The organism is Streptomyces sp. NPDC020996 (assembly GCF_040641355.1).
Taxonomy (GTDB): domain Bacteria; phylum Actinomycetota; class Actinomycetes; order Streptomycetales; family Streptomycetaceae; genus Streptomyces.
The window spans coordinates 1-55888 of sequence record NZ_JBFADM010000033.1 but is presented as its reverse complement, the minus strand read 5'-3'; the positions used below and the strand labels follow the sequence as shown (position 1 = coordinate 55888).

At 73.2% G+C, this 55888-nt stretch carries 54 protein-coding genes, 1 pseudogene and 1 other annotated feature (1 of these 56 cut by a window edge); of the genes and pseudogenes, 29 read left to right on the top strand and 26 right to left on the bottom strand.

Going from position 1 to position 55888, the window contains the following annotated elements:
* Positions 1–185 carry the 5' portion of a multicopper oxidase domain-containing protein gene (locus AB0G63_RS22370; protein WP_360752913.1) on the bottom strand. Its footprint begins 799 nt before the window's first position, so the window shows 185 of its 984 coding nt (coding positions 1–185); the start codon lies at positions 183–185; its stop codon lies off the left edge, out of view.
* 122 nt (positions 186–307) lie between these two features.
* A complete protein-coding gene (gene ligD / locus AB0G63_RS22365; RefSeq protein WP_360752911.1) occupies positions 308–1345 on the bottom strand; it encodes a non-homologous end-joining DNA ligase in 1038 nt (345 codons plus the stop codon).
* Between the two features lie 74 nt (positions 1346–1419).
* On the opposite strand from ligD, the gene AB0G63_RS22360 reads away from it, so the two are divergent.
* Complete coding sequence (locus AB0G63_RS22360; protein ID WP_360752908.1) at positions 1420–2490, top strand: ATP-dependent DNA ligase; 1071 nt, start codon at positions 1420–1422, stop codon at positions 2488–2490.
* A 103-nt stretch (positions 2491–2593) separates the two neighbouring features.
* Here AB0G63_RS22360 and AB0G63_RS22355 read toward each other — a convergent pair whose 3' ends face one another.
* Positions 2594–3784 (bottom strand): zinc-dependent alcohol dehydrogenase, encoded by a 1191-nt coding sequence (locus AB0G63_RS22355; RefSeq protein WP_360752905.1) that lies wholly within the window; start codon positions 3782–3784, stop codon positions 2594–2596.
* Between the two features lie 343 nt (positions 3785–4127).
* Between AB0G63_RS22355 and AB0G63_RS22350 the strand changes: the two genes are divergently transcribed.
* Complete coding sequence (locus AB0G63_RS22350) at positions 4128–5039, top strand: DUF3048 domain-containing protein (protein ID WP_360752986.1); 912 nt, start codon at positions 4128–4130, stop codon at positions 5037–5039.
* 45 nt (positions 5040–5084) lie between these two features.
* Here AB0G63_RS22350 and AB0G63_RS22345 read toward each other — a convergent pair whose 3' ends face one another.
* On the bottom strand, positions 5085–5549 hold the full coding sequence (locus AB0G63_RS22345; RefSeq protein ID WP_360752902.1) for a MarR family transcriptional regulator: 465 nt from the start codon (positions 5547–5549) through the stop codon (positions 5085–5087).
* A gap of 282 nt (positions 5550–5831) precedes the next feature.
* On the opposite strand from AB0G63_RS22345, the gene pcaH reads away from it, so the two are divergent.
* The 4 genes from pcaH to pcaD are packed head-to-tail and all read left to right on the top strand — an operon-like array spanning position 5832 to position 9687.
* Positions 5832–6605, top strand: a complete 774-nt coding sequence (pcaH, locus tag AB0G63_RS22340; protein WP_360752900.1) for a protocatechuate 3,4-dioxygenase subunit beta — start codon at positions 5832–5834, stop codon at positions 6603–6605.
* A gap of 6 nt (positions 6606–6611) precedes the next feature.
* The gene (gene pcaG / locus AB0G63_RS22335) at positions 6612–7217 is read left to right on the top strand and encodes a protocatechuate 3,4-dioxygenase subunit alpha (RefSeq protein WP_360752898.1); all 606 of its coding nucleotides are present in this window, start codon (positions 6612–6614) and stop codon (positions 7215–7217) included.
* The gene (pcaB, locus tag AB0G63_RS22330) at positions 7214–8542 is read left to right on the top strand and encodes a 3-carboxy-cis,cis-muconate cycloisomerase (protein ID WP_360752895.1); all 1329 of its coding nucleotides are present in this window, start codon (positions 7214–7216) and stop codon (positions 8540–8542) included. Before pcaG ends, pcaB begins: the two co-directional genes overlap by 4 nt.
* Positions 8539–9687, top strand: a complete 1149-nt coding sequence (gene pcaD, locus AB0G63_RS22325) for a 3-oxoadipate enol-lactonase (protein WP_360752893.1) — start codon at positions 8539–8541, stop codon at positions 9685–9687. Before pcaB ends, pcaD begins: the two co-directional genes overlap by 4 nt.
* A 509-nt stretch (positions 9688–10196) precedes the next feature.
* Here pcaD and AB0G63_RS22320 read toward each other — a convergent pair.
* On the bottom strand, positions 10197–12881 hold the full coding sequence (locus AB0G63_RS22320) for an AAA family ATPase (protein WP_360752890.1): 2685 nt from the start codon (positions 12879–12881) through the stop codon (positions 10197–10199).
* A 510-nt stretch (positions 12882–13391) separates the two neighbouring features.
* Between AB0G63_RS22320 and AB0G63_RS22315 the strand changes: the two genes are divergently transcribed.
* A complete protein-coding gene (locus AB0G63_RS22315) occupies positions 13392–14540 on the top strand; it encodes a DUF2510 domain-containing protein (RefSeq protein WP_360752887.1) in 1149 nt (382 codons plus the stop codon).
* A 139-nt stretch (positions 14541–14679) separates the two neighbouring features.
* Here the strand turns inward: AB0G63_RS22315 and AB0G63_RS22310 are convergent, their stop codons facing one another.
* A complete protein-coding gene (locus tag AB0G63_RS22310; RefSeq protein WP_360752885.1) occupies positions 14680–15294 on the bottom strand; it encodes a TetR/AcrR family transcriptional regulator in 615 nt (204 codons plus the stop codon).
* 261 nt (positions 15295–15555) lie between these two features.
* Between AB0G63_RS22310 and AB0G63_RS22305 the strand changes: the two genes are divergently transcribed.
* Both AB0G63_RS22305 and AB0G63_RS22300 read left to right on the top strand, forming a co-directional pair.
* On the top strand, positions 15556–16458 hold the full coding sequence (locus tag AB0G63_RS22305) for a phosphatase PAP2 family protein (RefSeq protein ID WP_360752882.1): 903 nt from the start codon (positions 15556–15558) through the stop codon (positions 16456–16458).
* Positions 16455–17390, top strand: coding sequence for a hypothetical protein (locus tag AB0G63_RS22300; protein WP_360752880.1), 936 nt, complete (start codon positions 16455–16457; stop codon positions 17388–17390). The genes AB0G63_RS22305 and AB0G63_RS22300 overlap by 4 nt, the downstream gene beginning before the upstream one ends.
* Before the next feature lie 638 nt (positions 17391–18028).
* Here AB0G63_RS22300 and AB0G63_RS22295 read toward each other — a convergent pair.
* Positions 18029–18895: a phospholipid scramblase-related protein gene (locus AB0G63_RS22295; RefSeq protein WP_360752877.1), complete on the bottom strand. Its 867-nt coding sequence runs from the start codon at positions 18893–18895 to the stop codon at positions 18029–18031.
* Between the two features lie 77 nt (positions 18896–18972).
* Here AB0G63_RS22295 and AB0G63_RS22290 point away from each other — a divergent pair.
* The 6 genes and pseudogenes from AB0G63_RS22290 to AB0G63_RS22265 all read left to right on the top strand — a co-directional run.
* A pseudogene (locus tag AB0G63_RS22290) lies at positions 18973–19249 on the top strand (hypothetical protein); the annotation flags it as partial.
* 81 nt (positions 19250–19330) lie between these two features.
* Positions 19331–19843 carry an archease gene (locus AB0G63_RS22285; protein ID WP_360752983.1) on the top strand — a complete coding sequence of 171 codons (513 nt, stop codon included), beginning with the start codon at positions 19331–19333 and terminating at the stop codon, positions 19841–19843.
* Between the two features lie 52 nt (positions 19844–19895).
* Positions 19896–21320 (top strand): RtcB family protein, encoded by a 1425-nt coding sequence (locus AB0G63_RS22280; protein ID WP_360752874.1) that lies wholly within the window; start codon positions 19896–19898, stop codon positions 21318–21320.
* Between the two features lie 285 nt (positions 21321–21605).
* Positions 21606–21830, top strand: coding sequence for a DUF1918 domain-containing protein (locus tag AB0G63_RS22275; RefSeq protein WP_324790343.1), 225 nt, complete (start codon positions 21606–21608; stop codon positions 21828–21830).
* 342 nt (positions 21831–22172) lie between these two features.
* Positions 22173–22604: a DUF2267 domain-containing protein gene (locus AB0G63_RS22270; protein WP_360752871.1), complete on the top strand. Its 432-nt coding sequence runs from the start codon at positions 22173–22175 to the stop codon at positions 22602–22604.
* 113 nt (positions 22605–22717) lie between these two features.
* Positions 22718–23194, top strand: coding sequence for an Hsp20/alpha crystallin family protein (locus AB0G63_RS22265; RefSeq protein WP_360752868.1), 477 nt, complete (start codon positions 22718–22720; stop codon positions 23192–23194).
* Positions 23195–23358: 164 nt separating this feature from the next.
* Positions 23359–23495, bottom strand: a sequence feature (16S ribosomal RNA rRNA prediction is too short).
* Positions 23496–23508: 13 nt separating this feature from the next.
* Here the strand turns inward: AB0G63_RS22265 and AB0G63_RS22260 are convergent.
* From AB0G63_RS22260 to AB0G63_RS22245, 4 genes are all read right to left on the bottom strand, one after another.
* Positions 23509–24837: a phosphoribosyltransferase family protein gene (locus tag AB0G63_RS22260; RefSeq protein ID WP_360752865.1), complete on the bottom strand. Its 1329-nt coding sequence runs from the start codon at positions 24835–24837 to the stop codon at positions 23509–23511.
* Between the two features lie 99 nt (positions 24838–24936).
* On the bottom strand, positions 24937–25830 hold the full coding sequence (locus AB0G63_RS22255) for a universal stress protein (protein WP_360752862.1): 894 nt from the start codon (positions 25828–25830) through the stop codon (positions 24937–24939).
* A 100-nt stretch (positions 25831–25930) separates the two neighbouring features.
* Entirely contained in the window at positions 25931–26575 is a 645-nt protein-coding gene (locus tag AB0G63_RS22250) for a protein-L-isoaspartate(D-aspartate) O-methyltransferase (RefSeq protein ID WP_360752859.1), read from the bottom strand.
* A 217-nt stretch (positions 26576–26792) separates the two neighbouring features.
* Positions 26793–27932: a site-2 protease family protein gene (locus tag AB0G63_RS22245; RefSeq protein ID WP_360752857.1), complete on the bottom strand. Its 1140-nt coding sequence runs from the start codon at positions 27930–27932 to the stop codon at positions 26793–26795.
* Positions 27933–28009: 77 nt separating this feature from the next.
* On the opposite strand from AB0G63_RS22245, the gene polX reads away from it, so the two are divergent.
* Complete coding sequence (gene polX, locus AB0G63_RS22240; protein ID WP_360752854.1) at positions 28010–29734, top strand: DNA polymerase/3'-5' exonuclease PolX; 1725 nt, start codon at positions 28010–28012, stop codon at positions 29732–29734.
* 86 nt (positions 29735–29820) lie between these two features.
* A complete protein-coding gene (locus AB0G63_RS22235) occupies positions 29821–30690 on the top strand; it encodes a universal stress protein (protein ID WP_360752851.1) in 870 nt (289 codons plus the stop codon).
* A gap of 87 nt (positions 30691–30777) precedes the next feature.
* Here the strand turns inward: AB0G63_RS22235 and AB0G63_RS22230 are convergent, their stop codons facing one another.
* Positions 30778–30942 (bottom strand): hypothetical protein, encoded by a 165-nt coding sequence (locus AB0G63_RS22230; protein ID WP_360752848.1) that lies wholly within the window; start codon positions 30940–30942, stop codon positions 30778–30780.
* Positions 30943–31146: 204 nt separating this feature from the next.
* On the opposite strand from AB0G63_RS22230, the gene AB0G63_RS22225 reads away from it, so the two are divergent.
* Positions 31147–32634, top strand: coding sequence for an ArsR family transcriptional regulator (locus AB0G63_RS22225; protein WP_360752846.1), 1488 nt, complete (start codon positions 31147–31149; stop codon positions 32632–32634).
* 61 nt (positions 32635–32695) lie between these two features.
* Entirely contained in the window at positions 32696–34171 is a 1476-nt protein-coding gene (locus AB0G63_RS22220) for an AAA family ATPase (protein WP_360752843.1), read from the top strand.
* Between the two features lie 32 nt (positions 34172–34203).
* Here the strand turns inward: AB0G63_RS22220 and AB0G63_RS22215 are convergent, their stop codons facing one another.
* Complete coding sequence (locus AB0G63_RS22215; RefSeq protein WP_360752841.1) at positions 34204–34734, bottom strand: CBS domain-containing protein; 531 nt, start codon at positions 34732–34734, stop codon at positions 34204–34206.
* Between the two features lie 254 nt (positions 34735–34988).
* On the opposite strand from AB0G63_RS22215, the gene AB0G63_RS22210 reads away from it, so the two are divergent.
* Complete coding sequence (locus tag AB0G63_RS22210; RefSeq protein WP_360752838.1) at positions 34989–35984, top strand: alpha/beta fold hydrolase; 996 nt, start codon at positions 34989–34991, stop codon at positions 35982–35984.
* A 28-nt stretch (positions 35985–36012) separates the two neighbouring features.
* Here AB0G63_RS22210 and egtA read toward each other — a convergent pair whose 3' ends face one another.
* The 9 genes from egtA to AB0G63_RS22165 all read right to left on the bottom strand — a co-directional run bounded on the left by egtA (position 36013) and on the right by AB0G63_RS22165 (position 43197).
* Positions 36013–37308: an ergothioneine biosynthesis glutamate--cysteine ligase EgtA gene (egtA, locus tag AB0G63_RS22205; protein ID WP_360752835.1), complete on the bottom strand. Its 1296-nt coding sequence runs from the start codon at positions 37306–37308 to the stop codon at positions 36013–36015.
* A gap of 210 nt (positions 37309–37518) precedes the next feature.
* Positions 37519–37749 carry an FCD domain-containing protein gene (locus tag AB0G63_RS22200; protein ID WP_360752981.1) on the bottom strand — a complete coding sequence of 77 codons (231 nt, stop codon included), beginning with the start codon at positions 37747–37749 and terminating at the stop codon, positions 37519–37521.
* A complete protein-coding gene (locus tag AB0G63_RS22195) occupies positions 37725–38174 on the bottom strand; it encodes a GntR family transcriptional regulator (RefSeq protein ID WP_360752833.1) in 450 nt (149 codons plus the stop codon). Before AB0G63_RS22195 ends, AB0G63_RS22200 begins: the two co-directional genes overlap by 25 nt.
* Positions 38175–38245: 71 nt before the next feature.
* Positions 38246–38446 carry a hypothetical protein gene (locus AB0G63_RS22190; RefSeq protein WP_360752830.1) on the bottom strand — a complete coding sequence of 67 codons (201 nt, stop codon included), beginning with the start codon at positions 38444–38446 and terminating at the stop codon, positions 38246–38248.
* Between the two features lie 244 nt (positions 38447–38690).
* Positions 38691–39062: a group 1 truncated hemoglobin gene (locus AB0G63_RS22185; protein WP_360752827.1), complete on the bottom strand. Its 372-nt coding sequence runs from the start codon at positions 39060–39062 to the stop codon at positions 38691–38693.
* 163 nt (positions 39063–39225) lie between these two features.
* Positions 39226–40041, bottom strand: a complete 816-nt coding sequence (locus AB0G63_RS22180; RefSeq protein WP_360752823.1) for an ABC transporter permease — start codon at positions 40039–40041, stop codon at positions 39226–39228.
* Positions 40042–40050: 9 nt separating this feature from the next.
* On the bottom strand, positions 40051–40941 hold the full coding sequence (locus AB0G63_RS22175; RefSeq protein ID WP_360752820.1) for an ABC transporter permease: 891 nt from the start codon (positions 40939–40941) through the stop codon (positions 40051–40053).
* Positions 40942–40945: 4 nt separating this feature from the next.
* Positions 40946–42154, bottom strand: a complete 1209-nt coding sequence (locus AB0G63_RS22170) for an ABC transporter substrate-binding protein (protein ID WP_360752817.1) — start codon at positions 42152–42154, stop codon at positions 40946–40948.
* 11 nt (positions 42155–42165) lie between these two features.
* Positions 42166–43197 (bottom strand): ABC transporter ATP-binding protein, encoded by a 1032-nt coding sequence (locus AB0G63_RS22165; RefSeq protein WP_360752814.1) that lies wholly within the window; start codon positions 43195–43197, stop codon positions 42166–42168.
* Between the two features lie 112 nt (positions 43198–43309).
* Between AB0G63_RS22165 and AB0G63_RS22160 the strand changes: the two genes are divergently transcribed.
* Together AB0G63_RS22160 and AB0G63_RS22155 are read left to right on the top strand one after the other, a co-directional pair.
* Positions 43310–44056 (top strand): GntR family transcriptional regulator, encoded by a 747-nt coding sequence (locus tag AB0G63_RS22160; protein ID WP_360752812.1) that lies wholly within the window; start codon positions 43310–43312, stop codon positions 44054–44056.
* A 39-nt stretch (positions 44057–44095) separates the two neighbouring features.
* Positions 44096–44887, top strand: a complete 792-nt coding sequence (locus AB0G63_RS22155; protein WP_360752809.1) for a cache domain-containing protein — start codon at positions 44096–44098, stop codon at positions 44885–44887.
* Between the two features lie 254 nt (positions 44888–45141).
* Here AB0G63_RS22155 and AB0G63_RS22150 read toward each other — a convergent pair whose 3' ends face one another.
* Entirely contained in the window at positions 45142–45804 is a 663-nt protein-coding gene (locus AB0G63_RS22150) for a hypothetical protein (protein WP_360752806.1), read from the bottom strand.
* Positions 45805–46037: 233 nt separating this feature from the next.
* Here AB0G63_RS22150 and AB0G63_RS22145 point away from each other — a divergent pair, with 233 nt between their 5' ends.
* From AB0G63_RS22145 to AB0G63_RS22135, 3 genes are all read left to right on the top strand, one after another.
* Positions 46038–46688, top strand: coding sequence for a helix-turn-helix transcriptional regulator (locus tag AB0G63_RS22145; protein WP_360752804.1), 651 nt, complete (start codon positions 46038–46040; stop codon positions 46686–46688).
* A 32-nt stretch (positions 46689–46720) separates the two neighbouring features.
* Positions 46721–47251, top strand: a complete 531-nt coding sequence (locus tag AB0G63_RS22140) for a toxin-antitoxin system, toxin component (protein WP_360752978.1) — start codon at positions 46721–46723, stop codon at positions 47249–47251.
* Between the two features lie 127 nt (positions 47252–47378).
* Positions 47379–47606 carry a hypothetical protein gene (locus AB0G63_RS22135; protein WP_360752801.1) on the top strand — a complete coding sequence of 76 codons (228 nt, stop codon included), beginning with the start codon at positions 47379–47381 and terminating at the stop codon, positions 47604–47606.
* A 28-nt stretch (positions 47607–47634) separates the two neighbouring features.
* On the opposite strand, the gene AB0G63_RS22130 is transcribed toward AB0G63_RS22135, so the two are convergent.
* Both AB0G63_RS22130 and AB0G63_RS22125 read right to left on the bottom strand, forming a co-directional pair.
* Positions 47635–48318 (bottom strand): 4'-phosphopantetheinyl transferase superfamily protein, encoded by a 684-nt coding sequence (locus AB0G63_RS22130; protein WP_360752798.1) that lies wholly within the window; start codon positions 48316–48318, stop codon positions 47635–47637.
* Positions 48315–49175, bottom strand: coding sequence for a metallophosphoesterase (locus AB0G63_RS22125; RefSeq protein ID WP_360752795.1), 861 nt, complete (start codon positions 49173–49175; stop codon positions 48315–48317). The genes AB0G63_RS22130 and AB0G63_RS22125 overlap by 4 nt, the downstream gene beginning before the upstream one ends.
* 405 nt (positions 49176–49580) lie before the next feature.
* On the opposite strand from AB0G63_RS22125, the gene AB0G63_RS22120 reads away from it, so the two are divergent.
* The 3 genes from AB0G63_RS22120 to AB0G63_RS22110 all read left to right on the top strand — a co-directional run bounded on the left by AB0G63_RS22120 (position 49581) and on the right by AB0G63_RS22110 (position 53098).
* Positions 49581–50753, top strand: a complete 1173-nt coding sequence (locus tag AB0G63_RS22120; RefSeq protein WP_360752792.1) for an ATP-grasp domain-containing protein — start codon at positions 49581–49583, stop codon at positions 50751–50753.
* A gap of 252 nt (positions 50754–51005) precedes the next feature.
* The gene (locus AB0G63_RS22115) at positions 51006–51656 is read left to right on the top strand and encodes a CatB-related O-acetyltransferase (protein ID WP_360752789.1); all 651 of its coding nucleotides are present in this window, start codon (positions 51006–51008) and stop codon (positions 51654–51656) included.
* A 266-nt stretch (positions 51657–51922) separates the two neighbouring features.
* Positions 51923–53098, top strand: a complete 1176-nt coding sequence (locus AB0G63_RS22110; protein WP_360752786.1) for a macrolide family glycosyltransferase — start codon at positions 51923–51925, stop codon at positions 53096–53098.
* A gap of 74 nt (positions 53099–53172) precedes the next feature.
* On the opposite strand, the gene AB0G63_RS22105 is transcribed toward AB0G63_RS22110, so the two are convergent.
* Positions 53173–53559: a hypothetical protein gene (locus AB0G63_RS22105; protein WP_360752783.1), complete on the bottom strand. Its 387-nt coding sequence runs from the start codon at positions 53557–53559 to the stop codon at positions 53173–53175.
* Positions 53560–54114: 555 nt separating this feature from the next.
* Between AB0G63_RS22105 and AB0G63_RS22100 the strand changes: the two genes are divergently transcribed.
* On the top strand, positions 54115–55797 hold the full coding sequence (locus AB0G63_RS22100) for a carbohydrate binding domain-containing protein (protein WP_360752780.1): 1683 nt from the start codon (positions 54115–54117) through the stop codon (positions 55795–55797).
* The last annotated feature ends 91 nt before the right edge of the window (positions 55798–55888 follow it).

Genomic DNA, 55888 nt, shown 5'->3' with positions numbered 1-55888 from the left:
GTGAGGTGCCTGACCTGCCCGCCGGCCGGCGCGGTCCGCACGGCCCCGTTGGCCGGTGCGGTCCGCGCGTCCCCGTCGGCGTGCACGTCCCCGTCGGCGTACACCGCCTCCGGAGCCAGGGACAACGATGTCGCGGCGGCCGCGCCGCCGATCAGGACCCGTCGGTTGAAAGCGCGTCTGTCCATGCGGGAACCCCCGGCCCTCTTGCGGAGTGTATGGATGGGAAATGCGGGAAATGTGTGGTGAATCTGTGGGACATTTCCCGGCCATCCGGCGTTTTATCCGCAATCCGGACGAAGTTCGTGCATCAGGGGGTCGAGGAGTCACCGGGAGGGACCACCCCGCGTGCGCGGCTCGGCTGCACCCGCCGGGGCTCGCCCGGCATCTTCGGGTGCTCCGGCGGGTACGGCAGATCGCCGAGCCCGTGGTCGCGTTCGTCGCGGCGGGCGAGTTCGAGCAGGGCGTCCAGGGAGTAGCGGTGGTCGTCCATGTCGGCGTGCACGTCGCCGAGTTCGGCGTAGCGCACGGGCATGGTGGCGAGGTCGAGGTCCCGCGGGTCGGCGTCGCCCACCTCCTCCCAGCGCAGCGGCGCCGAGACGGGGGCGTGCGGGCGGGGCCGTACGGAGTAGGCGGAGGCGACGGTGCGGTCGCGGGCGGTCTGGTTGTAGTCGACGAAGACGCGCCGGCCGCGCTCCTCCTTCCACCAGCGGATCGTCACATGGTCCGGCATCCGGCGCTCCAGCTCGCGGCCGACGGCGATGGCGGCGCGCCGCACCTGCGTGAAGGTCCAGCGCGGCTCGATCGGCACGAAGACGTGCAGCCCGCGGCCGCCGGAGGTCTTGGGCCAGCCGCACAGGCCGCCGAACTCGTCCAGCACGGCGCGCAGTTCGTGGGCGGCGCGGACGGCGTCCGCGTAGTCGGTGCCGGGCTGCGGGTCGAGGTCGATGCGCAGTTCGTCGGGGCGGTCGACGTCGTCGCGGCGCACCGGCCAGGGATGGAAGGTGAGCGTGCCGTACTGCGCGGCCCACAGGACGGCGGCCTCCTCGGTGGGGCACATCTCGTCGGCGCTGCGCCCGCTGGGGAAGGTGATGTGGGCGGTCGGGATCCAGTCCGGCATGTTCTTGGGGGCGCGCTTCTGGAAGAAGGACTCGCCCGTGACGCCCTCCGGGTAGCGCTCCAGGGTGGTGGGCCGGTCGCGCAGGGCGCGCAGGATGCCCGGCCCGACGGCGAGGTAGTACCGGGCGAGGTCCAGCTTGGTGAAGCCGCGCTCGGGAAAGAAGACCTTGTCCGGGCTGGACAGCCGCACGGTGCGCCCGCCCGTCTCGAGTTCCACCGCTTCGCCCATGCGAGCCACGGTAGGCGCACCCGGCAAAGCTCGCATACCGGGCGATCGGGGGCGGGAGCGAGCAGAATCGGAGCATGGATCTCCCGGTGATGCCGCCCGTGAAGCCGATGCTCGCCAAGCCGGTGGCGAAGATCCCGCCGGGCATGCAGTACGAGGCGAAGTGGGACGGGTTCCGGGCGATCGTGTTCCGCGACGCGGACGAGATCGAGCTGGGCAGCCGCACCGGGAAGCCGCTGACCAGGTACTTCCCCGAGTTGGTGGACGCGTTGCGGGAGCGGCTGCCGGAACGCTGCGTGCTGGACGGCGAGATCGTGATCGCCCGGGAGGGCCGGCTCGACTTCGACGCGCTCACCGAGCGCATTCACCCGGCGGCCTCCCGGGTGCGGACGCTCGCCGAGCGGACGCCGGCGTCGTTCGTGGCCTTCGACCTGCTGGCCCTCGCGGACGAGTCGCTGATGGACGTGCCGCTCGCCGACCGGCGGTCCCTGCTGGTCATGGCGCTGTCCGAGGTGACGGCCCCCGTCCATGTGGCGCCGGCGACCACCGACATCGACGTGGCGGCGCAGTGGTTCGACGAATACGAGGGGGCGGGCCTGGACGGTGTCGTCGCCAAGCCGCTCACCCTGCGCTATCTGCAGGACGAACGCGCCATGTTCAAGGTCAAGCACGAGCGCACCGCGGACGTCGTCGTCGCCGGCTACCGCCTCCACAAGTCCGGGCCCGTGGTGGGCTCGCTGCTGCTGGGTCTGTACGACGACCGGGGCGCCCTGCAGCACGTGGGCGTGTCGGCGGCTTTCTCCATGAAGCGGCGGGCCGAGCTGGTCGAGGAGCTGGAGCCGCTGCGCATGGCGGACGTGTCCGGCCATCCCTGGGCGGCCTGGTCCGACGAGGCGGCGCACGAGACGGCCCGGCTGCCGGGCGCGCCGAGCCGCTGGTCGGGCAAGAAGGACCTGTCCTGGGTGCCGCTCAGGCCGGAGCGGGTGGCCGAGGTGGCGTACGACCACATGGAGAACGGCGCGCGGTTCCGGCACACCGCCCGCTTCCGCCGCTGGCGCCCGGACCGGACACCGGAGAGCTGCACCTACGAGCAGCTGGAGGAGCCGGTGCGCTACGACCTGGACCAGATCCTCGGCTCCCCCGGCTGACCACGTGTTCCCGGTTCACCGACGGACCGTGCCACCGGTCCGCCGGCCGCGCGCTCCCGGTCCGCCGACCGTGCCACCGGTCCGCCGGCCGCGCGCTCCCGGTTCAGGGATGCATGAGCACCTTGACGGCGCCGTCGCGCTTCTTCTGGAACATCTCGTAGGCGCGCGGCGCGTCGGACAGCGGCACCCGGTGGGTGGCGAAGTCGTCCACGCCCAGCGGGTCCTCGTCCGTGAGGTACGGGAGGATCTCGTCGACCCAGCGGCGCACGTTGGCCTGCCCCATGCGCATCTGGATCTGCTTGTCGAACAGGGTGAGCATGGGCAGCGGGTCGGCCATGCCGCCGTAGACGCCGGAGAGCGAGATCGTGCCGCCCCGGCGCACCAGCTCGATGGCCGTGTGGAGGGCGGCGAGCCGGTCGACGCTGAAGCGCTCCGCGAACGGTCCGCCCACCTTCCTTGGCAGCATGGCCGAGGCCTGCTGGGTGAGGCGGGCGACAGCGCTGCCATGGGCCTCGGTGCCGACCGCGTCGATCACGGCGTCCGGACCCCGCCCGTCGGTCTGGTCCTGGATCGCCGCGACCAGTTCCTTCTCGCTGTCGAAGCCCCTGAGGTCGTACGTCTCCACGCCCCGCGCGCGGGCCCGGCGCAGCCGCTCGCCGACCAGGTCCACCCCGAACACCCGCCCGGCGCCGCGCGCCCGGGCGATGCGGCAGGCCATGTCCCCGATCGGCCCGAGGCCGAGCACGGCGACGCTGCCGCCCTGCGGGACGTCCGCGTAGGCGACCGCCTGCCAGGCGGTGGGCAGGACGTCGGAGAGGTAGACGAAGCGGTCGTCGGGCGGTCCCTCCGGGACCTTGATCGGGCCGAACTGCGCCTGCGGCACGCGCAGGTACTCGGCCTGGGCGCCCGGCACCGAGCCGTACAGCCGGGTGTAGCCGAACAGGGCGGCGCCCATGCCCTCGCTGGTGACCTGGGTGGTCTCGCACTGGGTCGGCAGTCCGGTCTGGCACATCCAGCAGTTGCCGCACGCGATCTGGAACGGCACGACCACCCGGTCGCCCACCGAGAGGTCCGGCACTCCGGCGCCGACCTCCTCGACGATGCCCATCGGCTCGTGCCCGAGGATGTCGCCGGGCGTCATGAAGGGGGTGAGCACCTCGTAGAGGTGCAGGTCGGAGCCGCACAGTCCGGTGGACGTGATACGGATGACGGCGTCGGTCGGTTCCTCGATCTTCGGATCGGGCACGGTCTCCACCCGTACGTCGCGCTTGCCCTGCCAGGTCACTGCCTTCATGGCGGCCGCTCCCTCCGTCGCCGATGCCTGTCCTGCGTCCTGCGTCCTGCGCCCTGCGCCGGTCCGGTCTCATCCGACTCTGTCCTTTTCTGCCTGCTTGATCCTTTCCTGTCCTGTCCGGTCCGGTCTGCGATGGCGGCCGGGTACCCGGGCGCCCGGGGGCGAACCGTGCGCGGGGCCGATCGGCCCGTCCGGCGCACACGATCAGGACCGATCGGCTATGGCCACTCCTGCCCCCTTGTCGGACAATCGGTGACACAAGGGAGTGGTGGCCAGGGTGAGCACGCAACGCACGGCACGCAGGCGACGCACCGCGACGACGGCGGCCCTGCTGGCCGCCACGATGACGGCCGCGCTGATGGCGGGCTGCTCGGGAGGGCACACGCAGGACGACGGCAGCGGGAACCCGCGGACGCCGGCGCCGAGCCAGGACGCGGCCGGCGGCTCCGTGCTCGCCGTGAAGATCGACAACGCGCCCGCGGCACGGCCGCACACCGGCCTCGACTCCGCCGACGTCGTCTACGCCGAGCAGGTCGAGGGCGGACTGAGCCGCCTGATGGCGGTGTACGCGAGCAGACTGCCGAAGGTCGTGGGGCCGGTGCGCAGCGCCCGCGAGTCCGATCTGGAGCTGCTCGGCCAGTTCGACGACCCGCTGCTCGCGTTCTCCGGAGCCCAGCACAAGCTGCTGCCGCTGATCGACAGGGCGCCGCTGACGCCCGAGACCCCCGACGAGGCGCCGAAGGCCTACTTCCGCGGCACCGACCGGTCCGCCCCGCACAACCTCTACCTGCGCCCCGGCCGCCTGCTGTCCGCCGCGCCGGGCCCGGGCGCGCTGACGACCGGCTTCCGCTACGGCGCCGCCCCCAAGGGCGGCCGGCCGGAGTCCTCGCGGACCGTGCGCTACCCGGCCGCCCGCTTCACCTTCACCTGGTCGGCGAGCCGGCACCGCTGGCTGGTGTCGATGGACGGGACGCCCGCGGTGACGACGGCGGGCGAGCGGGTGGCGCCCGCCACCGTCGTCGTGCAGTACGTGAAGGTGCGCCCGTCCGCCTTCCGCGACTTCCTCGGCAACAACACGCCGTACACCGAGACGGTGGGCTCCGGGAAGGCGCAGGTGCTGCGCGACGGGCGGGTCTACGACGTCGGCTGGACGCGCGAGCGGGCCGACGACGGCACCCGGTTCACGGCCGCGGACGGGTCGCAGGTCGGATTCGCGCGGGGCCAGGTGTGGGTGGTGTTCGCGCCGAGATCCTGATCAGCCCGGGGTCACCGGGGCGGGCCGGCCCTCCGCACCGGGGGCTCAGCCCCGCGCCGCCGGCGACTCCGGCGGATTGCGCAGCCCCTCGGCCGCGTCCGCGACCCGCTGGATGAGCTCGAAGAAGACGCCTTGCTCGGCGGCGGACAGCGGCGCCAGGAAGACCTGGTTCATCCGGGCGGTGCGCACGGTCAGCTTGCGGTGGGTGCGCAGCCCCTCGTCCGTGAGGCGCAGCAGGAAGCGGCGGCCGTCCTGCGGATCGCGCACCTTGTCGAGCAGCCCGCGGCGGCCGAGCCGGCTGATCACCTCGGCGATCGTGGACCGGTCGAGCCCCACGCGCTCCCCCACCGTGCGCTGGTCGAGGCCCGGTTCGGCGACGAGCGCGTTGAGGACCGCGAACTGCGGGGAGGTGATCTCCTCCGAGACCATCGTGTTCCACAGCAGGTAGTGGGCCTGCTGCAGCCGCCGGGCCAGGTGCCCGGGATGGGTGGTGAGGTCCACCGCGGCCATGCGCGCTCCCCTGTCCATGCGTTGACGCACGCTTGTCGATGCGTTGACGCACGCTCGAATTCGTTGGTGCACTGAACGATACCCGGTGCGACGCGGACTGTCTGCCCGGACTTCCCACACCCCTGACCCAGCCATTTCCGGGGTCTTGACGTCGCGGCCGGGACGATGGCAGCGTGAAGGAAACTTCACCAATTAATCAGTGCCCTGACTATTTCGGAACGGGTACGTCTCAGGTGCCCGCCTCGCCGTCGTCGCCCGCACGCCAAGGAAGCCGCTGATCCCATGACACTGACCCAGCACGACATCGACCTCGAGATCGCCGCCGAGCACGACGCGTACGAGAAACGCGTCGCCGGCGGCGCCCCCGTCGAGCACCACCCGCGCCGCGACTACGCCCCGTACCGTTCCTCCGTGCTGCGCCACCCCAAGCAGCCGCCGATCGCCATCGACGTCTCCAAGGACCCGGAGCTGGTGGAGCTGTCCTCCCCCGCCTTCGGTGAGCGCGACCTCACCGGCATCGACAACGACCTCACCCGCCAGCACACCGGTGAGCCGGTCGGCGAGCGCATCACCGTCTCCGGCCGGCTGCTGGACCGCGACGGCCGCCCGGTGCGCGGCCAGCTCATCGAGATCTGGCAGGCCAACTCGGCCGGCCGCTACGCCCACCAGCGCGAGCAGCACGACGCCCCGCTGGACCCGAACTTCAGCGGGGTCGGCCGTACGCTCACCGACGACGACGGCTGCTACCGCTTCACCACCATCCAGCCCGGCCCCTACCCCTGGCGCAACCACGTCAACGCCTGGCGGCCGGCCCACATCCACTTCTCGGTGTTCGGCTCGGCGTTCACGCAGCGGCTGGTGACGCAGATGTACTTCCCGAACGACCCGCTCTTCCCCTACGACCCGATCCTGCAGTCGGTCACCGACGACGCCGCCCGGCAGCGGCTGATCGCGACGTACGACCACAGCCTGTCCGTCCCCGAGTTCTCGCTCGGCTACCACTGGGACATCGTGCTGGACGGCCCGAACGCCACCTGGATCGAAGAAGGACGCTGACCCGACATGACGAAGACCGACACCAGCAGCCCGGAGAACGTGCTGCCCACCCCCTCGCACACGGTCGGCCCCTTCTACGGGTTCGCGCTGCCGTTCCGCGGCGGCGAGGACATCGCGCCCCAGGGGCACCCGGACACCGTCACCGTGCACGGCCATGTGTACGACGGCGAGGGCAGGGGACTGCCGGACGCCCTGGTGGAGCTGTGGGGCCCCGACACCCGGGGCAACCTGCCGACGACCGACGGCTCGATGCGGCGGGACCCGGCCACCGGCGACCATCTGGGCCGCAACGGCGTGGAGTTCACCGGGTTCGGGCGCATCCAGACCGACGCCGACGGCCACTGGTACGCGCGGACCCTGCGGCCCGGGGCACGCGGGCACAACGCCCCGTACGTGAGCGTGTGCGTGTTCGCGCGGGGCCTGCTCGTGCACCTGTTCACGCGGATCTACCTGCCGGGCGACGAGGCGGCGCTGGCGGCCGACCCGCTGCTGTCCCGGCTGGACGCGGACCGCCGCGACACGCTGATCGCGCGGGACGAGGGCAACGGCACCTACCGTTTCGACATCCGCCTTCAGGGCGAGGGCGAGACGGTCTTCCTGGAGTTCCAGTGACATCTGCCGGTTCCGACGGCCTGCTCGCCCCGGGGTGGGCAGGCTCTCCCGCCGCGTCCGCGACGAGCGACGGCGCGTTCCTGCGGGCCCTGCTCGACGCGGAGGCCGCGCTGACCCGCGCGCAGGCCGCCCTCGGGCTCGTCCCGGCCGAGGCGGCGGACGCGGTGACGCGGGCGGCCGACCCGGCCCGTTTCGACGTGGCCGCCCTCGCCGAACGCGCCCGGGCCGGCGGCAACCCGGTCATTCCCCTGGTCGCCGACCTGACGCGGGCGGCCGGCGAGGAGCACGGCCGCTACGTCCACCGGGGCGCCACCAGCCAGGACATCATGGACACGGCGACGATGCTGGTCGCCGTGCGCGCCCTGGACCCGGTCCTCGCCGACCTCGGCCGCACCGAGCGGGCGCTGGCCCGGCTCGCCGCCGCCCACCGCGACACCGCGATGCCGGGACGCACGCTCACCCAGCACGCCGTACCGACCACGTTCGGGCTGAAGGCGGCCGGGTGGCGGTCGCTGGTGCTCGACGCACGCGACCGCGTCGCCGCCGTACGCGGCTCGCTGCCCGCGCAACTCGGCGGCGCGGCGGGGACCCTGGCGGCGTTCACGGCGTACGGGGCCGCCGACCCCACTGAGCTGCCCGCCGCGTACGCCCGTGAACTCGGCCTCCAGGCACCCCTGTTGCCCTGGCATACGCTGCGCACCCCGGTCGCCGACCTGGCCGGGTGCCTGGCCTTCACGGCCGGGGCGCTGGGCAAGGCCGCCGTCGACGTGCTGACCCTCTCGCGCACCGAGATCGCCGAGGTCGCCGAGGGCAGCGGCGGCGGTTCGTCCGCCATGCCGCACAAGGCGAACCCGGTGCGAGCCACGCTGGTGGCGGCCGCGGCCCGGCGCGCGCCGCAGCTCGCGGCCACCCTGTACGGCTCGCTGGTCGCCGAGGACGAGCGGCCCGCCGGGGCGTGGCACGCCGAGTGGGAGCCGCTCAGGGACCTGCTCCGGCTGGTCGGCGGGGCCGCCCGCGACGCCGCCGAACTGGCCGAGGGGCTGCGGGTGCACGCGGACGCGATGCGCGAGCACCTGGAGCTCACCCACGGGCTGATCGTCTCCGAGCGGCTGTCGGCCGAACTGGCCGGCGTCCTGGGCCGCGCCCGCGCCAAGGCCCTGCTCACCGAACTGGCCCGGCGCACCCACACCGAAGGCCGCCCGCTGGCCGAACTCCTCGCCGGAGAACCGGCGTTGGAGGGCACTGACCTGGGCGACGCGACCGACCCCACCCGTTACACCGGCTCCGCCGGAACCCTCACCGACCGTGCGCTGGAGCGACGTTGACCGACACACTCCTCAATCACCGTGCCGAGGGGCCCGCTTCCGCTCCCCCGCTGCTGCTCGGGCCCTCGCTGGGCACCTCCTACGCCCTGTGGGACAAGGTGGCGCCCGAGCTGTCCGTCACCCACCGAGTGATCCGCTGGGACCTGCCGGGACACGGCGGCTCGTCGGCCGATCTCATCGGGCCCGGCGCCACCGTCGCCGACCTCGCGGACCTCGTCCTCGCGCTCGCCGACGCGCTCGGCGTCGACCGGTTCGCCTACGCGGGCGTGTCGCTGGGCGGCGCGGTCGGTCTGCACCTCGCCGTGCACCACCCCGAGCGGGTGTCCTCGCTGGCCGTCATCTGCTCCTCGGCCCACTTCAACGGCGCCAAGCCCTGGCAGGAGCGAGCCGAGCGGATCCGCCGGGAGGGCATGGACTGGCTGGTCGAGAGCGCCGACGCCCGCTGGTTCACACCCGGGTTCACCGTGCCGGAGCTGGTGCGCGACCACCGGAACACCGATCCGGACGCGTACGCCGCCTGCTGCGACGCGCTGGCCGCCTACGACCTGCGCGACCGGCTGGCCGGGATCTCCGCGCCCACGCTGCTGGTGGCCGGCCGGGAGGACCCGGCGACGCCCCCGGCCCATCTGCGGGAGATCGCGGACGCGGTGCCGGGCGCCGCGCTCGTGGAACTGCCGGGCGCCTCCCACCTGGCGCCCGCCGAACGCCCGGAAGCCGTACTCACGGCCCTGCGGACCCATTTCGACGGGGACGCCGAGCGGGGCATGGAGGTACGGCGCCAGGTGCTCGGCGACGCGCACGTGGACCGGGCGCAGGCCCGGCAGACCCCGTTCACCGCACGCTTCCAGGACTTCATCTCCCACTACGCCTGGGGCGAGATCTGGACCGACCCAACGCTCAGCCGCCGCGAGCGCAGCATGATCACCCTCACTGCGCTGGTCGCGCACGGCCACTACGACGAGCTGGCCATGCACGTGCGGGCGGCGCGGCGCAACGGGCTGACGCCCGAGGAGATCGGTGCGGTGCTGCTGCAGACGGCCGTGTACTGCGGGGTCCCGGCGGCGAACTCGGCGTTCGCGACGGCCGAGCGCGTGCTCGCCGAGGAGGACGCCGAGGAGGACGGGGCGCCACGGAAAGAACGCTGACCCCGCCGGCCGGCGCCTCGCCCTGCCGCCACGGCGAGTCCGCGCTCGCCGCCCGCGCTCGCGCCGTGCCACACCGCGCCTGCCGACCCCGGCGGCGCGGAAGTGGCGCACGGTCGGCCGCTGCGACACGGGAGTCGCCCACGGGCGGCTGCTGCGACGGCACCCGGCCGGCGCGGGCGCACCGGGCGCACCGGCCGGCCCGCGACCCAGCGGGCACAAGCAGCCAACCACCGCCACCGACCAGCCACCCCGACCACATCCTGACCCCCGCCCTCACGCGGGCCCACCCCACAACCCGCGACCCAGCGGGCACAAGCGGCCGATCGCCTCGGGCCGCCTGCCGGCCGCGAGCGCAGCAAGCGGTCTGCGGCCCTGGTGCGCGCGGGGCCCGTCGCTGCCGGGCACCCGTGGTCGCCGGGCACCCGTGGTCGCCGGGCACCCGTGGTCGCCGGGGGCCCGTGGTCGCCGGGCGGTCGTGGTCGCCGGGCGGTCGTCGGCCGTCTCGTGGGCTACCGCGGTCCCCGGACGGCGCGCAGCGCCTCTTGCGCCCTGGCCGCCAGGCCGTCCGCGCCGCAGGAACGCGCCAGCGCCAGGCCCCGGTCGAGTTCGGCGGCCGAGCGGGCGGCGATGCCGTGCTCGACCCGGGCGGCGGCGTGCTCGTACTGGCAGGGCGAGGCCTCCAGGTAGGCGACGGCCTGCGCGGCCAGCCGCACCGCGCGCTGGCCGGTCTCCAGCGCGGCGGCGCAGCGCAGCGCCTCTCCTACGGCGGTGTCCGTGCCGAAGCGCTCGGCCCGCCTGCGGGCGTCGGCGACGAGCCGACCGGCCCGTGCCGGGTCCTCGGCGGCCAGGGCGCGGGCGAGGTCGAGGGCCCAGGGGACGGCCACCGGGTTGTGGTGGCCGCGCGCGGCGGCCGCCTTCTCGGCCTCCTCCAGCTCGTTGACGCCGTCCTTGACCCGGCCGACGGCCAGCAGCAGCCGGCCGCGCACCGACCGCGGGTCGGGCATCACGACGGTGGACGGATAGGGCGGCGCGAAACCGTGCCGCTCGGCGACCGCCCAGGCCTCGTCGACATGGCCGCGGGCGAGCAGGACGTCGACCAGGTTGCAGGCCGCGTTCCAGTACAGGGGCAGGCCGCGGCCGACGCGTTCGGCCAGGCGCAGCGACTCGCGCAGGGACGCCTCGGCCTCGCGGAGCCGGCCGCGCCTGCGGTACCCGAGTCCGAGGTGGGCGTGGGCGAGTGCCAGGTGGCCGCCGCTCCAGCCGGCCGACTCGTAGGCGCGCACGGCTTCGTTGCAGAGACTCTCGGCGCGGTCGAGGCGGTCGGTGTAGGCGTAGGAACTGGCGAGCATCAGCAGCGGTTCGACACCCCACTCGGTGTCGGTCCAGCCGAGTCCCGGGGCGAGGCGGCCGTTGACCAGGGAGCGGTCGCACAGGCCGACTACCTCCTCGGCGTTCTCGCCCTGGAGCAGGGCGTCGAAGCCGCGCAGCATCAGCACGGCGCGTTCGGAGTTGTTGCGGCCGGCGCAGCCCCGGGCGAGCGCGGCGAGGCGCTCGGAGCGGCCGGGCGGGCCCTCCTCGCCCGCGTGGACGCCCTCCCACATGTACTGCACGGCCTGCAGCCGGGTCCTGGCGGGGCCCTCCGGGTGCCGGGCGGCCTCGGCCTCGACGGTGCGGACGGCCTCGTCCAGCTGGCCGTTGTGGAGCAGGGCCTGGGAGAGCCGGCAGACGGCGTCGACGCGGGCGTCGCCCTCCAGGCCCGGCAGGGCGAGCGCGGACCGCAGGTGCTCGACGGTCCTGGCGGGCGCGGTCAGCAGGGTGGCGCAACCGAGTTCGTACAGCACGCGCGCGTGGACGTCGGGGGTGGGCGGCTCCCGCAGAGCGCGCTCGAGGCAGCGGCGGGCGGCGTCGGGGGCGCCGACGGCGAGGTGTTCGTGAGCGGCCTCGCGCAACTGCTCGACGAGTTCCTGGTCGTCGTCCGGGTGCACCAGGAGGAGGTGACGGGAGGCCGCGGCGGGCCCCAGCCCGGAGTCGGTGACGACCTGGGCGGCGATGCCGTGCATGGCGGTGCGCAGGGCGTCGGGGATGGACTGGTAGACGGCGCTCGCTATCAGCGGGTGGACGAACTCCAGTTCGCCGTCGTCGGCCTGTGGGTCGGCGGGGTCGGTCTCGGTCAGGATGCGGGCGCCGCGCAGCAGTTCGGCGCAGCGCAGCGCGTCCTCGCGGTTCAGGGTGGCGAGGCGCGCGACCAGGTCGACGGAGATGCCGGTGCCGAGGATCGCGGCCGCCCAGGCGAACCGGGTGGCGTCGATGCCGAGCCCTTCGAGGCGGGCGACGAGGCCGCCGCCGCGTGAGGAGCGGTTCAGGGCGCGCAGTTCGGCCGCCGCGTTCTCGGTCGGCTCCAGCTCGCTGTCCTGCACCTTGGCGAGGAGTTCGACGGTCTCGTACGGGTTGCCGCCGGTGACCGCCCACACCTCGCGGCAGAACGGGTCGTCGGCATGGCTGCCCAGAGTGGCGCGGGTGAGCCCCGCGGTGGCGTCCGGGGTGAGCGCCCTCAGGGTGGTGACGGTGCCGTCCGCCGCGGCGGCGACGGCGTCGAGGTGGCCTGCGCTCGCGCCGCCGGTTCCGCCGGGGCGGCGGGCGACGACGACCAGCACGGACAGGTCGGCGAGGCGTCCGGCGAACGCGGCGAGCCAGCGCAGCGTCTCCTCGTCGGCCCAGTGCGCGTCGTCGATCAGCAGCACGAGCGGCCAGTGGCGCCGGGCGAGCCGGCGCACCGCGGCGACCAGGCCGTCGCACACCCCCTGCGGGTCGGCCTGGTGCTCGCCGGGTTCCGCAATCCCGAGCGCCGGGGCCGCGACGTCGTACCAGTCGCCGAGGTACTCGCGGGCCTCCTCGGGCATCAGCGACACCAGCGCGGGCTGCAGCAACTGCCGTACGACGTTGAAGGGGACGGATCTGAGGGTCTCGCCGCCACGGGCCGCCCACACCGTGCAGCGGCGTTGTTCGGCGATGCGCCGGGCCTCGGCCAGCAGGGCGGTCTTGCCGAAGCCGGCCTCGCCCCTGATCACCAGGAGGCTGCCCGCGGACGACTCGTCGGCGCAGAGGCTGTCGATCGCCCGCGTGACGGCGGCGACCTCCTCTTCGCGCTCCCACAGGGAAGCCGAGGCGGCCTCTGTGGGCCGGCCCTCCGTCATCCCGCTACCTCCCCGAGTCGCCCGGACGACGTACCGAACTCGAGAGTAGCCGTCCGCATGCCGAACCGGAGACCGGTCCGGCCGGATGTTGCCGGCACAGTCCACGACAGGTAGGGGCGGGCGGCGCGGGACACCCAACGCCCTTTGCCCGCCGTTTCCCTGACGGTCACTCACCCATTGCCCCGGACCGTACGACGGCGCACGTACCCGGGGCGGGCAGCGGACACGGACGCCCGACCCGACGGGCCGCGGACGCAGACGCCCAGCCGAACGGGCCACGGACGCAGACGCCCAGCCGAACGGGCCACGGACGCGGACACGCAGCCGGACGGGCCGCGGGCCCGCCTCCACGCCGTCCGTGGCGGCGGGCGTCCGGGTGGCCGGAACACGCCCGTGGGACCGGGCCCGACGCCCTCGTCGACGCCCTCGCCGAGGCCGCGCACGCGCCGGAACCGTCCGGAGGGCGGATCCTCTCATCCCGCTTTCACCGACGCCTCATACGGTGGGGGCATGACGCAGGTGACTCCTCCCGGGTGGTACCCCGATCCCGGGCAGACAAGTGAGGGTCCCGCCACCGAGCGCTGGTGGGACGGCAAGGCATGGACGGACCGGACCCGCCCCGCGGGCACGGCCGCCGTATGGGGTCCCCCGGCGCAGGATCCCGCGGGCGGAGCGCATCCGGCCACTCAGCCGACCCTTCCCGGCCACCCCGGATATCCGGGCTATCCCGGGCAGCCGGCCCAACCGGGCTATCCGAGCCAACCTGGCTACCCGGGCCAAATGGGCTACCCAGGCCAAATGGGCTACCCGGGCTATCCCGCCCAGCCTCCGGCCGCCCCGCGGCGCGGCGCGCGTACGGGCATAGCCGTCGCGGTGGCCGTGGTGGTCCTCGCGAGCATCGGCGTGGGCGTGTACGCGCTGTCCGACGGCGGCGGCTCGGGCGGCACCAGCGCCGGCGCGCCGCAGGGGCCGGGCGGCCAGGGCGGCCCCGGCGGCCAGGAGGGCCAGGGCGGCCCGTTCGGCGGCCCCGGCGGTCCCGGCGGCTCCGGGGATTCGGGAGGTTCCGGCGGGTCCGGCGGTTCGGGCGGGTCCGAGGCGCCCGGGCCCGGACAGTCCGAGGCGCCGAAGATCGAGAGTGGGTCGGTGACCGACGCGATCAGCGGCATCAGCATCCCGATCCCGGACGGCTGGTACGGCCAGGAGATCACCGCGGGCGCACAGGTGACGTCCAACGACTCCTACAAGTGCCCCGGCGACACCTCCGCGACCTGCACCAAGGGCGGTGCCTACTCGGCGCCGGCCGAGGCGCTCGGCACCGCGGGCAGCACGGCCGAGGCGGTCGCGAAGGCCGACATCAAGAAGAACGCCGAGGAGTCCTACGGCGGCAAGAGCTACGGCTCGATCACCTCGCACGACGTGCTGGCCGCCAAGGCGGTCACCGTGGCCGGGCAGAAGGGCTATCTGGTCCGCTGGAAGGCGGTCACCAGCAAGGGCGCCGACGGCTACGTCGAGTCGCTCGCGTTCCCGTCGCCCGCGGACCCCTCCCGGATCGTCGTGGTCCGCTTCGGCGTGGACGTCGGCGAGCAGCAGTCCGTCATCGACGACATCACCAAGGGCATCAAGGTGTCGACCGGCAGCGGCAACGGCCAGAACGTCTGAGCGCTGCGGATCAGCCGGGTGGGGCGCCTCTCCGCTCAAGAGGAACCCCACCCGGCTGGGGGGTGCGCGCCGCCCCCGTCCCCACGGTGCGGCGCGAGCAGGCCACCGTCCTGTCATCCCACGGACGGCGGCCTGGGTCTCAGGTCAGTCCCAGCGCGGGCAGCACGGCGGCCTCCACGAACCGCACCAGGTAGTCCGGGTCGGCGTACTTCCCCTCCAGGACCGGGCGGACGCGCAGGACACCGAAGATCTGCGTCGGCACGAACTCCAGCGCCGGATGGTCGGCGGCGATCTCACCCCGGTCGACTCCGCGCCGCAGGATCTCCCTGAGCGCGGTGATCTCCGGGTCCACGAGCGCCTCGCGCAGCGCCTGCTGCAATTCCCGGTCCTGCGTGACGGCGTGGCCGAGCGCCTGGAGCAGCCGGGTGTCCTTGCCCGTCCAGTCCCCCGCGGCCCGCGCGGCCAGCCGCAGGTCCTCGGCGAGCGAGCCGGAGTCGATGCCGGCGAAGCGCACCTTGCGGGACGAACGCAGCGCCGCCGCCACGAACTGCGGCTTGGTCTTCCACTGCCGGTAGAGCGTGGACTTGCTGCAGCGGGTGCTCGCGGCGATGCCCTCCATGGTCACGGCGTCGTACCCGCACTCGCGGATCTGCTCGAGGACGGCGTCGTAGAACTCCCGCTCACGCTCCGGCGTGATCTTGGAGCGGCGCGAGGCGGCGACCGACTCCGGTCCCTCCGCGGCCTGCGACGTCATCTCTCTTCTCCTCGCTCGTGTCCGGCGGCGGGGAATACCGCGGTCCGGTGTGGCGTATGTCTATCGATACGCCAGTGTACCGGTACAGCCGCGTATCGGTACACTGCCGTATCGGTACACCAACGTATCGGTACATCAACGTATCGGTACACTGACGTATCGATACGCGGGCGTCCCGATGACGCACTGATGAGTTTCGGCCATGAGCCGAGTCTCCTCCCGCAAGCAGCACACACACCACGTCAGCGAAGGGGCCGGGGGATGGATGCGCGCACCGAGCCTGCACAGGCAGCGCCGGCGGCCGTGACACGGCCGCCGCTCGTCCGCGAGATCCTGCTCGTCGCGGGACTCTTCCTCGTCTACAAGGCCGGCCGGCAACTGGTGGCCGGTCACACCGCCGAGGCCTACCGCAACGCGGACCGCGTGTGGGACCTGGAGCGGGCGGTCCACCTGCCCGGCGAGGGCGCCGTCCAGTCCCTGCTGCTGCACGGCCACGGCCTCCCACAGATCGCGAACACCTACTACGCGACCGTCCACTTCCCCGCCACCGCGGCCTTCCTGGTCTGGCTCTACCTGCGGCGCCCCGCGCACTACGTCTGGGCCCGCCGCGTCCTTTCCGCGGTCACCGCGGCGGCCCTGGTGCTGCACCTCGGGTTTCCGCTCGCCCCGCCGCGCATGCTCGCGGCGACCGGCCTGGTAGACACCGGGCACGTGTACGGCCCCTCGGTGTACGGGCCGCCGCGCACCGACCACCTGTCGAACCAGTTCGCGGCGATGCCGTCGCTGCACTTCGGCTGGGCCCTGATGGTGGCGGCCGGCCTGATCCTGGTGACCCGGTCGCGCCTGCGATGGCTGTGGCTGCTGCATCCGCTGCTGACCCTGCTGGTGATCGTCGGCACGGCGAACCACTACTGGCTGGACGCGCTCGCGGCGACGGCGCTGCTCGGCGCCGCCCTCGCGGCGATCCGCCCGCCGCACCGGACGGCGACGACCGCCGACGACGGGCGCGCGAGGCCCGTACCGGCCCAGGCGGCCGCCGCCGAGGACGCCAGGGACGCCAGGGACGCCAAGGACTTCAGCACCTTCAAGGACTTCAAGGACGCCGGCGACTTCAACGACGCCGAACACGCCGAGGACGCCCCCCTGGTCGGAGCGGGCCGATGAGCGCCGCCGTCCTCGCCCTCGTGCTGTCGCTGGTCTCCGCCGTCGCCTACGCCTCCGCCGCGGTGGCCCAGGAACGGCTGGCCTCCCGCCGCTCCGGGACGGGTGCCCTGCGGCTTCTGGGCTCGGGCGCCTGGTGGTGCTCGGTCGCGCTCAACGGGGCCGGCGCGCTGCTGCACGTCGTCGCCCTGCGGTACGGCCCGCTGACCGTGGTGCAGCCGCTCGGTGCGCTCACCCTGGTCGCGGCGGTGCCCCTCGGCGCGCGGATCGCCGGGCGGCGGGTCAGCGCGGCGGAGTGGCGGGGCACCGCCTTCACGCTGACGGGCCTCGGCGCGATCCTCGTCGTGGCGTCCGGGCCCGCGCCCGACGACGTGCTGAGCGTGCCGGAGGCGCTGGCGGTGGCGGGGACGACGGCGGCGCTGATAGGGCTGCTGGCCCGGCCCGGCGCCCGGCCCGGCCTGCGGCACGCGACCGCGTCCGGCTTCGCCTCCGGGGTGGCCTCGGCGCTCACCCAGACCGTGACGGTGGCCGCGACCGGCGGGTCCGGCGCGCTGCCGGGCTGGCAGGCCGTCGGGGTGGCGCTGCTGGTGGCGGCGTTCGCGACGGGCGGGCTGCTGCTGTCGCAGACCGCCTACCGGGGCGGTCTGGGCGCCCCGCTCGCAGTGGTGACGCTGGCCAACCCGGTGGCCGCCGCGGTGATCGGGCTCCTCCTGCTCGGCGAGCGGCTGCAGGCCGGCCCGGCGGGCGTGCTCCTCGCCCTGGCGGGAGCGGGCCTCGCGTCCTGGGGCGTGCTGCTGCTGAGCCGTGCGACGCCCGAGGCCGCGGACGACGACCACCCGGTCGCGGCGGTGCTCGCGCTACAGCCGGAGACCGCCTCGGTGGAACCGGCACTGGTCCCCCGGCAACCGGCACGAGGGCACCTCACACCCCTGTGACGGCGGTGCCGACCTCAGCAGGAAAGCCCGCCCCGCCTCCAGGTCGAGGCGCCTCCGACCGGGCCTTGCCCACGGACCGGGCCGCAGACCTTCAGACCGGGCCGCAGACCTTCAGACCGGGCCGAAAGCCACGGCCGGGCCGAAAGCCTGCGTCCCGTCGGGCTTCACCGTCACCACCACGAGCATGCCGACAGCTCTCCCGCGCCCGCCGGGCCGCGGGCCCCGCCCCACCGCGCTCGTCCGTTGTTCCTGCCGGGGCACGCGGGCATGGTGCCGCCACGCGGCCGTCCGGTGCGGCGGCCCTCGGCCCGGTGCGGCACCGGACCGAGGAGGTCATCACCGCGCTGTCCGGCCGGTCGTACGAATCCGGGCGCGGCGGCTGTACCCGGACTGCCTCTCAGACGCCTGTGCCGGCCTCGGCCGGAAAGCCCCTGGCATCCCGTGCTCGTCGGGCCGCCGGCCCTGTTCCTTCCGCTCCTTCCGCCTTGTTCGGGCGGGACGCAGGGACATGGCAGACGCGCACCCGCCGGCGGCGACGGCCGCACCGTGCCCGGAGACCGCCCCGGGCGGACCGGCGCCGGTGTCCCGGCGTGTCCCGGCGGACGAGGCCGGGGCGCCGTACGCCGTCACGGCCGGTCTCAGCCGAAACCGCGCGAGTCCTGCTTGAGCGCCGTGTCGACGGTGAGCGCCGTGGCGACGACGAGGCTCAGCAGCGGCTCGGGCAGCTGGTAGTGGATCTGCAGGACGTAGTTGTCGGCGGTCGTGAACATCGTCTTGGCGAGGCCTTCCCAGGTCTTGGTGATCCGGGCGACCTCGTTGTCGGCGTGGTCGACGATCGCGAAGTTCCAGGCGCGCCAGTTCTCCGCCTTGATCGCGCCGACCTTCTGGCCGTTCACGTTCATGGCAAAGTTGATCTTGCCGATCATGTTCTGCTGGACGATCTCACCGACCGGCGAGCCGTCCGGACGCGACACGATCACCCGCGACTTGAAGAACTTCGCGGGCCGGGTGAGCAGCAGCTGCGGCTGTCCGTAGGCGTCGCGGATCTCCAGCTTGTGGGTCATGAACTGGTCGAGGCTGGAGACGAAGCGCAGCACCTTCTTCAGCGCGCTCTGTCCCACCTGGGTGACCGAGCCGATCTGGTTGCCGTTCTGATCCATGACCTTGTACTCGTTGGTCAGCTCGATCAGCTTGGCCTTCTGGTTGACCACCAGGACCGGCTCGGTGAACAGGGTGCCGCCGCCGGGGCCGCCCGCGGCGACCCCGGCCTGCTGCTGCACCTGACGCTGAACGCGGGGGTCGGGAACTCCGGCCTGCTGGGGCACCTGGTGAGGCGCGTGCTGGGGCGCCTGCTGGGGCACCTGCTGGGCGGCCGGGGCCTGTTGGGCGCCCTGGTCCGGGCTGGTGTGCTGGGTCCACTGGGCGCCGTCCCAGTAACGAAGCGTCTGTGGCGCTCCGTGCGGATCCGGATACCAGCCTGCAGGAGTGTTCGAATGCGTGGTCACCGGGGCACACTATCCCGTCGGTACCGGCACCCGGCCGAGGAGTCCGTCGCGTGACCGTTACCGCTTCCGGCCGATCCCTGCCCCGTCGGCCGCGCGACGCCTTCGGCGTCGTCGGCCGCGTCCACCTCCCCGGCTGTGCCGCCCTGTGGTGCGGGCGTTCGCGGGGGCGTGACCGACGACTCGGGTGAGTCCATGGCGGCCGTCATCCCCGTCCTCGCCACCGCCCCGGCGAGTCTGGGGCTGCTCGTCCTCCCGGACGGCGCCGCGATGCTCGTCGCGGCCGTCGTCTTCGGAGCGCTGGTCAACGCGGCGATCATCGGCTGGTGCACCCGCGCGCTGAGCCGCGGCGACCGCCCGGGCTCCGCCCCCCTGACAGCGGGGCGGGCCGGCGCCGCCTCCCGGATCCGTCCCGTCCCGGCGCGCGGTCCGGGGAGTATGCCGATACAACGGACGTGTCCGCACAAACGGCGGACGTGTTCGCACAGTCGACCGTGCCGGGGAGGACGTCCGGTGCCCCCTGCCGAGCCCGAGCCGTCGCCGCGCGGCCACCGGCGCCTTCCGCACACCGGCGATCTGCGCGTGGAGGCGTGGGCGCCGACCCGCGAGGAGTGCATCGCCGAGGCGGTGCGCGGCGTGGTGGGCAGCTTCGCCGACCTGCCCGCCGCCGCCCCCGGCGTCACCCGGGAGTGCGCGGTGCCCGCCGAGGACGACGCGCACCTGCTGGCCGCCGTGCTCGATGAGGTCGTCTACCGCATGGACACGGCGGGTGAGCTTCCCGCGGAGGTCGTCGTCGTACCGGCCCGGAACGGGGTGCGCGTGCGTTTCACGATGATCGACAGCCGGGCGGCCGCGCAGACCGGGGCCGTGCCCAAGGCGGTCGCCCTGCACGGGCTCTCGCTGGCCCAGGGGTCGCACGGGTGGGCCTGCCGTGTGACGTTGGATGTGTGACGCCCGCCCCGGTGTCCGGCACCGGGGCGAAACGCCGAGGAACGGCACCGACATGGACATCGAACTGACCGCGGAGGGCCCCTGGCGGTTCCGGATCGAACGGACCGGTGCCATGCGGGTCCCCGGCGTCGTCTGCGCCCCGCGCGAGCTGCTGCCCGCCGAACCCCATGACCAGGCGTTGCAGCAGGTGGCCAACGTGGCCACGCTCCCCGGCATCGTGCGTGCCTCGTACGCCATGCCCGACATCCACTGGGGCTACGGCTTCCCGATCGGCGGAGTGGCCGCCACCGACATCGCCTCCGGCGGCGTCGTCTCGCCCGGCGGAGTGGGCTTCGACATCTCCTGCGGGGTGCGCCTGCTCGCCGCGGGCGTGAGCCGCTCCGTCCTGCTGCCCCGGCTGCCCGATCTGATGGACCGGCTGGACCCGCTCATCCCGCGCGGCCTCGGCCGCGGGGGCCTGTGGCAGCCGGCCGACCGGACGCAGTTGCACGAGGTGCTGCGCGGTGGCGCCCGGTACGCGGTCGAACGGGGCCACGGCACGCGGCGCGACCTGGAGCGGTGCGAGGACCGCGGCGCCGTGGACGACGCCGATGTCACCCAGGTGAGCGAGCGCGCCCTGGAACGGGGTGCCGGGCAGGTCGGCAGCCTGGGCTCGGCCAATCACTTCCTGGAGATCCAGACCGTGGACGCGGTGTACGACGAGACGTGCGCACGGGCCTTCGAGCTGCGCCCGGGCCAGGTGTACGTGATGATCCACTGCGGCTCGCGCGGGCTGGGCCACCAGATCTGCACCGACCACGTACGGACGATGGGCACGGTGATGCGCCGCTACGGCATCGAGGTGCCCGATCCGCAGCTGGCCTGCGCGCCCGTGGACTCGTCCGAAGGCCGCGCCTACCTGGGCGCGATGGCCGCGGCCGCCAACTACGCCCGCGCCAACCGCCACCTGCTGGCCGACGCCACCCGCAAGGTGTTCCGCGAGGTCACCGGCGCGGGCCTGGACCTGATCTACGACGTCTCGCACAACCTGGCCAAGCTGGAGACCCACCCGGCCGACGGGGGGCGGCGGCTGCTGTGCGTGCACCGCAAGGGCGCCACCCGCGCCCTGCCACCGGGCCACCCCGGTCTGCCCGAGGCCCTGCGCCCCTTCGGCCAGCCGGTGTTCGTGCCCGGCACGATGGGCACCGCCTCGTACGTCATGACCGGCGTGCCCGGCAACGACGCGTTCGACTCCTGCTGCCACGGCGCGGGCCGCCTCTGGAGCCGGCACCGCGCGGTGCGCGAGGTCACCGTCCGGCAGTTGCGCGGCAAGCTGGCCGGTGCGGGGGTCGCGGTCCGCCCGGCCTCCTGGCGCAGCGTCGCCGAGGAGGCGCCCGAGGCCTACAAGGACGTCGACGCGGTCGTCCGGGCGGGCGAGCACAACGGCCTGGGCCGGCTGGTCGCGCGCCTGGTGCCGCTGGGCGTGCTCAAGGGCTGAGGCCCTGGCCGGAGCGGCGGCCGGTGGCGGCGGTCACGGTCGCGTGGCCGTCCGGGCTTGGGCAGGCGGGCCGGAGCGGGCGGGCCGGAGCGGGCGGGCCGGAGCGGAGGGTGCGGCCCCGCGCGGGGCAGGGTGTGCCCGCGTACGCTGGAGAGTGGGCGTGCCGGTCCCGGGCGCCGATGGCGGCCCCCGGGGGAAGGGGTGAGCCGTTCGACACCCCTGACACGCGCTCTCTCCGGCGCCGACGGCGTCGGAGAGACGGACAACAGGCAAAGGGAGCACCCCATGCGCGCACACGTCGGAGACTGGATCGTGGTGGAGTCCCTGCATCTGGGCGGGCAGCGCCGCCGGGGACAGATCGTGCGCCTCGAGCATCCGGACGGCACACCGCCGTACGTCGTGCGCTGGACGGACGACGGCCGGGAGACCGTCTTCTTCCCCGGACCCGAGGCCCACCTCGAATTCGTGGGCGAACACACCGCACGCGGGCACGTTTCCCACGAAGCGTGACTCGTGATTCGACCGGATCGGATCGGCCGGCAGCGCCGGGGACCGCGGCGTGATGCCGTGCGGCGCTGCGGCTGCCGACCGGTTCGCTCCGCCCTAGCATGGAGCCCATAGGGCAGGGAGAGCGACCGCCGAGCGGGCCCCGTGCCGCGCATCTGCGGCGCCGCCGGACAGGGGCCGCCGTACCCCGCCACCTCTGAACTAGCCGACTGCCGACCGCGCCGACCGCTCCCCACGCGAAGGCGTCCGGACACGAAGGCGTCCGGACACGAAGGCGCCCCCACGTGCAGGCGTCGCCGTACCGCCCGGCGCACGGCAGCCATGGACAGACCGGAAGGGAAGACCATGCCCGCCACTCACCATCCCGACTTCGAGCACGCCATCCACACCGCGAACATCTGGCTGAAAGCGGTGTCGGAAGCGCTGGGAACCGAGGACCGCCACCTCGCCCACCGGGTCCTGCGCACCTGGCTGCACACGCTTCGCGACCGGGTCACCGTCGATGTCGCCGCCCACTTCGCCGCCCAGCTCCCGGAGTTGCTGCGGGGCTCCTACTACGACGGCTGGGACCCCAGCATCGTGCCGATCAAGTACGACCGCGAGGGCTACATCAACCGCTTCGTCCAGGAGGCCAAGGTCGCCGCCGAGGACGTGCCCCGGATCGTTCCCGCGGTCACGGCCGTGGTGCGCAAGCACGTTTCCACCGGGCACCTGGAGGCGGTCCTGGAACAACTCCCGCACGACATCCGCGCACTGTTCCTCCAGCCCGCGGGCTGACCGCCGACGCGGGAGGCCGACCAGGACGGTGCGGTGTCCGAGTCGCCCGGTGCGGTGGAGGCGCGCAGCATGGAGTTGACCCGATTGCCGTCGTTCCGCGGAGGTGAACCGCGATGACCCTGCCCGTACACCACCAGCATGGCCGGCTCCTGGAACGTTCCTTCCCCACCCTGGGCTGGAGCGAGCCGATCGCCGCCGAGTTCGGTGACCTCTTCGAGCGGATGAACCGCTTCCTGGAGGCCGCCGGCGCCGCGCCCGCCGCCACGGTCTTGTCCCCGCCGGCCGATCTGCGGGAGACCGACGACGCCTACTTCGTCGAGGCGGAACTGCCCGGCATCGAGGGTGAGGACATCGACATCGAGCTCAGCGAGCGGGAACTGTGCATCGCCGGCGAGTACAAGGAGCAGGAGCGTGAAGGTGTGCTGCGGCGCAGCACCCGGCGCACGGGACGCTTCGAGTACCGGGTTCTGCTGCCGTCCGACGTCAAGGAGGAGGAGGTCACCGCGACGCTGGCCGACGGGGTGCTGACGGTCGTCGTCCCCAAGTCCCAGGGGACCAGGTCCAAGCACATCGAGATCACCCAGGCCTGAAACACGCCGACGCCTGCGGTCGCGGACGGGTCGCCCCGCCCGCAATCGCAGGCGCTTTCGTTCCCTGGAACCCGACAGCGTGCCTGACCGGTCTGTCAGCGCGGTCGAGGACATCTCCCTGAGAAAACGCGGTCGAGGACAGCTCCCTGAGAAAAGAGGTGATCCATCCGCACCTTCCGGTACGGCTGCCTTGTTACGACTTCGTCGCAATCGGCAGTCCCGCCTTCGACGGATCCTTCCCCGTGCGGGTTGGGCCACCGGCTTTGGGCGAGGAGATTCCCGGCGCACGCGCCGGACGGAGCGGGCGACCGAATTCAGGACGCCGCGTGGGTGACCGGGACCATGTGGTCGGCGAACCAGTCGCGGGCCAGCTCGGTGACCTTCTCCAGGGCTCCGGGCTCCTCGAAGAGGTGAGTGGCGCCGGGGACGACCGCGAGCCGGTTCTCGCAGTGCAGCCGGGACTGCGCGTCGCGGTTGAGGTCGAGGACCAGCTCGTCGTGGCCTCCGACGATCAGCAGCGTGGGCGCCGCCACCGCGGGCAGCCGCGGCCCGGCCAGGTCGGGCCTGCCGCCCCGGGAGACGACCGCCGCGATCCGCGCGCCGGGCTCACCGGCCGCCCACAACGCGGCGGCGGCGCCGGTGCTGGCCCCGAAGTAGCCGACGGCCAGCCCCTCGCACTCGGGCTGCCGGCGCAGCCAGCCGGTGGCGTCCGCCAGACGCTGCGCCAGCAGGCCGGTGTCGAAGACGTTGGCCCGGTTGATCTCCTCCCGCTCGGTGAGCAGGTCGAACAGCAGGGTGCCCAGCCCGGCCCGGTTCAGCCCGGCCGCGACGAACCGGTTGCGCGGGCTGTGCCGGCTGCTGCCGCTGCCGTGCGCGAACAGCACCACCCCGCTCGCGCCGTCGGGCACCGTCAGCTGCCCGCGCAGCACCGCCCCGCCGGCCTGCACGTCCGCCTCCCGGTCCTCGGGCACGACGTGATGCGGCTCGGTGTGGCGCGTGCTCACCGGGTGGGCGGCCGCCTCCTCCAGACAGGCGACGACCTCGTCGTCGTCGGTCTGCGAGAAGTCGGCGTAGAACTCGCCGATCGCGAAGAAACTCCTGGGGGTGTACGGGCACACCAGCTCGTCGGCGTCATCGCCGAGCCGGGCGGTCCAGTCGTGCGGCGCCACGGGGACCGCCAGCACGATCCGTGCGGCCCCGCGGGCGCGGGCGATCTGGCAGGCCGCGCGCGCCGTCGACCCGGTGGCGACCCCGTCGTCGACCACCACCACCGTGCGGCCCCGGAGATCGGCCGGCTCCCGTCCGCCCCGGTAGTGCCGGGCACGGCTCTGCAGCACCTCCCGCTCATGGGCCTCGACCCGGGCCAGCTCTTCGGCAGTGACCCTCCCCATGCGCACCACGTCATCGTTGATCACGCGTACGCCGCCCTCGCCGATCGCTCCCATTCCCAGCTCCGGCTGGAACGGCACGCCCAGCTTGCGCACCAGGCACACGTCCAGCGGCGCGCCGAGCGCCCCGGCCACCTCCGCTGCGACCGGAACCCCGCCCCGGGGCAGGCCCAGCACCACCACCCCAGCGCCCTTGAGGTGGGCCAGCCGGGCGGCCAGCCGCCGACCGGCATCACGACGATCCAGATAGAACACGATGCGACCTCCTCGTCCCCCCGGAGGAACACGGCGGGCGGACGGCCTGCACGCCGCACTTCCATCCTCACCCCGGCGCTGAACGGATGCGCGCCCGACTCAGGCCACGCCCTCCCCGGCGCGGTGCGGGACGACGACGACCGGGCACGTCGCACGGCGCATCAGCGAGCGGCTGACCGAGCCGAGCAGCAGTCCGGAGAATCCGCCGAGGCCGCGGCTGCCGACGACCAGTTGCACAGCGCCCTGGGCCGCGTCGCCGAGCACACCCGCCGGGTGGCCGCGGACCACCTCGTGCCGGAGTTCGACCTCCGGATACTTCTCCCGCCAGCCCGCCGTCGACTCCGCCAGCACCCGCCGCACCTCGTCCTCGGCGTCCTCCAGAGCGAGATCGCGGAGATACTGCGGCTCCCAGGCGGCGACGGCGACCAGCCGGGCATCGCGGAAGGCGGCCTCCTCGAAGGCGAACCGCACCGCCTCCCTCGACACGCCCGAACCATCCACACCCACCACGATCCGCGGCGGAGCCTGGGGTGCGGACTGAGGCCCGCCCACCACGACGACCGGGCACGCCGCCTGCGCGACCAGCGACGGCCCCAGCGAGTCGCGGCTGATCAGATCCCGCACGACGCCACGGTGCCGCGAGCCGATCACCACCATGGCGCTTCCCGGCCCGAGCGCCCGCAAGGCGTCCACCGCGGAGCCGTCGGCCGGCTCGCACACCACGGTGAGTCCCGGATGCCGCGCGACGGCGGCCTCCCGTGCCTCCTCCAGCAGCGCCGCGACCGCGGCAGGCGCCGCCGGGCCCCCCGGCGCCGGTACCGGACCGGGCTCGGCGCGGCGGTCCTCCGGCGCGGACACGTCGACGGCGAGCACCACGTGCAGCGGCAGGCCGCGCAGCGCCGCCTCGTCCGCCGCCCAGGCCAGTACCGGCCCGGCGCCGGACGTGGCGTCCACCCCGGCGACGACCGCACCCCGCGCGTGCGACGTGGTCATGTTGTGCGTTCCTGTCAGCGCGATGCACCGCCGTCGTTCGGGTCCCATGGACGAGCTCGGGCCGGGAAGGATGATCTCCGGCGACGAGCCATGCTACGACTCAGGCGGGGAAGCCGTACCGTCCGCGCAGGCGGACGAAGCGGGCGGGCGTGAGGACCCGCCGGCGTTCCAGGCCCTCCGCGGTGCGCCGGAAGGCCACGACCCGGTCCCGGCCGCCCGGCCCGATGGGCTGTACGAGGCGGCCGCCGACGCGCAGTTGCCCGGCCAGCGGTGCGGCGACCTCCGGGAAGGCGGCGGACACGATGATCGCGTCGTAGGGAGCGCGCTCCGGCACGCCGCCGCTGCCGTCCCCGACGCGCAGCTCGACGTTCCGGATGCCCTGCCGGGCGAGGTTGCTCCCGGCCTGCCGCGAGAGGTCCGGCCACAGCTCGATGCTCACGACGTCGGCGGCCAGCCGGGCGAGCAGCGCGGTCTGGAAGCCCAGGCCGGTGCCGATCTCGAGGACGTGCTCGTCCCCGCTCAGATCGAGGCCCTCGATCATCGTCGCCGACAGCGAGGGCTGCGTGGTCACCTGTTCGTGCCCGATCGGAACGGGCGCGTCCGCATAGGCCCGCGTGCGGTGGCCGGCGGGGACGAACGCCGCTCGGGGCGTCGCCCGTACGGCCTCCAGCAGGCGTTCGTCGGTGATGCCGACCGCTCGGACGGCCCTCACGAGGTCCTCGGGTGGAGGGGCGGTTTCCGTCATGTTCTCCGCTTTCCGTGCGACGGCCGGTGCTCCCGTGCGACGGCCGGTGTTTCCGTGCGACGGCCGGTGTTCCCGTGCGACGGCCGGCGCCGATGGCCCGCCACCGCGCCCGCGCATCCCCCCGGCCGGCGCCCGGCTGTGTGACCACCGGATCCAGGTACCCCCCACAGCCCGTCCGACGTCCCGGGCCGCGGTCGCCGGGCCGGCGCGGCGCGGGTCACCGGCCGCCACCCCGCCCGGGGGCGTTCATCAGCCAGTTCACCGTCCGGCTGACGTCCGAGAGCGAGACGATCCCGACGAGCCTGCCGTCCGCCACGACCAGGACCCGGTTCTCGGCGCCCCGTTCCATGCGGGGCAGCAGGTCCGCCAGCGCGCTGTCCGGCCCGGTCACGACGGTCCGCGACAGCGGCACCATCACCTCCCGCACCGGCACGGCGGCGGCTCCGGCCTGCGCCACCCTTCTGGCCTCGTCGAGGGTGACCAGCCCGACCGGGGCCTCGCCGTCGGTCACGGGGAACGCCGAGTGCCGGTAGCGGTAGTGCGCGTCGGCGAGGAAGTCCGCGACCGTGGTGTCCGCGGAGACCGTCAGGGGGTCGGGGGTCATGACGTCCCGCACGGGGACGCCGGCCAGCAGGCCGCGCAGCTGGGCCTGCCGTCCCTCGGCGGTGGCCGTGGCGATGAGGAACCAGCCGATCAGCGCCAGCCACAGGCCGCCGAACACCCCCCGCGCCATGAACACGATCAGCCCGAACGTGACGAGCAGCCACCCGAAGCCCTTGCCCGCCGCGGTCGCGCCGGCCGTCGCCCGCAGCCGGTCTCCCGTGCGCCACCACAGGAACGCGCGCAGCAGCCGGCCGCCGTCGAGCGGGGCGGCGGGCACCGCGTTGAAGACGGCGAGCAGCACGTTGATGCCCGCCAGCCAGGCCGCCATCTCCACCACGATCACGGACACGGACGCCAGGTCCAGCAGCCAGGCCGCCAGCGCGAAGAACCCTCCCAGCAGGAGGCTGACGAGCGGGCCGACGCCGGCGATCCTCAGCTCCGCGCCCGGCGTGGACGCCTCGGTCCTGAGCCGGGCCACCCCGCCCAGCAGCCACAGCACGATGTCGTCCACCTCGACCCCGTTGCGCCGGGCCACGACGGCGTGCGCCACCTCGTGTGCGAGCAGGGAGGCGAAGAAGACCACGGCGGTGCTCAGGCCCGCCGCCCAGTACACCCCCCAGGAACGCCCCGGATGCGCCACCGGGAGACGGCCCTGCGCCAGACCGAACGCGACGATGGCGAAGATACCGAGGACGCTCCAGTGCACGCCGACGCGTACGCCGGCGATCCGTCCCAGAACGAACGTCGCCCGCATCCCTCCAGTAGACCCTCCGGCCGGCGGCTTCGCGCGCCGACTGGCGGCCCGGACGGGCCGATTCCTAGACTTGACCCGTGGTCCGGCCCAACGAGGAGGTCGAGGCGCTCCTTCAGGAGTACGCGGACCTCATCGCCATCACCGGAGGCGACCCGTTCAAGGCGCGCGCCTACGAGAAGGCCGCCCGCGCGATCGGGGGCCATCCCGCCGACGTCTCCCACCTGGACGTCGCGGGTCTGAAGGAGATCCCGGGCGTGGGCAAGTCGATCGCCGAGAAGGTCGTCGAGTATTTCCGCACCGGCAAGGTCTCGGTGGTCGAGGAACGGCGGGCCAGGATTCCCGCGGGGGTACGGCAGCTCATCACCATCCCCACCCTCGGTCCGAAGAAGGCGCTGGCGCTGTACGAGGACCTGCACATCTCCTCGGTGAGCGAACTCACCGACGCCATCGAGGCGGAGAAGCTGCGCGACCTGAAGGGCTTCGGGGAGAAGACCGAGGAGAACATCCTGCACGGCATCGCCCTCATGCGGCAGGCGGGAGGGCGGATCCCGCTGGGCACCGCCATGGAGTCCGCCGAGGAGATCGTCGCCGGACTCTCCCGGATCACCGGCTGCGAGGACTGCGCCTACGCCGGATCGCTGCGCCGCATGAAGGAGACCGTCGGCGACATCGACATCCTCGTCGCCGCCGGCCGGTCGGCCCCCTTCATGGACGCCCTGACCGAACTGCCCTCCACCGCCGAGGTCATCGCGCACGGCGAGAAGAAGACCTCGGTCCGCACCGTCCTGGGCGTCCAGGTCGACCTGCGGGTGGTACGGCCGGACGCGTGGGGTGCCGGTCTGCAGTACTTCACCGGCTCCAAGGGCCACAACATCCGCACCCGCACGATCGCCGTCCACCTGGGGCTGAAGCTCTCCGAGTACGGCCTGTTCGAGACCGACGGCGGAAATCGGGTCGCCTCCCGTACCGAGGACGAGGTGTACGCCAGGCTCGGCCTGCCGTGGATCCCGCCCACACTGCGCGAGGACCGGGGGGAGATCGAAGCCGGGCTGCGCGGCGAACTCCCCGAGGTGGTGACGGAGGCCGACATCAGGGGCGACCTGCACACCCACACCGACCTCACCGACGGGCTCGCCTCCCTGGAGGACATGGTGGCGGCGGCGGCCGGGCGGGGCTACGCGTACTACGCGGTCACCGATCACGCGCCGGACCTGTACATGCAGCGCATGACCGACGAGAAGATCCTCGCCCAGCGCGAGCGGGTGCGCTCCCTGGACGGCGGACACCACGGCATGCGGCTGCTGCACGGCACCGAACTCAACATCGGCCCGAAAGGGGACGTCGACTGGCCCGACGAGTTCCTCCGCGGCTTCGACATCCGCGTGGCCTCGGTGCACTCCCACTTCAACCTCGGCCGCAAGGCGATGACCCGGCGGATCGTACGCGCCTGCGAGAACCCGTACGTCAACGTCATCGGCCACCCCACCACCCGCCTGATCGGCAAACGGCCGGGCGTCGACGCCGACCTGGACGAGGTGTTCGCCGCCTGCGCCCGCACCGGCACGGCCCTGGAGATCAACGCCCAGCCCGACCGCCTCGACCTCGGCGACGAGGACATCCTCCGGGCCAGGGACCACGGGGCGAAGTTCGCCGTCGACACCGACGCCCACTCGATCCCCCAGCTCGCCTACCTCCGCTACGGCGTCGGCACCGCGCAGCGCGGATGGCTCACCCCCGACGACGTGATCAACACGTGGCCACTGCGACGCCTGCGCCGGTTCCTGCGCAAGGACCGGGACTGACGCGGGGCGCGGACCGTCCCGCGGGTCCGCATGCGTGACGGAGGGGATTGGGGTACTCCTCGAAGGAGAGAACGGAGGCCGCCGCCATGCACGCAGTCGTCACCGTGGGCCTCGACGGCTCACCCGAGAGCCTTGCCGCGGCCCGCTGGGCCGCCGACGAGGCCCAGAAGCGGGGGCTCACCCTGCGCCTGTTGCACGCGTGGCCGCTGCTGGTGCCGGAGCCGACCGACGTGCCCTCGGAAGTCGACCAGAACTACTGGGCCAGGCGCCTGGTGCACACCGTTCGGGCGGAACTCCAGATGCGCCACCCGGGCCTGACCATCGTCCCGGACCTGGTCGCCGACGACGCGCAGAGCGCCCTGCTCCGAGCGGCGTCGGAGTCCGAGATGCTCGTGCTCGCCTCCCGCGGCCTGGCGCCCGTCGAGAGCTACTTCCTCGGCGACGTCAGCATGCCCGTCGTGGCTCGGGCCGAGCGGCCGGTCGTGATGGTCCGCGCCGAAGCCCCGGAAGGAGAGCCGCGGCCGGCGCCCACGAGCCGCGTGGTCGTGGCCCTCAAACTGCACGGATCCTCCGACGACCTGCTCGACTTCGCCTTCCACACGGCCGCGGCCAGGGGCGTTCCGCTCCAGGCCGTGCACGGCCGGAGCGTGCCGCTGCACGCGCGCGTGCCCTGGGGCGTGGACCACAACATCAGCGAGGAGATCACCCGGGAGGCGCAGCAGCAGCTCAGCAAGGCACTGCGCCCCTGGCGTGAGAAGTTCCCGCAAGTGGAAGTGGACGACAGCGTCCGTCTCACGAGCCCGCCCAAGGCCGTCGTCCGGGCCGCCGAGGGGGCCGCGCTGCTGGTCGTCGGCCGGCGCAGGCACCGTCCTGGCCTGGTGCCCCACCTGGGGCCGGTGACGCAGGCCGCCCTTCACCACGGGCGCTGCTCCGTCGCCGTCGTCCCGCACGACTGAGCCGGGCGTCCCGCACGACTGGCGTCCCGCACGGCTGAGCCGGGCGTCCCGCAGCACGACCGGGCTACGGCTCTCCCCACGACCGGGCTACGGCTCTCCGCGCCACATTCTGGAGTCGCCGCCCAGCCACTCGACCAGTTCCTCGTCGTCGATTCCCCGGTGCGATTCCCGCAGGCCGGCCCGGCGCAGGAACTCCAGGACGTCGAGCAGGTGATAGGCCGTACCGGCCGGTTCACCGTGGATCGTCACCATTCTCCCGCCGCCGGGTCCCGGCGGATGCACAACCACAGGCGCGTGTTCGGACACCGTTCCAGCCTGAACCCGGCCGCGCGGGGCCGCAATTCGGTTCGCGGGGCGGCCGCGCGGGGCGGCCGCGCGGGGCGGCCGCGCGTGTCGCGGCGGCCGGTTTCCGACGTTGTACTGGTAGGAGAGCGCTGCCGAGCGAGGGGAGCAGCCATGCCGTCGTCCGACGTCTTCCGTCCCGCGAAGCCGGAGACGGTGTTCGACCGCGACGCCGAGTGGAACGCGCTGGTCGCGTTCGCCTGCGACGACCGGCCCGGAGCCGGTCTCGGTGTGGTGACCGGACGGCTCCGGCAGGGCAAGACGTACCTCCTGGAGGCACTCGCCGGAGCGCTGGGCGGCTTCTGTTTCGGGGCGCAGCAGGCTGCCCGGGCGGAGTCCCTCCGGCGTCTCGGCGACGAACTCGCCCGGCACACGGGCACCGGGCCGGCCCGGGGAACCGGCTGGGAGGACGCCGTCGAGGCGGTGCTCGCGCTGGGCGACCGGCGGCCGGTGCCGGTCGTGCTCGACGAGTTCCCCGAGCTGGTACGGCAGAGTCCGGAACTGCCCTCCGTCATCCACACCGCCTACCGGCGGCTGCGCGACACGGGGCGGGGCAACCGCACGCGCCTGCTGCTGAGCGGTAGCTCCCTGCCCGTGATGCACCGGCTGTTCGGCGCGGCCTCTCCGCTGCGCGGGCTGGCCGATCTCGAACTCACCCTGCGCCCGTTGGACTTCCGGCAGGCCGCGCGGTTCTGGGCCATCGACCACCCCCGGCTCGCGCTGCTGGTTCACGCCGTCGTCGGCGGCACCCCCGCCTACCGGCGCTACGCCGGCGACGACGCCCCCGGCGGGCCGGACGACTTCGACGCCTGGGTGTGCCGGACGGTCCTCAACCCCGGCACTCCCCTGTTCCTTGAGGCGCATCACCTGATGCAGGAGGAGACCGACCACTGGGACCGTGCGCTGTGCCACTCCGCGCTCGCCGCCATCGCCTCGGGCTGCCGTACCCAGGGCGAGATCTCGGAATGTCTCGGCACCCCGCTCACCGACGCGTCGCACTGCCTCACACTCCTGCGGTCGAGCGGTCTGCTGTACGGCGAACCCGACGCCTTCCGGCCGAACCTGGTCCGGCTGCGGATCGCGGAGCCGCTGCTCGCCTTCGAACACGGATCTGTCTGGCCGCATCGTCAGGCGCTGGAACAGCAGGACGCCGACGAGGTCTGGCGGCGGGCACGTCCCGTCTTCGACTCCGCCGTGGCGGGCCCCCATTTCGCGCGGGTCTGCCGGGAGTGGGCGCTGGACTTCGCCGACCCGGCCGTCTTCGGCGGGCACCCCGCGAGCGCGGCCCATGGCTCGCTCCCGGACCCGGAACGCCGGGCCGGCCGGGACGTGGAGGCGGAGGTCGTCGTACGCGGCCGGGCCGACGGCCGCCTCGCGCCCCTGCTGTCGGTGGGCGTGGCCCGCTGGGACGAGGTCATGGACACACCCCACCTGGAGCACCTGCGTCACCTGCTCGGTCTGCTCGCCGCCCGCGGCGAGGACGTCACCCGCACCCGGCCCGCCTGCTACAGCGGCGTCGGCTTCACCCCCGCGCTCCGCGCGGCCGAGGCCGACGGGCAGGTGGTCCTCGTCGACCTCGACCGGCTGTACCGGGGGCGGTAGCGTGGACGCCGACCCGCGTCCCGGCGCCGTTCCCGGGACTCCGCCGCTCCCCCGTGCCGAGGTGTACGAGACCCACACCGCGGTCCTGTTCTTCGTCGGGGACCGCGCCTACAAGGTCAAGAAGCCGGTCGACCTGGAGTTCCTGGACTTCTCCACGGTGGCCGCCCGGCGGGCCGGCTGCGAGCGGGAGGTCGCCCTCAACCGCCGCTTCGCCCCGGACGTCTATCTGGGCCTGGGCGAGTTCCGCGGCCCGGACACGGACGTGTCCGAGCCCCTGGTCGTGATGCGCCGTATGCCCGCGGAGCGGCGCCTGTCCCGGCTGGTGCGGGAAGGCGCGCCCGTCGACGACGCGCTGCGGGCCGTCGCCCGGCTGCTCGCCGCCCGTCACGCGAACGCGCGCCGCAGGCCCGAAGTGGACCGGCAGGGGACGCGCGACGCGCTGTCGGCGCGCTGGGAGGCGAGCTTCGCCCAGGTACGGGCGATGTCCGGCGACGGCACCGTGCCGGACGGCGTGGCGGAGACCGAGCGGCTGGTGCGCCGCTACCTCGTCGGCCGCGAGCAGTTGTTCGAGGCGCGCATCGTGCAGGGGCGGATCGTCGACGGCCACGGAGACCTGCTGGCCGAGGACATCTTCTGCCTCGACGACGGCCCCCGCGTCCTGGACTGCCTGGAGTTCGACGACACCCTCCGGTACGTCGACGGCCTCGACGACGCCGCCTTCCTGGCCATGGACCTGGAGCAGCTCGGCGCCGCGGACGCCGCCGCGTTCTTCCTCACCGCGTACGGCGAGTACTCGGGAGACCCGGCGCCGCCCTCGCTGCGGCACCACTACGTCGCCTACCGCGCCTTCGTGCGCGCCAAGGTCTCGCTGATCCAGGCGCGCCAGGGCGCGCCCGGCGCCGGGACGGCGGCGCACCGGCTGATCGCGGCCGCCCTGCGTCATCTGCGTGCCTCCGTCGTCGGCGTGACCCTCGTCGGCGGGCTCCCGGGCAGCGGGAAGTCCACGCTCTCCGGCGCGCTCGCCGACCGGCTCGGCGTCACCCTGCTCAGCAGTGACCGCCTCCGCAAGGAGCTGGCCGGCATCCCGGTGGAGCAGTCCGCGGCGGCCGCCTACGGCGAGGGCCTGTACACACCCGAGTGGACGGCCAGGACGTACGCGGCCCTGCTCGATCGCGCGTCGGCCCTGCTGTCCCGCGGTGAGTCCGTCGTCCTGGACGCCACCTGGCACGACGCGGGACAGCGGGAAGCCGCCCTGCGCATGGCCGAGCGCACCCACGCCGACCTGGTGGCCCTGCACTGTCAGGTGCCGGACGCGATGTCGGCGGCCCGCCTGGCCACCCGCACCTCCGGGGCCTCCGACGCCGACGTCGGCGTGGCGACCGCGATGGCGGCCGCGGAACGGCCGTGGCCGAAGGCCGTCACGGTCGACACGAGCGGCTCCCTGGAGGCCGCGGTCGCCCGGGCGCTGGCCGCCGTCCGCCCGCACGACGCCGACCGGACGCCGGTCTTCCGCGCCCCCTCGGGGGAACCCTCCTGAGCAGCCGCCAGGCGGGCGGTCCGTGCGGGCGGTCAGGGAATCGCCGTGCCGCGCCGCGCCCGTCGGGGCGGGAGCCCGGGCAGCGTCGTCGGCGGGGCCGGCGGGTGGGGGCCGGCGGGTTCGCCCCGCTCCGCTCGGCCGGCGAGGGTCGCGACGATGTCGGCCGCCGTCAGCACGCCGGCCAGCCGTCCGTCCTCCGCCAGCACCGGCAGGGCGTCGGCGTCGGCGCAGCTCATGACGTCGGCCGCGTGGCGTACGGTCTGCCCCGCGTGCACGAGCGCCGGTCTGTGGCGGGGCAGGAGTTCGTCCACGCGCCGGCCGGACAGCGAAGCGGCCGGCGCCGCACAGGCGAGTGCCACGTCGGCCCGGTCCAGCAGGCCGGTGCAGCGGCCGTCCGGACGCACGACCGGGAGGTGACGGGCGCCGGACCGCTCCAGCAACTCCCAGGCGACGAGAACGGTCTCGTCGCCGGCGACGGTGACCGCGGCGGGGCGCATCACGTCGGCGACCGTCCGGGCCAGGACCTCCCGCTCGTCGGGGGCCGCCCGTGACTGCTGTTCCATGGTCGCCTCCTTCCCGGGTGTGCGGGTTGCCGAGTACCCGCGGGGCGCGGCACGGATCGCCTCCGGCGGGGGCGGGATGCGTTCCGTTCCCCCGGATGAGTGCGGCCCTGACCATGGACCCGGCGGTGAAACGCCAGGTCAGTGGTCCCCTGCCGGATGTTCACGGCGCGCGGGGAACGGGAGGTTGGAATACCATGGTCGGTAGCGCTGACTTCTGGTGAAGGAGTGCTTATCGGTGAGGTAGGTGTCCCACGATGGCCCTGATCTCTTCTTTCATAGCAGCCACGGACGGCCCGACACGCTCGGTGCGTGCGGCGGCGAGTTACCTCTACGGCCTGCTCACCCCCGGACGTGCGGAACCCGACGGCGGACGTGAGAGCGGCGAGGTCGTCGTACCGGTGCGGACGACGTCGTTCGTGCAGGGCCGGGCCGCGGGGCTGGGCCCGGTGACGGTGGCGTACGAGCGGCAGGGGACCGGGGAGCCGCTGGTCCTGCTGCACGGCGTCGGTCATCACCGCCGGGCCTGGGACGCCGTCGTGCCGCTGCTGGCCGAGCGGCACGAGACGATCGCCATCGACCTGCCCGGGTTCGGGGAGTCTCCCGACCTGGATCCGGCCGTGCCGCGCGATCTGCGGACCGCGGTGGGCTGGCTGGGCACCGTGCTCGCCGAACTGGGCGTGGAACGGCCGCACGTGGTCGGGCACTCGCTGGGCGGACTGATCGCGCTGCGTCTGGGCCAGGCCGGACTGGCGCGCAGCGTGACGGCCCTGGCGCCGGCGGGGTTCTGGACCGACGCGGAACGGCGGCGGACGTACGCTCTGCTCGCCGCGGCCCGGCACAGCGTGCGGCTGCTGCCTGACATGGCCATGGTCCGCCTGGCGCACACGGCGACCGCCCGGGCCGCGCTGGCCGGCACGGTCTACGGCCGGCCGGAGAGCTGCCTGCCCGAGACGCTGGTCGCCGATCTGCGGGCGCTGCGGGACGCCACCGCCTTCAACGCGACCCTGCGGGCCGGGCGGGCCCCCGGCCTGTTCACCGGGGACGTCCCCGGCCTGCCGGTGACCATCGCCTGGGGCGCCTGCGACCGGATCCTGCCGCCGCGGCAGGCCGCGCGCGTGCTGGCCATGATCCCGGAAGCCAGGCTGGTAGAACTGCCCGAGTGCGGCCACATCCCGATGAACGACGCGCCGGACCTCGTCGCCCGCGTGATCCTCGAGGCGACCCTGCGGGCCGCGGCCGAGGAACTGTGACGATCACCTCGGCGGCCGGCCGCTCGGCTCAGCGCAGAGCCCACGGTGCGCACCCGTCCCGGTCGTGCAGCCGTTCGAGGACGTCGTCCGCCGGGCAACGGCCGCGGCGGACATAGCGGTCGGCGTAGGCCGCCACGGCGTCCACGACGTCGCCGCTCGCGCCGAGCCGGGGCAGGGCGTCCAGCGCGGCGGCGAAACAGGTCACGGCGGCGCGCTTCAGCTCCGGGTCGGCCAGCCCGCGGCGCGCCGCGTCCGTCCACAGCGGATTGTGCGGAGCGGGATCCCCGGCGGCCCGCCCGGCCAGGGGCGCCACGGCACGGTGCGCGATCGCGGCGGCGCGTGGATCGTCGAACAGGGCCGTGGTGACCGCGAGCGGCACGATCCATCCGTCGTCCCCGGGCTGCGCGTCGATCATGCGCAGTTCCAGGTGCCCCCGTGGCCTGACCGGCGGGAAGAGCGTGGTGAGGTGGTAGTCGAGGTCCGCGCGGGTGGGCGGGCGCATGGTGTCCGAGCGAATCCAGTCGCGGAAGCTCACTCCGTCCGGCACGTCCCACGGCCCGTCGTCCCGCCGTACGCACATCAGCGGTGCGTCGAGGACCCGGCGGACCCACGCGCGGCGCGGATCCTGGGACAGGTTGGGCCCGCCGGACCGCCCCGGGTCGAGTTCGGTCCACATCAGCTGCCGGGTCGACCGCCAGCCGGTGGCCCGGCCCTCGGACATGGGCGAGTTCGCGAACGCCGCGACCAGCACCGCGCCCAGCCGGTGCGCCAGCCACCAGCGGCGGGTGAATCCCATGACGCCCGGCCCCTCGACCCCGGCGTCGAGGCACACCTGGACGGAGGCGGAGGCGCACATCAGGGTACGTCCCGCCGGGCCCGTGCGGCCGAGGCTGACCTCCATGGCGTCGTACCGGGGTTCCCGCAGGAACCGGCGGGGCGGACGCCAGGGGTCGATGCCCATGCCCACCAGGGTCAGCCCGTGCTCGCGCAGCAGGGCACGCACGGCCCGCAGATCGGCGGAGACCTCCGAGACGCACCGCGTCAGCGACGGGGCGGGCCGGGAGCTCAGCTCCAGCTGGCCACCGGGTTCGACGGTCAGCGCGGAGGTCAGCGGCAGGGTGCGCAGCACGGCGTAGACCGCTTCCAGCCGCCCGGCGGCGACGGCGCGGTGCGGGGCACGCTCGTCGTGGACGAGCCATTCCACCTCCACGCCGACGGTGCGGGGCGGTCCGGTCTTGAAGCAGATTCCCGCGACCAGCGCCTCCGCTTCGTGTTCGGTGACGGCGGATGCACCGTCAGCGCCGTCCTCCGGTGAGAGAGACATCGGGGGAGCCTCCTGAGTCGCCGCGGGGGAAACAGGGCACGAACCGGCATCCGGTTCGCGTACGGGTGTGCCTGCCCAAGGGTCCGCCGTGCCGCCCTGTCATGACAAGGGCGCACTTTCCCGGCGACCGGTCTTTCGGCCCCTTGCGGCGACCCGTGCTCCCTTGTCCGGCTGTGAGGTGAGAGGAATCGTGGCCGGCCCGGACCCCCTTCAGCCCGTGGAGAGTTCGCCCCCGGTGTCCCGGCGCACCTTCTGCCGGATGCGTGTGTCCCGGTCGGGTGCGTGGTGCTCCAGCATGCGCAGCCGTGCCGTCTCCGCGTCCCCCGCACGGATCGCCTCGGTGATCGCCCGGTGTTCGGCGAGGGTCGCGTCGAAGGTGTCGTCGACGGTGCGGGTCCGCCACGGCGCGCTCGTCTTCACCTGGGCGTCGATGGCGTGCAGCAGGGACGAGACGGTGGTGTTGTGGGCGGCGGCGCGTATCGTGTCGTGCCACTCGTTGAGGTGCGGCGGACGTCCCCGGGGTCTTCCAGCGTGCCCGCGCGCTCCAGCAGGGCGTCCAGCCGGGCCAGGTCGACGGGGCCGCGCCGTACGGCCGCCGCCGAGGCGAGCAGGGCGTCGAGCACGGCGCGCAGCTCGAACAGTTCGAGCATCTCCTCGTCGGAGCGCTGGCGCACGGCGAACCCCCGTCGGGTGCTCACCAGGAGTCCGTCGCGCTCCAGCAGTGCCAGGGCCTCGCGAACCGGGGTGCGCGACACCGCGAACTCCTCGCTCAGCGCGAGCGGGATCAGCGAGGCGTCCTGCGGGTAGTGGCCGGAGGTGAGCCGGTGCCGCAACTCGTCGTAGATGGTGTCTCGTGTGCTCTTCATCCGTTTCCTCGTCGCGGGGCGGGACGCGAACCGGTACGTGCGCCGCCCCGGATCATGCCCGACGCACAGGCTCACGTCAGCCCCGGCCCCCGGCCCGCAGGGGCGCGGACGTCGTCGTCCTCCGGGCCGACGAGCAGCGGCGGGGCCGGGTCGGCCCGCCATTCAGCGAGCGAGCCGTCGTAGAGCAGCACGTCGTCGATGCCGATGTCGTGCAGCGCCAGGGCGAGGCCCGCCGCGTTGACCGCCCCGCCGCAGTCGACAGGCCCGGGCATCTGCCGTGCGGTCCGAGCACACCCGTCGGAACACGGCGTGTCCGTGTCGTCCTCTGCGCAGGAGGAGCCGAGCATCGCCCGCCGGCCGGTCCCACCACCGGCGCCCTGTCGGTCGCCGCCGGACGAGCGGAACCATTCGGGTCACCCGCGGGCACCCGCGCTTCGCCGGGCCGCGCACGCACGGGTACCAGCGGATCCGGGCGGCGAAGCGCAAGACGGCGGCGGCCCGATCGGGCAGTGGCCTTCAGACGGTGACGATGTCCTGCCTGAGCGGCGTCAGGGCCGCGGCGATCGCGCCGATCGTCTCCGTGTCCACCCCCGCCTCGGCCGGCGAGTCGCCCAGACGCGTCACGACACGGCCGAAGGCGGCGTCCGTGATCGCCGGCCGCTCGTGCGCCTTGCGCATGCAGCGGCCGGTGTACGGGCGGGTGGACCCGGGGGCCTGGCCGATGAAGCGCCGCTTACGCTGCTTGAGGCCGTCGAGGTCCACCCCCGCGAAGCAGGATTCCAGGCCGGGGCCGCCGAGCACCTTGTCGTGGAAGACGTCGAAGACGGCCGCGACGGCGTCCTCCCCTCCCAGTTGCTCGAAGAGGTTCTGCCGCGTGGTGTCCGTCATGCCCGCCGGCGTGGCGAGTCCGTCCTGCCGGCAGGTGTGCAGGCCGTTTCCGAGGTGTCGGAAGCCCCTCCGGCGCGGCGGGCGCCGGAGGGACCGTTTCGTGACCGCGTGCTCACGCGCCGGACGGACGCCGGTCGCACGGCGCCGGAGGGGCCGGTCTGCCTCACACCCGGCTCCCCGACGCCGTGTCCGCCGACATCCGCTGGGCCACGTAGATCGGCACCGCGGACACCAGCACCAGCACGGCCGCCACCACGTTCACCACCGGCGCCTGCTGCGGCCGGGTCATGTTGTCGAAGATCCAGATCGGCAGGGTCTGGACGCCGGGTCCGGCGGTGAAGGTGGTCACCACGATCTCGTCGAAGGACAGCGCGAAGGCGAGCAGCCCGCCCGCGAACAGCGCCGAGCGCACCAGCGGGAAGGTGACGTCGGCGAAGGCGCGGAAGGTGTCGGCGCCGAGGTCCATCGCGGCTTCCTCGTACGTGCCGGAGGTGCGGCGCAGCCGGGCGACGACGTTGTTGAAGACGACGACGATGCAGAAGGTGGCGTGCCCGACCACGACGGTGAACAGGCCGAGGCCCACCCCCAGCGGCTCGAGCACCGTGCTGAACGCCGAGTTGAGCGCGATGCCGGTGACGATGCCGGGCAGCGCGATCGGCAGGACGACCACGAACGAGAGGGTGTCCCGGCCGAAGAAGCGGTGCCGGGCGACCGCGAAGGCGATCAGCGTGCCGAGGACCAGGGCGATCGCGGTGGCGCCCAGGCTGGCCTTCACCGAGGTCCACAGCGCCTCGCGGGCACCGGAGTTGCCCCAGGCGACGGACCACCAGTGCAGGGTGAGCCCCGGCGGCGGCCAGCTCGCGCTGCGGTCCGGGTTGAGCGAGTTGACGAGGACCAGCAGCAGCGGCACGTAGATCACCGCGAAGCCGAGCCCGGCGGCGACGCGCAGGGCGTTCCGCGCGGAGCGGGAGAGTTGCACGGCGGGCTCCTAGATGCTGCTCAGGGCGCCGGTGCGGCGCATCGCCAGCAGGTACAGGACGATGACGACGACGGGGACCGTGCCGAGGGCGGCGGCCATGGGCAGGTTGAGTTCGATGTTGGAGTAGACGAGGTTGCCGATCAGCTGGGTCTTGCCGCCGACGATCTGCACGGTGATGTAGTCGCCGAGGCTGAGCGAGAAGGTGAAGATCGACCCGGCGGCCACCGACGGCAGCACCATCGGCAGCACCACCGAGCGGAAGGTCCGCCCGGCCCGCGCGCCCAGGTCGGCGGACGCGTCGAGGAGGTTGGCGGGCAGCTGCTCCAGCGCGGTGTGGATCGGCAGGACCATGTACGGCAGCCACAGGTACGTCAGCGTCATGACCGCCGCCGGCAGCCCGTACCCCGGCCCGCTCAGCCCGAACGGCTTCAGCATCCAGTCGGCGAGCCCGCCCTGGGACAGGATCAGCCGCCAGGCGTACACCTTGACCAGGTAACTCGCCCACAGGGGCGTGAGGATGGCGACCACGAGCAGCGGACGCCACCGGGGGCGGGCGATGCGGGCGGTGTAGAAGGCGAGCGGGAAGGCGATCACCGCGCACAGGGCGGTGACGGCGACGGCGACGCCGACGCTGCGCAGGACGACCTGCCGGTAGACGGGGGTGGTGAACAGCGCCCGGAAGTTGTCGGTCGACCAGACCTTCACCACCTCGCTGGTGAAGGAGTCCGTCGTCCAGAACGCGGAGACGAACAGCACGGCCAGCGACCCGAGGTAGAGCACCGCGAGCCACAGCAGCGGAGCGGTCAGCAGCAGGGACAGCCGCAGCCGGGGCCGGCGGTGCAGGGTCCCGGCGAGCCGCCGGACGGTTCCCCGCCCGGCGGCGTGCGCCTCTACGGTCATGACGTCAGCCCTTGATCTCGGTCCAGGCCTGCACCCACTTGGCGTACGGCACGCACTTCACGTCGGTGCGGCCGTCGAGGCACTGCTCGATGGGCGTGTTCCAGAAGGCGATCTTCTTCCAGTAGGCCTCGTCGGCGGCGTGGTAGGTGGTGCAGAAGTTCTTGTCGCTGGTCTGCGCGCACGCCTTGGCGTTGGCGGGCGCCTCGCCGAAGTACTCGGCGACCTGGGCGTTGACCTTGGGCGAGATGATCCAGTCCAGCCACTTGTAGGCGCAGTTGGGGTGCTTGGCCTTGGCGGCGACCATCCAGGTGTCGGACCAGCCGGTCGAACCCTCCTCGGGCACCAGGGCCTTGACCTTGGCGCCCTCGTCGGCGGCGAGGCTGGCGATGACCTGCCAGGTGGTGCCGACCACGGAGTCCCCGCTCTTGAAGGCGGAGACCTCCTTGAGGTAGTCGCTCCAGTACTCGCCGATGTTCGCGTTCTGCTTCTTCAGCAGGCTCACCGCGGCGTCGAACTGCTTCTGGTCCAGCGCGTACGGGTCCTTGATCTTCAGCTCGGGCTTGGTGGCCTTGAGGTACAGCGCCGCGTCGGCGATGTAGATCGGCGAGTCGTAGGCGGTGACGTGGCCCTTGTACTTCGCGGCGTCGTCGAACACCGCGGACCAGGAGGTCGGGGCGGGGCTGACCTTCTGCGTGTTGTACATCAGCAGGTTGGCGCCGCGGCCGTGCGGGATGCCGTACATCCGGCCCTTGACGGAGTTCCAGTTGCCGTTCTTCAGGCCGCTGAAGACGTCCTTGTAGTTCGGTACGAGCTTGGTGTTGACGGGGGCCGCGTCCCCGGAGGCGATCAGGCGCAGGGAGGCGTCGCCGGAGGCGGAGACGGCGTCGTACTCGCCGGTCTTCATCAGCTTGACCATCTCGTCGGAGCTGGCCGCGACCTTGGAGTTGACCTGGCAGCCGGTCTGCTTCTCGAAGTCGCTGACCCAGTCGACCTTCGGGTCGTTGGATCCGTCCTCGACGTAGCCGGCCCAGGCGATCAGGTTGACCTGGCCCTCGGTCTTGCCGAGCTTCGACGGCGCCTTCAGGTCAGGGGGGTTGAGGCCGGTGGCCGAGGAACCGCCGGAGCCGGAGGAGCCGCAGGCGGTGGCGGCGAGCAGCAGCGCGGCGGCGCCCGCTGCTCGGATGGATCGGGTGAGGCGCACGACGTACTCCATGGGGTGAGGGTTCAGTCGGGGACGTGGACGGTGTGGCGGCGGTGCCACTGGAGGCGGACCCGGGTGCCGCGGTAGGCGGCGACGTCCTCGGCGGAGGTCTCGAGGTTCTGCTGGAGCGCGGTGAGGCGTCCGCCGGCGTCCAGGTCGACGAGGAAGCGGGTGGCGTCCCCGAGGTAGACGACTTCGGCGACCGTGCCGGTGGCGCCGGCCTGCTCCGGCTCGTCGGTCTCGGCGGACTCCTTCAGCACGCGGATCTTCTCCGGGCGGATGCTGTAGGTGCCGGGCGCGCCGACGACGCGCTGGGCGGACTCGCCCGCCAGCAGGTTGGAGGTGCCGACGAAGGAGGCGACGAAGGCCGTCGCGGGGCGTTCGTATATCTCGGCGGGGGTGCCCACCTGTTCGATGCGGCCCTGGTGGAAGACGGCGATGCGGTCGCTCATCGTCAGCGCCTCCTCCTGGTCGTGGGTGACGAAGACGAAGGTGATGCCGACCTCGCGCTGCAGCGCCTTGAGCTCCACCTGCATCTGCTCGCGCAGCTTGAGGTCGAGGGCGCCGAGGGGTTCGTCGAGCAGCAGGACGCTGGGGCGGCCGACGAGGGCGCGGGCGAGGGCGACGCGCTGGCGCTGGCCGCCGGAGAGCTGGGCGGGCCGGCGCCGGCCGAAGCCGTCCAGCCGTACCTCGGCGAGGGCCTTGCGGGCGCGCACCAGCCGTTCCGCCTTGGGCACCTTGCGGATCTTCAGGCCGTAGGCGACGTTCTGCTCCACGGTCATGTGCGGGAACAGGGCGTAGTCCTGGAAGACGGTGTGCACGTCCCGCTCGAAGGGCGCGAGGCGGGTGACCTCCTTGCCCGCGAGTTCGATCCGGCCTCCGGTGGGCGTCTCGAATCCGGCGATCATGCGCAGCACCGTGGTCTTGCCGGAGCCGGAGGGTCCGAGCATCGAGAAGAACTCTCCGTCCCGGATCTCCAGGTCGACCCCGGCCACAGCGGTCGTCTCCCCGAACGACTTCCGCAGATCCTGTAGCCGGATCGCACTTCCCTCCATGAGCGGGAACCTTTCTGGCGTTCTGGTGCGTTGACCTATTGACGTGAAACATATGAAGTCATAGTTCAAACCTCAAGGCCCCCTTAGGGTAAAGCTTGAGTCAACGCACAAGGTGGTGGCCGTGAAGCAATCGATCGACGGCGGCGCCCGCAGAGCCGTCTTCGCGCCGGTCGAGGGGCGGGCGCGCGTCGAGGCCGTGGTCCAGCGCCTCGGCGACGCCATAGAACTCGGCCTGCTCGCCGACGGTGAGCAACTGCCCGGCGAGAGCGAGCTGGCCGGGCAGCTCGGCGTGTCCACGGTGACCCTGCGCGAGGCGCTGATGGCGCTGCGCCAGCAGGGCCTGGTCACCACCCGCCGCGGTCGCGGCGGCGGCAGTTTCGTCTCCCTGCCCGAACTTCCCGGCGAGGAGCGCCTCAAGGTCCGGCTGCGCGGCTGGAGCACCGAGGAACTGCGCGACCTGGGCGACCACTGGGCGGCCCTGTCGGGCGCCGCGGCCCGCCTCGCCGCGCAGCGCACCGACGCCGACGACCTCGCCCAGCTCCGCCGCAGCGTCGATGAGCTGGCCGGCGCCGAGGACGCGGCGGCGCGCAGCCGGGTGTACGGCCGCTTCCATGTGGAACTGGCGGCGGCCGCGCAGTCGGCCCGGCTCACCCGGGAGCAGGTGGCCCTCCAGACCGACATCGGGGCGCTGCTGTGCCTTGTGCTCGGGGACGACGAATATCGTGAAGAAGCCGCCGACCGTCACCGGTCCGTAATCTCGGCCGTGCAAGATGGGGCGCACGAATCGGCCAGGGAGCTGGCCGAGCGGTGCGTCCTGGAGTCGACGGCGAGACTCATCGCCCTTCGCCTGTCCCTCTAGCCGCGCGCCGCGCCCGGTCCTCGTCCGCTGGAGGGCGCCATGATCACCAGCCCCGGCCTCGTGGGAGCGCCGGCCGCCACGCTCGACGCGTCCACCGAGGCAGAGGTGGCGGCGCGGGTCGGCGGCGCGCTGGAGGCGGTCTTCGACGCGGTCGCCGAGACCCGCGCCGACGCGACGGCGCTGCTGGCCCGGGTGGCCGATCGGCACCGCCGTCCCGCGACCGCCGACCTCGCCGCGCTCCGGCCCGGCCTGCACCTGCGGCTGACCCGGCAGGAACTGGTCTCCGGGGCGGGTTTCGTGGCCGCGCCCGGTCTGCTCGGCGACGTGCCGGCCTGGCTGGAGTGGTGGCAGACCACCGCCGACGGCCAGGTGCGCCCCCTGCTGCTCGACCTGGACCCCAGCCGGTCGGCGTACTCGGACTACACGCACTGGGACTGGTTCGCCCTGCCCCGCGACACCGGCCGCCGCGCGGTGGCGGGCCCCTACGTCGACTACCTCTGCTCCGACGAGTACAGCCTCACGCTGTCCGCGCCGGTCGAGGTGGACGGCCGGTTCGTGGGCGTGGCCGCGGCCGACGTGTACCTGCGCCACTTCGAGGCGGCCGTGCTGCCCCTGCTGCGCCGGCTGCCCGGACCCGCGTACCTGGTGAACGCGCGTGGCCGGGTCGCCGCGTCCGCGGACCCGGCACACCTGGCCGGCTCCCTCGTCAAGGGACCGGACTTCGCCGCCGTCCTGGAGCGCTCGCGCCCCGCGCGCTTCGGCGGGCTGCGGCTCGTCCCGTGCCGGGGCGTCCCGCTCGTCCTGGTGACCGCGGCGTACCGGACGTCGTGACGGTGGACGGCGACCCGGACGTCGTGACGGTGCCTGGCGTCGCGGCCGACCGTGACGGTGGACGGCGTCGCGGCCAGCCGTGACGGCGCCCAGTGTCACGGCAGGCGCTGACGGCGGCAGGCGCTGACGGCGCCCGGCGCCGGGACAGCCGTACTGATGCCGCCTGCCGAGGCCGTCGTACTGTGCCGGGGCCGTTTGCTGAGACCGCCGTGCTGACAAGGCGCCGTCGGCGACCTGAACGCCGACGGTGCCCGTCAGACCTCGGGGGCCGGCACCACCCTCAGGTGAGCGGCCGTGGGGCGGGCCGTGCGGCCCCGCGACCGGTCGCGCCGTGCCTCCCGCAGCACCAGCGTCAGCCGCGTGTACCCCATCTCCTCCAGCGTCCGCGTCGTCTCATCCATTACACGGCAGTCCGTGGCGCCCCAGCGCGGATCGGGGTGCGTCACCGGCCGTACGGCGCCGTCGTGCCGGACGGCCCGCTCGCCGACCGCGCGGATCCAGTGCGGCAGCCCCTGCCGGAAGGCGGCCTCCATGAGGGGGTCCTGCGCGATCTCCCGCCGGATGGCCTGCAGCCCGTGATCATGGCCGTGGCGCTCCACGGCGTCCGCGAAGTGCGCCAGCATGGGCAGGCACCAGCTCGACTCGTGCTCACCGAGGACGGTGCACGCGTCCGGGTGGAACAGCACGAAACGGAGGAAGTTGTCGCCGGGCATGGCCGTCGGATGCGGGGACACCTCACGGAAAAGTGACGCGAAAGCGCTGTTGGACAGAACGACGTCCCAGCGGTGGTCGAGCACGACGGACGGGTGGGGGACGGCCTCCAGGAGGACGGCGCAGTCCTGCAGATAGGCCTGGGCCTCGAGACTCACGGGGACGGGCCGCGGTGCCGACCGCTGCCCTCCTGCCTGAAATGCCATCGGGAGGTCACCCCTCTTGCCTATGCGGCCTTCACGCGGCGCCTTGATCCTGGGGCCACCACACGAGCCGTGTCAACTATCGTGGCATTCCACGCCTGTTGACTGCTCGTTGACGGCTGAAATTGGCCACAGTTGTGGCGAGACCTGGATGTGGGTTCGAACGACCTGTAATCTCCGTCGAGTTCACGGCAACCGTTTGTGAGAAGCCTGTGAGAAACGTAGGAGATCGGTCGGTGACGGATGACTTCGAGAGTCCGGGCACCGCGGCGACCGCTGCGCTGCCGGCCGTCGTCGCTCGCGTCACCGCGCTAGCCGACCGGCTCGGCGTGCCCCACTCGCAGGTATTCGACACCGCCCGCCTGTCCGTCGCCTCCGGCGTGCCCGAGCCGGTCGTCAAGGCCCTGCTCGGCGGCCGTCCCGCGGGCGAACCGGATGTGCAGGCCCGCTTCCTGCAGCGCCTGGACCTGCTGCGGCGCACCCGCCTGAAGCCCAACGGCCGCAAGTACACGCAGCAGGAGATCGCCGACGGCGCGGGCATGTCCCGCCAGCAGGCGGGCGCCCTCATCAACGGCGACCGGCGTCCCACCATGGAGCACTGCGACGCCATCCAGCGCTTCTTCCGGGTGCACGCCGGCTTCCTCACGGCCGAGGATCCCGAGGCCCTCGCGGGCGCCCTGCAACACACCGAGCAGGAACCCCTGCAGAAGCTCGCCGAACGAGAGGCGGCCGCGGCCTCCGAGGATCCCCTGGAGCGCCTGCTGCAGGACCACGGCGTCCGCGGGATCGCCTGGCGGGCCGCGCAGCTGCCCACCGACCAGCACCGGGACAAGGTCGCGGAGTGGCTGGACATGCTCCTGGAGAGCGTCAAGCGGCCCGAGTCGTGAGCCGGGGGATAACTGTGGGCATCGGCAAGGAAATGCGCCGCCTGTGCGGCGAACTGGTCGCGGAACTCAACCTCCCCGCGCCGGCGCACCCCGCGGACCTGTACGGCGCCCTCTGTCACGCCATGAGCCGGCGCCGCGGCCGCCCCGTCCACTTCCGCACGGCCGCCTTCCCCACCGGCACCGCCAGCGGCCTGTGGCTGGACATGGCCGACCAGGACCTCGTGGTCATCGAGGAACGCACCGCCCCCGACCACCAGTTGGTCATCCTCGGCCACGAACTGTGGCACATGAAGGCCGGCCACTGCGGCCACCACCTCGAAGGCGCCAAGGTCGCCGCCCGCCTCCTCGACGACGAGGCCGACCTCCAGGCCACCGTCCGCAAGGTGGCCGCCCGCAGCCGCTTCGACCTGGCCGACGAGAAGGAGGCCGAGGCCTTCGGCCTCCTCCTGGCCAGCAGATGCCGTACCTGGCTCGTGGGTTCGTCCCTGCGGGCGCCGGTGCAGCGCGACCACCTCGCGGGCCGGATCGAGGCGTCCCTGGGCTACCTGGGCCCCCAGTCCTGATCTCCGCCGAGCGGACGGACCGCGCAGGCGGCCCGGACCGATTGTCAGTGGTGGACGGCAAGCTGGAGTCGCACCCCTTCATCGCGGGGCGTGCGCGACCGACGACGCCGACAGGAAGAGCCGACCGATGCCCACAGCCCTTCTGACCGACCACGAGCGCACCGCCGTCCAGGCCTACCTGCGGCTGCTGCACACGGTACGGGCCTCCCTCGACGCTCCGCCCGGTTCCCACCGGCCACCCGTCGTCCCGCCGTCGGTGCTCGCCGAGGCCGAACAGGCGCTGGAGCGGGCGGGCCTGACGGGCAACGAGGAGGAGTTCTTCCGCCTGCTGCGCGGCTGGTGCCCGGAGCCGTGAGCACCGGCGGTGGCGGTGACGGTGACGGTCAGACCGGGTGCGGCACCGTCACCGACGTCGCCACCAGTCCGCGCCGGACGGTCCAGCGGCCCTCGAAGTGGCCGACCCGCCCGCTGCCGACCAGCGGACCGGGGACGAGGAGCGCGGCACGGAATCCGCCGCTGAGCCGGTCGCCGGGGTCGGTGTGCACCTCGATGTCGGCCTCGGAGAAGTCCAGCCACTGCCCGGTGAGGGGGAACCACGCCTTGTAGACGGCCTCCTTGGCGCTGAACAGGAGCCGGTCCCAGTGCACGTCGGGGCGCTCGGCGGTCATGCGGCGCAGCCGGGCCGCCTCGGCGGGCAGGGCCACGGCGTCCAGGACGCCCTCCGGGAGCGGGCCGTGCGGTTCGGCGTCGATACCGAGGGAGGCCAGGTCGCCCGCGCGGACCAGTGCGGCGGCGCAGTAGCCGGCGCAGTGGGTCATGCTGCCGGCCACGCCGGGCGGCCAGACCGGGGCGCCGCGTTCGCCGGGCAGCAGGGGCTGCGGCGGCACGCCGAGCTTCTCCATGGCCCGGCGGGCGCAGGAGCGCACGAGGGCGAACTCGCGGCGGCGCTTGTCGACGGCCTTCGCCACCACCGCCGCCTCCTCCGGGTACAGCGGCGCGGGCTCGCTCCCGTCGTCACCGTGCGCCTCCACGACGACCACCGTGTCCGGCAGCAGCTCCTCGATCACCCGGCTTCGACCTCCTTCGGCAGGATGCGGCGCAGCCGCCCCGGCGGCTGCTGCCGCTTGCGCCACTCGCGCGGGTAGCCGACGGACACCTCCTCGAAGCGGACGTCCTCGTGCCAGGTGGTCCGCGGAATGTGGAGGTGGCCGTAGACCATGGTCTCGACGCGGAACCGGCGGTGCCAGTCCGCGGTCGCCGCGGTCCCGCACCACATGGCGAATTCGGGGTGCCACAGGATCTCGGTGGGGTGCCGGTGCAGCGGATAGTGGTTGACGAGGACGGTGGGCAGGTCCGCGGGGAGCGCGGCGAGCCTTCGCTCGGTCTCGGCGATCCGGGCCCGGCACCAGGCCTCGCGGCTCGGGTAGGGGTCGGGGTGCAGCAGGTACTCGTCGTTGCACACGATGCCGGTGCCGTGCGCGTACTCCAGTCCCTGCGCCTTGGTGACGCATCCGGCGGGCAGCCACGAGTAGTCGTACAGCAGGAACAGCGGCGCGACGGCCACCGGGCCGCCGGGACCTTCCCAGACGGGGTACGGGTCCTCGGGGGTGACGACGCCGAGTTCGCGGCACAGGGTGACCAGGTGCTCGTAGCGGGCGACTCCGCGCGCGGTGACGGGGTCCTTCGGGTGGGTCCACAGCTCGTGGTTGCCGGGCGCCCAGACGACCTTGGCGAAGCGGCTCGCGAGCGTCTTCAGGGCCCAGCGGATGTCGGAGACGATCTCGGAGACGTCGCCGGCGACGAGCAGCCAGTCCTCGTCCGACTCGGGGCGCATCTCCTCGACCAGGGCACGGTTCTCGGCGTAGCCGATGTGCAGGTCGCTGATGGCCAGCAGTTGTCCGGCACCACCGGCCGTCGACGTCACCTGTCGTCCCCTCCGCGCTCGCCCGAGCGCCCACGAACTGACCTGTCTGAGGGCCGCACGCCTCCGCGCGGGCGACCGCCCCCACGACAACACATTCCCGGCTGCCGGACAAGGTGCCTCGACAGGTCACGGGGCCGTGTCCCGGATTGCCCGGAGGGTGGGCCCGGCCGGTGGGGCCGACCGGTGGGGCCGACCGGTGGGGCCGACCGGGTGAGACCGGCCGGGTGGGACCGGCCGTGGAATCCGTAACACGCACGTTGCACGCCGGACCCTCGCGAAGCCGTATGATCGCCCCAACACCACTGCCCTTTCCCTTCTTTCAGGGGCGGTTTGGTGACCCTCCAACCACCCTGCCCGGGCACGGGCCCGCTTCGCCCTGCCCGTTTACCGTGAAAGGCGGCCTGCATGGTCTCTCGCGTACGCGTCTGGCTCAACCGCACGTACGCGGAGAACGTGTTCTTCATGGATCAGCTGCGGAGAAATCCCAGCGACCGCGCGGTCGAGATCCATGCGACGCACGGGGACGCGGACTCTCCCGTGCTGGCCGCCGCCGACACCGCCGAACTGGAGCCGGAGGGCCTGTCCCCGGCCGCCTACGTCGAGTACGCCCTCGCCCAGTGCCGGCGTCGCGGCATCGACGTGTTCGTGCCCCGGCTGCAGCAGGCGGCGATCGTCGAACACCGCGCCGAGTTCGAGGCCGTCGGCACGGCGCTGCTGGCGCCGCCGCCTCAGGCGGTGGCCGTCTTCGAGGACAAGGTGATCGCCTACGAGGCGGTCCAGGCGATCGGCGTGCCCGTGCCGCAGTGGTGGCGGGTGCGCACGGCGGACGAACTCGTCGCGGCGGTCGACGAGTTGGAGGCGGGCGGCCACAAGGCGTGCTTCAAGCCGGCGTCCGGCGCGGGCGGGGTCGGCTTCCGCGTCGTCACCCGCTCCCCATTCGCGCTGGCGCACCTGAACGGCTTCCCGAGCCCGTACGTGCCGCTCGACCTGGTCGTCGAGGCGCTGGAGCAGGCCGAGGAGCCGGTGGACTGGCTGGTGATGCCGCGCCTGGAGCAGCCGGAGGTGTCGGTGGACTGCCTCACCGGCCCCGACAACCGGGTCCGGCTGGCGGTGGGCCGCACGAAGAACGGCCGTCGGCGCGGGTTCACGCTGCACGAGCAGTGGCTGGAGCCGGCGCGGCGCATCGCCGAGGGCTTCGGGCTGCACTACCTGTCGAACATCCAGTTCCGGATGTACGGCGACCGGCCGGTGCTGATGGACGTCAACACCCGCCCGGCCGGCGGACTGCACCAGCTGTCGCTGTGCGGCGTCAACGCCCCTTGGGCGGCTGTGCAGTTGGCGCTCGGCGAGGACCCGGGCGAGATGGTGCCGCCGTTCCTGGGCCAGGACTACACGGTGGTGTCGGCGCCGCGTCCGCTGCGCGCGGTGTCGCTCCCGCAGCAGCGCGCGGAGGACACGGAGCCGCTGCTGCCCGCCACCCCCGTCCCGGCGGCGGACACGGCGAGCACCCTGGACACCACGGCCACGGCGGAAGCGGTCGTCACGGAGACCGGCAGCCGCGCCACCGCACCGGCCTAGGCCCACCGCCACGCCCGCCGACCGCTCACGGCGGGCGGCTGCTCGTCGGACGCTGTCCCTGGGACGCACGGCCGGCCCCGCGGGGAGACGCGATCTCACCTTCCCGTGGGGCTGCGCCCGCTTCCGGCCCCGGACAGCGCCCGACGGGTGGCAGGTGTGAATCGGCGGGGGCGGAAAATGGGTGTGCCTGGACGGCGCGCTGCCGCGACCATGGAGCGGACACGGACCGCCACCGATGAGAGAGCACTCCCCATGCCTGTGCCTGCCGACCCGACGATCCTCCACCCGATGCCCGAGCATCCGAGGGTGGTGCTGCTCAGGCCGCTGGTGAAGTCCCCGCTGATCGAGGTCGGGGAATACTCCTATTACGACGACCCGGACGACCCGACCGCCTTCGAGACGCGCAACGTGCTCTACCACTACGGGCCGGAGAAGCTGATCATCGGCAAGTTCTGCGCGCTGGGTACGGGGGTGCGCTTCATCATGAACGGTGCCAACCACCGTATGGACGGCCCCTCCACCTTCCCCTTCCCCACCATGGGCGGCTCGTGGGCGGAACACTTCGACCTGCTCACCGGCCTGCCCGGCCGAGGGGACACCGTCGTCGGCAACGACGTCTGGTTCGGCCACGGCACGATGGTGATGCCCGGCGTGCGGATCGGACACGGAGCGATCATCGGCTCCGGCGCCGTGGTCACCACGGACGTACCCGACTACGGGATCGTCGGCGGCAACCCGGCACGGCTCATCCGCACCCGGTACAGCGAAGAGGACGTCGCTCGGCTGCTAGCCGTGGCCTGGTGGGACTGGCCCGCGGAGCACATCACCGACCACGTGCGGACGATCATGTCGGGCAGCATCGCCGACCTGGAGGCTGCCGCCCCTGAGACCCCGAATGTGTGATGCCTCTGCGGGAGTCCCCCTGCGGGCGCACGACCCCTCAGGGCTGCAGACGGCGGTCGACGGTAATCGAGGTGCCCCGAAGCTGACGGTGGGCCAGGGTCGCGGGCATGTTCCTCCTCCTTCAGATCTACGGCTGACACGGTCGGGCAGCGCCCCGCCTCCTCCCCCGCGTGCCCGTGTGCGCGCCTGCATTCGAGGCTCTCGGAGGGCCGGCGCACTGGCTTGCCGTGTCCCTTTCCCCGTAGACCTGAAGTGAGTGATCACCCATGTCCCGTCGCCGTGCCCACATCGCGATGGTCGGCATCCCCGCCGTCAGCCACGTCCTGCCCAGCCTTGAGATCATCCGCGAGCTGGTGGCCCGCGGCCACCGCGTGACCTACGCCAACGACCCGGCGGTGGCCGACCTGATCACGGCCACCGGCGCCGAACTCGTCCCCTGCACCTCCGTGCTGCCGGTCGCCGACAACAGCTGGCCGGACGACCCCATCGCCGCGATGGACATCTTCCTCGACAACGCCGTCCAGGCACTGCCGCAGTTGCGCGCCGCGTACGACCAGGCCCCGGCGGACCTCTACCTGTACGACATCGGCGCCTACGCAGCGCGCGCCCTCGCCGAATCGCAGGACCGCCCCCTCATGCAGCTGTCGCCGACGTTCGTGGCCTGGGACGGCTACGACCAGGACGTCGCGGTCCACCTGCGGCAACTGCCGGGTGCCGACGCCCACCGCGCGAAGTTCGCACGGTGGCTCACCGGCTGCGGGGCGTCCACCACCGACGTGGACGCCTTCTCCGGCCGGCCGTCGCGGACCCTCGCCCTGATCACCCGGGCGATGCAGCCGCACGCCGACCGGGTCGACACCGACACGGTGACCTTCCTGGGCCCCTGCTTCGACACGGCAGCGGGCGCGGACGGCTGGACCCGTCCGGCGCACGCGGAGAACGTGCTGCTGATCTCCCCGGGCTCGGCTTACACCCGTCGCCCGGAGTTCTACCGCCAGTGTCTGGTGGCCTACGGCAGGCTGCCCGGCTGGCACGTCGTACTCCAGATCGGCAAGTACACCGACCCGCGGGATCTCGGCGACATCCCGCCCAACGTGGAGGTGCACTCCTGGGTCCCGCAGCGGGCGATCCTGGAGCAGGCGGACGCCTTCGTCACCCACGCCGGTATGGGCGGCTGCGGCGAAGGACTGCTCGCAGGCGTCCCGATGATCGCCGTGCCGCAGGCCGCCGACCAGTTCATGAACGCCGACCGGCTCGTGGAGCTGGGCGTGGCCCGCCGCATCGACACCGCGGAAGCAACCGCCGAGACCCTGCGGGCGGCCCTGAACGACCTGGTCACCGACCCGGAGGTCGCCCGCCGCTCGGCACTGCTGCGCGCCGGCGCCCGAGCCGAGGGCGGCACCGCGCGCGCCGCCGACCTCATCGAGGACATGCTGGCCTGACCCTCTCCTGCCACAGCCGGGGACCGCGGAAGGGCTCGTCGGCAAGCCGACGAGCCCTTAGGCACGATGGTGACTCAGGTGCACCAGGCCCCGTTCGACTCGTAGATCTTCTGGATGTTGCCGCTGTACACCCAGCCGGAGATCTCCCGGCCGTTGTACCACGCCGACCCGTGGTACCAGAGGTTGCCGAGATCGTTGTAGTCCTTGCAGTCCAGGCTGAACTCCGTGCCACCCGGAACGTAGGTGGCAGCGCAGTCCGCGTAGGGGCCGGTGGCGCGGATGGGGATGTTCTTCCCGGTGACGAAGGTGGCGTAGCCTCCGTCATACGGCCTCCATGATTCGCTGTAGCAAGCGAGTGAGGTCGCGGGTCCGGCTGTGGCCGCCTGGGCCGGCGCGGTGATTCCACCAGCGAGAAGGGCGGCGCCCATGGTGACGCCGGCGAGCAGTGTGCGTATGTGCACGGGTGATGTCTCCGTTCGCGTGAGTTGAGGACACCCCTTGCAGACCACAGACCGGCTTCCTGGAGTGGTACCTCGTGACCGTCGGGTGGTCCGGGTGTCGTGTTCTCACCGTGCCGGGGGCACCTGCGGAAAACCTTCGGGAAATCTGGAATCGGGCCGTATCCGGTGGTCAGCGGTGGACAAGACTGACGCGGCCACGGCGGGAGGCGGGTATGGCTGTGCGGTTCGGGATCCCAGGCCGGCGTGGCCCGCGGCGAAGAGCAGGCGGCCTCGTCGCCGGCCGCGACCGTCAACACGGTCACAAACCCGGTGGGCCGGGCGACTGCCCCCGAACCGGCGGCAGTCGAACAGGCGAGGCCGGCAGTAGCAGCCCGCACCGCCGGACGGGCGGCTTCCGTGCCGGGCCACATCCTCATACCGGTCTGGACCAATCATGGTGCAGCATCTTGACACCGAGATTGGTCCATACCAACTTTGGTTGCGCACCTTCGCACTTCCCTGCACTCCCGCACACCCGTGCACTCCCGAACAACCCCCACTCCCCAGGGAGATCGCGTGCGCAACACACTCGGACGTCACAGACGTCGGCTTCTCGCCCTGCTCGGCTCCGCGGCCCTCGCGCTCGCCGGCGCCATCGCCCTCCCCGGCACGGCCCAAGCGGCCAACATCCTCACCAACCCCGGCTTCGAGTCGGGCGGTCTCTCCCCCTGGACCTGCACCGGCAACCTCGGCTCGGTCGTCTCCTCCCCCGTGCACAGCGGCTCCAAGGCCCTTCAGGGAGCGGTGACTTCGAGCGACAACGCGCAGTGCAGCCAGACCGTCGCGGTGCAGCCGAACACGACGTACAGCCTCAGCGGCTGGGTGCGCGGCTCCTACGTGTACCTCGGCGTGAACGGCGGCGCCTCCACCTGGACCACCTCGCCGTCGGCGTACAGCCAGCTGTCGGTGTCCTTCACGACCGGCGCCTCGCAGACCAGCGCCACCATCTACGTCCACGGCTGGTACGCCCAGGGCACCTACTACGCCGACGACATCAGCCTCGACGGCCCCGGCGGCGGCAGCTCCGACACCCAGGCGCCGACCGCGCCCACGGGGCTGACCTCCACCGGCAAGACGTCGTCCAGCGTGTCGCTGTCGTGGAACGCCTCGACGGACAACGTCGGCGTCACGGCGTACGACGTCTACAGCGGCTCCAACAACGTGCTCAGCGTCTCCGGCACCAGCGCCACGGTCAGCGGGCTGTCGCCGAGCACCGCCTACACCTTCACAGTGAAGGCCCGGGACGCGGCCGGGAACAGCTCCGGGGCGTCCAACTCCGTGTCCGTGACGACCGACGCGGGCACCGGCACCGGCACCTCCTTCAAGCAGGCCGCGCCCTACCTCTACGAGGGCTGGGGCGACCCGCCGAGCCCGAGCACGGTGATGAGCGCGACCGGCGTCAAGTGGTTCACGATGGCGTTCGTGCTGGACTCCGGCGGCTGCACGCCCTCGTGGGACGGCAGCCGGCCGCTGACCGGCGGCGCCGACCAGAGCGCCATCAACGCCATCCGCTCCGCGGGCGGTGACATCGTCCCGTCGTTCGGCGGCTGGCAGGGCAGCAAGCTCGGCGCCAACTGCTCCTCCGCGAGCGCCCTCGCCGGGGCCCTGCAGAAGGTGATCGACGCCTACTCGCTGAAGGCGATCGACATGGACATCGAGAACACGGACGAGTTCGAGAACGAGGCCGTCCAGGCGAGGATCCTGACCGCGCTGAAGACCGTCAAGGCCAACAACCCCGGCCTGAAGACGATCGTCACGTTCGGCACCTCGACCACCGGCCCGACGTACTACGGCAACCGGCTCATCGAGCAGGCGCAGTCGCTCGGCGCGAACATCGACGTGTTCACCATCATGCCGTTCGACTTCGGCGGCGGCTCCGACATGTACGGCAACACGGTGAACGCGGCCGAGGGCCTGAAGGCCAAGCTGAAGTCGACGTTCGGCTGGGACGACGCCACCGCCTACTCGCACATCGGCATCTCCGGCATGAACGGACTGTCCGACCAGCAGGAGAACACCACTCCGGCGATCTGGACGCAAGTACGGGACTGGGCCAACAGCCATCACATCGCGCGGCTCGCGTTCTGGTCGGTCAACCGCGACCGGCCGTGCCCGGGCGGCGGCGTGGTGAGCAACTGCTCCGGCATCAGCCAGGACACCTGGCAGTTCACCTCGATCACGGCCGGCTTCACCGGCTGAACGCCGCCGGCCCGCGCGAGCGCCGGCGCCGGGCCCCCGCGGCGGGAGGAATCACCACCCCCGCCGGGGCCCACCCCGGGGGCCACGGCAC

Bases quoted from the DNA above. Each gene is read 5' to 3' on its own strand.
- AB0G63_RS22300 (WP_360752880.1), top strand. From the start codon at position 16,455: ATGAGCGCCGCCGTCCTCGCCCTCGTGCTGTCGCTGGTCTCCGCCGTC.
- AB0G63_RS22150 (WP_360752806.1), bottom strand. From the start codon at position 45,804: ATGGCATTTCAGGCAGGAGGGCAGCGGTCGGCACCGCGGCCCGTCCCC.
- AB0G63_RS22195 (WP_360752833.1), bottom strand. From the start codon at position 38,174: ATGAAGAGCACACGAGACACCATCTACGACGAGTTGCGGCACCGGCTC.
- AB0G63_RS22210 (WP_360752838.1), top strand. From the start codon at position 34,989: ATGGCCCTGATCTCTTCTTTCATAGCAGCCACGGACGGCCCGACACGC.
- AB0G63_RS22315 (WP_360752887.1), top strand. From the start codon at position 13,392: ATGACGCAGGTGACTCCTCCCGGGTGGTACCCCGATCCCGGGCAGACA.
- pcaH (WP_360752900.1), top strand. From the start codon at position 5,832: ATGACACTGACCCAGCACGACATCGACCTCGAGATCGCCGCCGAGCAC.
- AB0G63_RS22110 (WP_360752786.1), top strand. From the start codon at position 51,923: ATGTCCCGTCGCCGTGCCCACATCGCGATGGTCGGCATCCCCGCCGTC.
- AB0G63_RS22165 (WP_360752814.1), bottom strand. From the start codon at position 43,197: ATGGAGGGAAGTGCGATCCGGCTACAGGATCTGCGGAAGTCGTTCGGG.
- AB0G63_RS22175 (WP_360752820.1), bottom strand. From the start codon at position 40,941: ATGACCGTAGAGGCGCACGCCGCCGGGCGGGGAACCGTCCGGCGGCTC.
- AB0G63_RS22310 (WP_360752885.1), bottom strand. From the start codon at position 15,294: ATGACGTCGCAGGCCGCGGAGGGACCGGAGTCGGTCGCCGCCTCGCGC.
- AB0G63_RS22230 (WP_360752848.1), bottom strand. From the start codon at position 30,942: ATGGTGACGATCCACGGTGAACCGGCCGGTACGGCCTATCACCTGCTC.
- AB0G63_RS22255 (WP_360752862.1), bottom strand. From the start codon at position 25,830: ATGACCACGTCGCACGCGCGGGGTGCGGTCGTCGCCGGGGTGGACGCC.
- AB0G63_RS22245 (WP_360752857.1), bottom strand. From the start codon at position 27,932: ATGCGGGCGACGTTCGTTCTGGGACGGATCGCCGGCGTACGCGTCGGC.
- AB0G63_RS22320 (WP_360752890.1), bottom strand. From the start codon at position 12,881: ATGACGGAGGGCCGGCCCACAGAGGCCGCCTCGGCTTCCCTGTGGGAG.
- egtA (WP_360752835.1), bottom strand. From the start codon at position 37,308: ATGTCTCTCTCACCGGAGGACGGCGCTGACGGTGCATCCGCCGTCACC.
- AB0G63_RS22170 (WP_360752817.1), bottom strand. From the start codon at position 42,154: ATGGAGTACGTCGTGCGCCTCACCCGATCCATCCGAGCAGCGGGCGCC.
- AB0G63_RS22115 (WP_360752789.1), top strand. From the start codon at position 51,006: ATGCCTGTGCCTGCCGACCCGACGATCCTCCACCCGATGCCCGAGCAT.
- AB0G63_RS22140 (WP_360752978.1), top strand. From the start codon at position 46,721: ATGCGCCGCCTGTGCGGCGAACTGGTCGCGGAACTCAACCTCCCCGCG.
- AB0G63_RS22235 (WP_360752851.1), top strand. From the start codon at position 29,821: ATGCACGCAGTCGTCACCGTGGGCCTCGACGGCTCACCCGAGAGCCTT.
- pcaG (WP_360752898.1), top strand. From the start codon at position 6,612: ATGACGAAGACCGACACCAGCAGCCCGGAGAACGTGCTGCCCACCCCC.
- AB0G63_RS22280 (WP_360752874.1), top strand. From the start codon at position 19,896: ATGGACATCGAACTGACCGCGGAGGGCCCCTGGCGGTTCCGGATCGAA.
- AB0G63_RS22190 (WP_360752830.1), bottom strand. From the start codon at position 38,446: ATGCCCGGGCCTGTCGACTGCGGCGGGGCGGTCAACGCGGCGGGCCTC.
- AB0G63_RS22215 (WP_360752841.1), bottom strand. From the start codon at position 34,734: ATGGAACAGCAGTCACGGGCGGCCCCCGACGAGCGGGAGGTCCTGGCC.
- AB0G63_RS22135 (WP_360752801.1), top strand. From the start codon at position 47,379: ATGCCCACAGCCCTTCTGACCGACCACGAGCGCACCGCCGTCCAGGCC.
- AB0G63_RS22120 (WP_360752792.1), top strand. From the start codon at position 49,581: ATGGTCTCTCGCGTACGCGTCTGGCTCAACCGCACGTACGCGGAGAAC.
- AB0G63_RS22270 (WP_360752871.1), top strand. From the start codon at position 22,173: ATGCCCGCCACTCACCATCCCGACTTCGAGCACGCCATCCACACCGCG.
- ligD (WP_360752911.1), bottom strand. From the start codon at position 1,345: ATGGGCGAAGCGGTGGAACTCGAGACGGGCGGGCGCACCGTGCGGCTG.
- AB0G63_RS22250 (WP_360752859.1), bottom strand. From the start codon at position 26,575: ATGACGGAAACCGCCCCTCCACCCGAGGACCTCGTGAGGGCCGTCCGA.
- AB0G63_RS22285 (WP_360752983.1), top strand. From the start codon at position 19,331: ATGCCGATACAACGGACGTGTCCGCACAAACGGCGGACGTGTTCGCAC.
- AB0G63_RS22225 (WP_360752846.1), top strand. From the start codon at position 31,147: ATGCCGTCGTCCGACGTCTTCCGTCCCGCGAAGCCGGAGACGGTGTTC.
- AB0G63_RS22345 (WP_360752902.1), bottom strand. From the start codon at position 5,549: ATGGCCGCGGTGGACCTCACCACCCATCCCGGGCACCTGGCCCGGCGG.
- AB0G63_RS22275 (WP_324790343.1), top strand. From the start codon at position 21,606: ATGCGCGCACACGTCGGAGACTGGATCGTGGTGGAGTCCCTGCATCTG.
- AB0G63_RS22265 (WP_360752868.1), top strand. From the start codon at position 22,718: ATGACCCTGCCCGTACACCACCAGCATGGCCGGCTCCTGGAACGTTCC.
- AB0G63_RS22155 (WP_360752809.1), top strand. From the start codon at position 44,096: ATGATCACCAGCCCCGGCCTCGTGGGAGCGCCGGCCGCCACGCTCGAC.
- AB0G63_RS22185 (WP_360752827.1), bottom strand. From the start codon at position 39,062: ATGACGGACACCACGCGGCAGAACCTCTTCGAGCAACTGGGAGGGGAG.
- AB0G63_RS22360 (WP_360752908.1), top strand. From the start codon at position 1,420: ATGGATCTCCCGGTGATGCCGCCCGTGAAGCCGATGCTCGCCAAGCCG.
- AB0G63_RS22350 (WP_360752986.1), top strand. From the start codon at position 4,128: ATGACGGCCGCGCTGATGGCGGGCTGCTCGGGAGGGCACACGCAGGAC.
- AB0G63_RS22305 (WP_360752882.1), top strand. From the start codon at position 15,556: ATGGATGCGCGCACCGAGCCTGCACAGGCAGCGCCGGCGGCCGTGACA.
- AB0G63_RS22355 (WP_360752905.1), bottom strand. From the start codon at position 3,784: ATGAAGGCAGTGACCTGGCAGGGCAAGCGCGACGTACGGGTGGAGACC.